This is a genomic window from Falsiroseomonas sp. E2-1-a20, from assembly GCF_051433195.1.
In the GTDB taxonomy this organism is placed as follows: domain Bacteria; phylum Pseudomonadota; class Alphaproteobacteria; order Acetobacterales; family Acetobacteraceae; genus Falsiroseomonas.
Map to the genome: position 1 here is coordinate 1 of NZ_JBHMFT010000026.1, position 55085 is coordinate 55085.

At 69.7% G+C, this 55085-nt stretch carries 55 protein-coding genes and 3 pseudogenes (1 of these 58 running past the window's edge); 36 read left to right on the top strand and 22 right to left on the bottom strand.

Annotated features, from left to right (window positions below; all coding sequences use genetic code 11):
* Positions 1 to 189 precede the first annotated feature (189 nt).
* From ACFHPP_RS23410 to ACFHPP_RS23430, 5 genes are all read left to right on the top strand, one after another.
* Complete coding sequence (locus ACFHPP_RS23410; protein ID WP_437165655.1) at positions 190 to 609, top strand: hypothetical protein; 420 nt, start codon at positions 190 to 192, stop codon at positions 607 to 609.
* 560 nt (positions 610 to 1169) lie between these two features.
* Positions 1170 to 1427: a hypothetical protein gene (locus tag ACFHPP_RS23415; RefSeq protein ID WP_437165656.1), complete on the top strand. Its 258-nt coding sequence runs from the start codon at positions 1170 to 1172 to the stop codon at positions 1425 to 1427.
* A gap of 109 nt (positions 1428 to 1536) precedes the next feature.
* Positions 1537 to 3285 carry an AAA family ATPase gene (locus tag ACFHPP_RS23420; protein WP_437165657.1) on the top strand — a complete coding sequence of 583 codons (1749 nt, stop codon included), beginning with the start codon at positions 1537 to 1539 and terminating at the stop codon, positions 3283 to 3285.
* Between the two features lie 73 nt (positions 3286 to 3358).
* Positions 3359 to 3949, top strand: coding sequence for a hypothetical protein (locus tag ACFHPP_RS23425; protein WP_437165658.1), 591 nt, complete (start codon positions 3359 to 3361; stop codon positions 3947 to 3949).
* Positions 3946 to 4908, top strand: a complete 963-nt coding sequence (locus tag ACFHPP_RS23430; protein WP_437165659.1) for a DNA-primase RepB domain-containing protein — start codon at positions 3946 to 3948, stop codon at positions 4906 to 4908. Before ACFHPP_RS23425 ends, ACFHPP_RS23430 begins: the two co-directional genes overlap by 4 nt.
* A gap of 461 nt (positions 4909 to 5369) precedes the next feature.
* Here ACFHPP_RS23430 and ACFHPP_RS23435 read toward each other — a convergent pair whose 3' ends face one another.
* On the bottom strand, positions 5370 to 6965 hold the full coding sequence (locus ACFHPP_RS23435; RefSeq protein ID WP_437165660.1) for an amidohydrolase family protein: 1596 nt from the start codon (positions 6963 to 6965) through the stop codon (positions 5370 to 5372).
* A gap of 111 nt (positions 6966 to 7076) precedes the next feature.
* On the opposite strand from ACFHPP_RS23435, the gene ACFHPP_RS23440 reads away from it, so the two are divergent.
* The 6 genes from ACFHPP_RS23440 to ACFHPP_RS23465 all read left to right on the top strand — a co-directional run bounded on the left by ACFHPP_RS23440 (position 7077) and on the right by ACFHPP_RS23465 (position 14905).
* Complete coding sequence (locus tag ACFHPP_RS23440) at positions 7077 to 8069, top strand: ABC transporter substrate-binding protein (protein ID WP_437165661.1); 993 nt, start codon at positions 7077 to 7079, stop codon at positions 8067 to 8069.
* Between the two features lie 98 nt (positions 8070 to 8167).
* Positions 8168 to 9115 (top strand): tripartite tricarboxylate transporter substrate-binding protein, encoded by a 948-nt coding sequence (locus tag ACFHPP_RS23445; RefSeq protein ID WP_437165662.1) that lies wholly within the window; start codon positions 8168 to 8170, stop codon positions 9113 to 9115.
* A gap of 4 nt (positions 9116 to 9119) precedes the next feature.
* Positions 9120 to 9599 carry a tripartite tricarboxylate transporter TctB family protein gene (locus ACFHPP_RS23450; RefSeq protein WP_437165663.1) on the top strand — a complete coding sequence of 160 codons (480 nt, stop codon included), beginning with the start codon at positions 9120 to 9122 and terminating at the stop codon, positions 9597 to 9599.
* 7 nt (positions 9600 to 9606) lie between these two features.
* Positions 9607 to 11085, top strand: coding sequence for a tripartite tricarboxylate transporter permease (locus ACFHPP_RS23455; protein ID WP_437165664.1), 1479 nt, complete (start codon positions 9607 to 9609; stop codon positions 11083 to 11085).
* Positions 11085 to 12635, top strand: coding sequence for an amidohydrolase family protein (locus ACFHPP_RS23460; protein WP_437165665.1), 1551 nt, complete (start codon positions 11085 to 11087; stop codon positions 12633 to 12635). The genes ACFHPP_RS23455 and ACFHPP_RS23460 overlap by 1 nt, the downstream gene beginning before the upstream one ends.
* A gap of 20 nt (positions 12636 to 12655) precedes the next feature.
* Positions 12656 to 14905, top strand: coding sequence for a xanthine dehydrogenase family protein molybdopterin-binding subunit (locus tag ACFHPP_RS23465; protein ID WP_437165666.1), 2250 nt, complete (start codon positions 12656 to 12658; stop codon positions 14903 to 14905).
* Here the strand turns inward: ACFHPP_RS23465 and ACFHPP_RS23470 are convergent.
* The 4 genes from ACFHPP_RS23470 to ACFHPP_RS23485 are packed head-to-tail and all read right to left on the bottom strand — an operon-like array spanning position 14889 to position 17697.
* Entirely contained in the window at positions 14889 to 15473 is a 585-nt protein-coding gene (locus ACFHPP_RS23470) for a thiamine pyrophosphate-dependent enzyme (protein ID WP_437165667.1), read from the bottom strand. The two genes, ACFHPP_RS23465 and ACFHPP_RS23470, sit on opposite strands and share 17 nt — an antisense overlap.
* Before the next feature lie 7 nt (positions 15474 to 15480).
* Positions 15481 to 15996, bottom strand: coding sequence for a hypothetical protein (locus ACFHPP_RS23475; protein WP_437165668.1), 516 nt, complete (start codon positions 15994 to 15996; stop codon positions 15481 to 15483).
* Entirely contained in the window at positions 15986 to 16948 is a 963-nt protein-coding gene (locus tag ACFHPP_RS23480) for an ornithine cyclodeaminase family protein (RefSeq protein ID WP_437165669.1), read from the bottom strand. The genes ACFHPP_RS23475 and ACFHPP_RS23480 overlap by 11 nt, the downstream gene beginning before the upstream one ends.
* The gene (locus tag ACFHPP_RS23485) at positions 16948 to 17697 is read right to left on the bottom strand and encodes a maleate cis-trans isomerase family protein (protein WP_437165670.1); all 750 of its coding nucleotides are present in this window, start codon (positions 17695 to 17697) and stop codon (positions 16948 to 16950) included. Before ACFHPP_RS23485 ends, ACFHPP_RS23480 begins: the two co-directional genes overlap by 1 nt.
* Positions 17698 to 17809: 112 nt before the next feature.
* Here ACFHPP_RS23485 and ACFHPP_RS23490 point away from each other — a divergent pair, with 112 nt between their 5' ends.
* Complete coding sequence (locus ACFHPP_RS23490; RefSeq protein ID WP_437165671.1) at positions 17810 to 18475, top strand: GntR family transcriptional regulator; 666 nt, start codon at positions 17810 to 17812, stop codon at positions 18473 to 18475.
* Positions 18460 to 19794 (top strand): dihydroorotase, encoded by a 1335-nt coding sequence (locus ACFHPP_RS23495; RefSeq protein WP_437165672.1) that lies wholly within the window; start codon positions 18460 to 18462, stop codon positions 19792 to 19794. The genes ACFHPP_RS23490 and ACFHPP_RS23495 overlap by 16 nt, the downstream gene beginning before the upstream one ends.
* Before the next feature lie 59 nt (positions 19795 to 19853).
* On the opposite strand, the gene ACFHPP_RS23500 is transcribed toward ACFHPP_RS23495, so the two are convergent.
* Positions 19854 to 20933: a ring-opening amidohydrolase gene (locus tag ACFHPP_RS23500; protein ID WP_437165673.1), complete on the bottom strand. Its 1080-nt coding sequence runs from the start codon at positions 20931 to 20933 to the stop codon at positions 19854 to 19856.
* A gap of 131 nt (positions 20934 to 21064) precedes the next feature.
* Here ACFHPP_RS23500 and ACFHPP_RS23505 point away from each other — a divergent pair, with 131 nt between their 5' ends.
* The 8 genes from ACFHPP_RS23505 to ACFHPP_RS23540 all read left to right on the top strand — a co-directional run bounded on the left by ACFHPP_RS23505 (position 21065) and on the right by ACFHPP_RS23540 (position 30057).
* On the top strand, positions 21065 to 22075 hold the full coding sequence (locus tag ACFHPP_RS23505; RefSeq protein ID WP_437165674.1) for a hypothetical protein: 1011 nt from the start codon (positions 21065 to 21067) through the stop codon (positions 22073 to 22075).
* A gap of 309 nt (positions 22076 to 22384) precedes the next feature.
* Entirely contained in the window at positions 22385 to 22606 is a 222-nt protein-coding gene (locus ACFHPP_RS23510; protein WP_437165675.1) for a hypothetical protein, read from the top strand.
* An 11-nt stretch (positions 22607 to 22617) separates the two neighbouring features.
* Positions 22618 to 23934, top strand: coding sequence for an ABC transporter substrate-binding protein (locus tag ACFHPP_RS23515; protein ID WP_437165676.1), 1317 nt, complete (start codon positions 22618 to 22620; stop codon positions 23932 to 23934).
* A gap of 1 nt (position 23935) precedes the next feature.
* Positions 23936 to 24829, top strand: coding sequence for a carbohydrate ABC transporter permease (locus ACFHPP_RS23520; RefSeq protein ID WP_437165677.1), 894 nt, complete (start codon positions 23936 to 23938; stop codon positions 24827 to 24829).
* 4 nt (positions 24830 to 24833) lie between these two features.
* Positions 24834 to 25754, top strand: a complete 921-nt coding sequence (locus tag ACFHPP_RS23525) for a carbohydrate ABC transporter permease (RefSeq protein WP_437165678.1) — start codon at positions 24834 to 24836, stop codon at positions 25752 to 25754.
* Between the two features lie 6 nt (positions 25755 to 25760).
* Positions 25761 to 26819 (top strand): ABC transporter ATP-binding protein, encoded by a 1059-nt coding sequence (locus ACFHPP_RS23530; protein ID WP_437165679.1) that lies wholly within the window; start codon positions 25761 to 25763, stop codon positions 26817 to 26819.
* Positions 26816 to 29191 carry a xanthine dehydrogenase family protein molybdopterin-binding subunit gene (locus ACFHPP_RS23535; RefSeq protein WP_437165680.1) on the top strand — a complete coding sequence of 792 codons (2376 nt, stop codon included), beginning with the start codon at positions 26816 to 26818 and terminating at the stop codon, positions 29189 to 29191. The genes ACFHPP_RS23530 and ACFHPP_RS23535 overlap by 4 nt, the downstream gene beginning before the upstream one ends.
* Complete coding sequence (locus ACFHPP_RS23540; RefSeq protein WP_437165681.1) at positions 29188 to 30057, top strand: NAD(P)-dependent oxidoreductase; 870 nt, start codon at positions 29188 to 29190, stop codon at positions 30055 to 30057. The genes ACFHPP_RS23535 and ACFHPP_RS23540 overlap by 4 nt, the downstream gene beginning before the upstream one ends.
* Positions 30058 to 30358: 301 nt before the next feature.
* Here the strand turns inward: ACFHPP_RS23540 and ACFHPP_RS23545 are convergent, their stop codons facing one another.
* The 9 genes from ACFHPP_RS23545 to ACFHPP_RS23585 all read right to left on the bottom strand — a co-directional run bounded on the left by ACFHPP_RS23545 (position 30359) and on the right by ACFHPP_RS23585 (position 38674).
* Positions 30359 to 31135 (bottom strand): MBL fold metallo-hydrolase, encoded by a 777-nt coding sequence (locus tag ACFHPP_RS23545; protein WP_437165682.1) that lies wholly within the window; start codon positions 31133 to 31135, stop codon positions 30359 to 30361.
* Positions 31136 to 31139: 4 nt separating this feature from the next.
* On the bottom strand, positions 31140 to 32114 hold the full coding sequence (locus ACFHPP_RS23550; RefSeq protein WP_437165683.1) for a Bug family tripartite tricarboxylate transporter substrate binding protein: 975 nt from the start codon (positions 32112 to 32114) through the stop codon (positions 31140 to 31142).
* Positions 32115 to 32145: 31 nt separating this feature from the next.
* On the bottom strand, positions 32146 to 33231 hold the full coding sequence (locus ACFHPP_RS23555) for an Ldh family oxidoreductase (RefSeq protein WP_437165684.1): 1086 nt from the start codon (positions 33229 to 33231) through the stop codon (positions 32146 to 32148).
* A 5-nt stretch (positions 33232 to 33236) separates the two neighbouring features.
* A complete protein-coding gene (locus ACFHPP_RS23560) occupies positions 33237 to 34226 on the bottom strand; it encodes a Bug family tripartite tricarboxylate transporter substrate binding protein (RefSeq protein ID WP_437165685.1) in 990 nt (329 codons plus the stop codon).
* Between the two features lie 45 nt (positions 34227 to 34271).
* Positions 34272 to 35075 carry a class II aldolase/adducin family protein gene (locus ACFHPP_RS23565; protein ID WP_437165686.1) on the bottom strand — a complete coding sequence of 268 codons (804 nt, stop codon included), beginning with the start codon at positions 35073 to 35075 and terminating at the stop codon, positions 34272 to 34274.
* A 102-nt stretch (positions 35076 to 35177) separates the two neighbouring features.
* Complete coding sequence (locus ACFHPP_RS23570; protein WP_437165687.1) at positions 35178 to 36050, bottom strand: amidohydrolase family protein; 873 nt, start codon at positions 36048 to 36050, stop codon at positions 35178 to 35180.
* Positions 36051 to 36063: 13 nt separating this feature from the next.
* Positions 36064 to 37029, bottom strand: a complete 966-nt coding sequence (locus ACFHPP_RS23575; protein ID WP_437165688.1) for a tripartite tricarboxylate transporter substrate-binding protein — start codon at positions 37027 to 37029, stop codon at positions 36064 to 36066.
* A 23-nt stretch (positions 37030 to 37052) separates the two neighbouring features.
* Positions 37053 to 37949, bottom strand: a complete 897-nt coding sequence (locus tag ACFHPP_RS23580; RefSeq protein WP_437165689.1) for a substrate-binding domain-containing protein — start codon at positions 37947 to 37949, stop codon at positions 37053 to 37055.
* Entirely contained in the window at positions 37946 to 38674 is a 729-nt protein-coding gene (locus ACFHPP_RS23585) for an HpcH/HpaI aldolase family protein (RefSeq protein ID WP_437165690.1), read from the bottom strand. The genes ACFHPP_RS23580 and ACFHPP_RS23585 overlap by 4 nt, the downstream gene beginning before the upstream one ends.
* Positions 38675 to 38801: 127 nt before the next feature.
* Between ACFHPP_RS23585 and ACFHPP_RS23590 the strand changes: the two genes are divergently transcribed.
* Positions 38802 to 39638, top strand: a complete 837-nt coding sequence (locus ACFHPP_RS23590) for an IclR family transcriptional regulator (protein WP_437165691.1) — start codon at positions 38802 to 38804, stop codon at positions 39636 to 39638.
* A gap of 8 nt (positions 39639 to 39646) precedes the next feature.
* On the opposite strand, the gene ACFHPP_RS23595 is transcribed toward ACFHPP_RS23590, so the two are convergent.
* Positions 39647 to 40609, bottom strand: a complete 963-nt coding sequence (locus ACFHPP_RS23595) for a Bug family tripartite tricarboxylate transporter substrate binding protein (protein ID WP_437165692.1) — start codon at positions 40607 to 40609, stop codon at positions 39647 to 39649.
* 107 nt (positions 40610 to 40716) lie between these two features.
* On the opposite strand from ACFHPP_RS23595, the gene ACFHPP_RS23600 reads away from it, so the two are divergent.
* From ACFHPP_RS23600 to ACFHPP_RS23610, 3 genes are read left to right on the top strand one after another with little or no spacing between them, the layout of a single operon-like run.
* Positions 40717 to 41781, top strand: coding sequence for a WD40/YVTN/BNR-like repeat-containing protein (locus ACFHPP_RS23600; protein WP_437165693.1), 1065 nt, complete (start codon positions 40717 to 40719; stop codon positions 41779 to 41781).
* Positions 41778 to 42335, top strand: a complete 558-nt coding sequence (locus ACFHPP_RS23605; protein ID WP_437165694.1) for a carboxymuconolactone decarboxylase family protein — start codon at positions 41778 to 41780, stop codon at positions 42333 to 42335. The genes ACFHPP_RS23600 and ACFHPP_RS23605 overlap by 4 nt, the downstream gene beginning before the upstream one ends.
* Before the next feature lie 11 nt (positions 42336 to 42346).
* Positions 42347 to 43021, top strand: coding sequence for a maleate cis-trans isomerase family protein (locus ACFHPP_RS23610; protein WP_437165695.1), 675 nt, complete (start codon positions 42347 to 42349; stop codon positions 43019 to 43021).
* Positions 43022 to 43024: 3 nt separating this feature from the next.
* On the opposite strand, the gene ACFHPP_RS23615 is transcribed toward ACFHPP_RS23610, so the two are convergent.
* The gene (locus tag ACFHPP_RS23615) at positions 43025 to 43633 is read right to left on the bottom strand and encodes an NIPSNAP family protein (protein WP_437165696.1); all 609 of its coding nucleotides are present in this window, start codon (positions 43631 to 43633) and stop codon (positions 43025 to 43027) included.
* 76 nt (positions 43634 to 43709) lie between these two features.
* Here ACFHPP_RS23615 and ACFHPP_RS23620 point away from each other — a divergent pair, with 76 nt between their 5' ends.
* On the top strand, positions 43710 to 44681 hold the full coding sequence (locus tag ACFHPP_RS23620; RefSeq protein ID WP_437165697.1) for a tripartite tricarboxylate transporter substrate binding protein: 972 nt from the start codon (positions 43710 to 43712) through the stop codon (positions 44679 to 44681).
* The gene (locus ACFHPP_RS23625; protein WP_437165698.1) at positions 44681 to 45043 is read left to right on the top strand and encodes a cupin domain-containing protein; all 363 of its coding nucleotides are present in this window, start codon (positions 44681 to 44683) and stop codon (positions 45041 to 45043) included. Before ACFHPP_RS23620 ends, ACFHPP_RS23625 begins: the two co-directional genes overlap by 1 nt.
* A gap of 81 nt (positions 45044 to 45124) precedes the next feature.
* Here ACFHPP_RS23625 and ACFHPP_RS23630 read toward each other — a convergent pair whose 3' ends face one another.
* Complete coding sequence (locus ACFHPP_RS23630) at positions 45125 to 45748, bottom strand: Bug family tripartite tricarboxylate transporter substrate binding protein (protein WP_437165699.1); 624 nt, start codon at positions 45746 to 45748, stop codon at positions 45125 to 45127.
* Positions 45749 to 45774: 26 nt separating this feature from the next.
* Between ACFHPP_RS23630 and ACFHPP_RS23635 the strand changes: the two are divergent.
* Positions 45775 to 45986, top strand: a pseudogene (locus tag ACFHPP_RS23635) (transposase); the annotation flags it as partial.
* 176 nt (positions 45987 to 46162) lie between these two features.
* A pseudogene (locus tag ACFHPP_RS23640) lies at positions 46163 to 46557 on the top strand (transposase); the annotation flags it as partial.
* Here the strand turns inward: ACFHPP_RS23640 and ACFHPP_RS23645 are convergent.
* Positions 46482 to 46640, bottom strand: a complete 159-nt coding sequence (locus ACFHPP_RS23645; protein ID WP_437165715.1) for a hypothetical protein — start codon at positions 46638 to 46640, stop codon at positions 46482 to 46484. The pseudogene ACFHPP_RS23640 and the gene ACFHPP_RS23645 sit on opposite strands and share 76 nt — an antisense overlap.
* An 11-nt stretch (positions 46641 to 46651) precedes the next feature.
* Here ACFHPP_RS23645 and ACFHPP_RS23650 point away from each other — a divergent pair, with 11 nt between their 5' ends.
* From ACFHPP_RS23650 to ACFHPP_RS23675, 6 genes and pseudogenes are all read left to right on the top strand, one after another.
* Entirely contained in the window at positions 46652 to 47485 is an 834-nt protein-coding gene (locus tag ACFHPP_RS23650) for a DUF1206 domain-containing protein (protein ID WP_437165714.1), read from the top strand.
* A 129-nt stretch (positions 47486 to 47614) separates the two neighbouring features.
* Positions 47615 to 47989 (top strand): annotated as a pseudogene (locus tag ACFHPP_RS23655) (MFS transporter); the annotation flags it as partial.
* A gap of 6 nt (positions 47990 to 47995) precedes the next feature.
* Entirely contained in the window at positions 47996 to 48400 is a 405-nt protein-coding gene (locus tag ACFHPP_RS23660; protein WP_437165700.1) for a hypothetical protein, read from the top strand.
* Positions 48401 to 48445: 45 nt separating this feature from the next.
* A complete protein-coding gene (locus ACFHPP_RS23665) occupies positions 48446 to 48694 on the top strand; it encodes a hypothetical protein (protein ID WP_437165701.1) in 249 nt (82 codons plus the stop codon).
* Positions 48666 to 49472 (top strand): alpha/beta hydrolase, encoded by an 807-nt coding sequence (locus tag ACFHPP_RS23670; protein WP_437165702.1) that lies wholly within the window; start codon positions 48666 to 48668, stop codon positions 49470 to 49472. Before ACFHPP_RS23665 ends, ACFHPP_RS23670 begins: the two co-directional genes overlap by 29 nt.
* 143 nt (positions 49473 to 49615) lie before the next feature.
* Positions 49616 to 50011, top strand: coding sequence for a (R)-mandelonitrile lyase (locus ACFHPP_RS23675; RefSeq protein WP_437165703.1), 396 nt, complete (start codon positions 49616 to 49618; stop codon positions 50009 to 50011).
* 366 nt (positions 50012 to 50377) lie between these two features.
* Here ACFHPP_RS23675 and ACFHPP_RS23680 read toward each other — a convergent pair whose 3' ends face one another.
* Complete coding sequence (locus tag ACFHPP_RS23680; protein ID WP_437165704.1) at positions 50378 to 52330, bottom strand: NAD(P)-binding protein; 1953 nt, start codon at positions 52328 to 52330, stop codon at positions 50378 to 50380.
* Positions 52331 to 53173: a Bug family tripartite tricarboxylate transporter substrate binding protein gene (locus ACFHPP_RS23685; protein WP_437165705.1), complete on the bottom strand. Its 843-nt coding sequence runs from the start codon at positions 53171 to 53173 to the stop codon at positions 52331 to 52333.
* A 314-nt stretch (positions 53174 to 53487) separates the two neighbouring features.
* On the opposite strand from ACFHPP_RS23685, the gene ACFHPP_RS23690 reads away from it, so the two are divergent.
* Positions 53488 to 54870, top strand: coding sequence for an L-serine ammonia-lyase (locus ACFHPP_RS23690; protein WP_437165706.1), 1383 nt, complete (start codon positions 53488 to 53490; stop codon positions 54868 to 54870).
* Positions 54871 to 54936: 66 nt separating this feature from the next.
* Here the strand turns inward: ACFHPP_RS23690 and ACFHPP_RS23695 are convergent, their stop codons facing one another.
* On the bottom strand, positions 54937 to 55085 hold the 3' portion of the coding sequence (locus ACFHPP_RS23695) for a class II aldolase/adducin family protein (RefSeq protein ID WP_437165707.1). It continues 616 nt past the right edge of the window; the window shows 149 of its 765 coding nt (coding positions 617-765); the start codon falls outside the window, past its right edge; it ends in the stop codon at positions 54937 to 54939.

Consider the following 55085-nt stretch of genomic DNA (forward strand, 5'->3'; position numbering starts at 1 on the left):
GGGGGGTCCCCCCCCCCCCCCCCCCCCCCCCCCCGTCCCGCCACCAGGCGAGGAGTGGGTGTTCCAGGAGGACCACCCGAATTGATTCAGCCGTTATCCGCCACGCCGCACCTCTACACGCCCGCTGTACTCGCCGCCGCAATCATAGCTGCGAGACGTGGTGCGGCGTCCGTGCTTGGCACCACCGACATGGACGTCGACGATGTCGCTGTGTCCGCTTTGCTCGAACTGCTGAGGCGCGATCACGTCATGCACCACAGCCAGTTCCTTCGGTTCGTGCAGCGTCTCGGGCGTCGCCGCGCGATCGACCTGCGTCGCGTTCGCTCTGGGCGGTCATGCGTGCAGGCGGATCGTCGTGTCGATCCGCTGCGCCGGACCGCGCTCCCATTCGACGCGATCGAAATCTCGCCGGTCTCCCTCGAGGATGAAGGTCGCGACCGCTGGAAACTTGTCGTGTCGCTGCTTCCGACTCTCTCCCCGGCGGAGAGGCGAGCGGTTTCGCGATATGTTGCTGGCAGCAGTCGGCCCACGCCTGCCGCCGAGCGCCAAGCGCGGCATCGGGCTACTCGACGCCTGCGTGCCGCCGTCGCCGCTATAGAGGTGGACTAAGCGTCTCGCCCACTCGCTGCAGCTGTGGACTCGCTGCCGTCGGGGCGACGCTGTCTCCCCCAGGCGCGCGCCCCTGCGACATTCCTCGATCCCGACCAAGTCGCGGAACATCCAAAGAAAAAAAGTAGGCTGCCACGCATCGGCGCGGCGGGTGGCGGTCCCAGGGTGACCGCCGCCCCGCCGCGCCCGATGCGCTGCAGCAAGGGGAGTTGGTCACCACCCCTGTTCAGGATCCCATGCATGCGCTCAACGCTCCTATCTTCAGCTTCCAACAACACGACCGCTGACATCTCCCGCTCTATAGTCGCGGCCGAGGCAGCCGCGGCGCTCGACGGCGCGCGGATGTGGTCCCCGCCAGAATCGTCAAGTCACCTTCGGTATCGGCGCCATGACCCGCAGTTGCCGCTCTCTCCTATCCGTCCCCTACGCACCCAGACGCGGTGGGGTCGACGGTGAGGCGCCGGCCGCATCGACGTGTTTGGTTGAGGCGCCGCCAATGGACGCGGCGGGAGCGTCTGATCCCCTCCCTGAGGTGCACTTATACCCCGCACGTGCTCGGGATGGCGGTCCGGCGGGTCGCGCTGCTGCGTGCCGTCGCGTCGGAGGTCGGCGTGGCTGTTCCGGGGCGGGATCACCTCGAGGATCTGCTTCGCCGCGGCCGGGCCGCCGGCCTGCTGGACCGGCGGCGCAAGGTGGCGGTCCGACTCACGGGTGATCCCGTCAGCATCAAACCCGCGATGTGGTTCACCGGTGCGCGCACCGTCCGCGAACTGGTCGTCGCAGCGCTGCTCAGCATTGTTCTGCCAAAGCAGCGCTGACGGTGGCGCAGGCCGCTGCCTGAAACCAGCCGATCATGGCTGCCGGATCCGATCCGGCGGCTTCGCCGCCGCTGGCGGCACGACCATTCCTCAGTTCTCTTGGAAAGACATGCACCAAAATTCCGACAACGACATCTTCAGGCTTCGACTTTCTGCCGTATCCGACACCGCCGAGCAGGACGACCAGGATGACCATGCCGCCCCGGTCACCGCCCTCCGCCGGGCGGTTGTTTTCCTCGCCAGCAGCAGCTGGCTTGCCGGCTTCGGGCCAAAGCCTCCACTGCAAGCCGTCTCTCCGGGGTTGTTTGCACGACGTCTCCAGCCCGGTGACGAATTCGCGCAGGCTCGCGAGCCTCGCGCAGCCGCTATCGGCATCGACACCACCACATTGCCGCGCTTGCCGCTCGTCGTCTTCGCCTCGGATCGCCTCTGCCTGGACATCCTGGCGGCGGCCCATCGGCGCGCGGAGACGCTGCCCGATGGTGGCGGTTCCAGCGCGGTCTGGCGCCTCGCCTTGGCGCTCAGTGTCGCTGGGGAGGGCGACGACGAAGGCGAGCTTGCTGTCCGCGCCGCCATTGCCGCCGCTGCCGCTGCCTTCATCGCCGGGCTGCCCGCCTCCAGCGCCGCCGCGCCCTTTACCCGCGCTGCTGCCAGTCTCGCGCTGGCCCGCGGGGGGACCGGGAATGAGCTTCCAGGCGACGGCGAATTGCGCGGCCTGGCCGAGATGATCGGCCTATGGCCGGTCCCAGCGCTCCGGCCCGATGGAACCCCGCTCGGCCTCTCCCTGGAGGGACAGGCCGCGCTGCGGGGTGCTGGTGCCGTCTTCAGGCCGCTCTTCGAAGCTGCGGCCATTGCCCTTGCCGACTCTCGTCCGCCGGGGCTGGTCGCGCCGGGGCCCGCGCGGCCGGTGCTCCTGGCGGAGCCTCCTTTCGCCGCGGAAGACGTCGAGCGTGCCGCGGTCGACCAGTATCGTGTTCTCCTCTCGCCGGTCGTAGCCCTACCACCACCCGAATCTGCCCAGGTCGCGGCGGCGGTTGGCCGCGCCTTCCCCTGGATGGACCAAGCCATCCAACCGCTGATGCGTGAGGTCGCCCTCGCACGCCTCGGCGGGGCCGCTGTTTGCCGCCTGCCGGCCCTCCTGCTGCTAGGGCCGCCTGGCGTCGGGAAATCCCGGTTCTGCCGGGCCGTTGCTGAAGGATGCGGCCTGCCGCTGCTGCGCCTTTCCGCGCCCGAACCCTCCTTCGTCACCGAATTGGCTGGCAACGGACGGGGCTGGCGCAGTGTCCGACCCTGCGCGCCGATGCGTGCCATTGCCACCACCGGCGTGCGGAATCCGGTCCTGATGCTGGACGATCTCGACCGCGCGCCAACTGACGATCGGTATGGCACCGCCGCCGGGGTGCTGCTCGCCATGCTAGAACCCGAGACGGCGCGTTCCTACCTCGACCCGTGCCTGTCGGTGCCCGTCGATATCTCAGCCGTCAATTGGATCGCCACAGCCAACAGCCTGGCCGGCATACCGGACGCGCTGCTGAGCCGGCTTCTCATTGTGCAAGTTGCGCCACCACCCGCCGAGGCCCTTGCCGCCTTGCTCGACGCGATGCGCGACGACATTGCGGCAGAAATTGACGCCACGCCGGAGACCCTGCCCGCCCTGCCCGACCAGGCCCGGACGTTGCTGCGGAAGGCCTTCAGCGACCGCGGCGCCACGCCTCGAAATCTCCGCCTTGCGCTTCGTGCCGCCCTCGGCGCGCTGGCGCTCGGCGAGGACCCACTGCCTGCCATGCGTCTCGTCCTCGAACCATCTTGCGCGGCGATCGAGGTCGGCTTCCCGCGCCGCACCCACGAGCCGCGCTGACCGGGCGCACGGCGCCCGCGACCCCGCACGACCCGCTCGTGCACCCGTCACAACCAGCACAACAGGAACAATCATGAACATCATCACCCCGCCCCCCAGGGCGGCGCTGCATCCACTTGCCCGGATTTTCGGCCTGACCCCTGCCGATGCCGCACCGTTCGAAGGCGACGTCCGGATCGACCACCACCGCGGGCGGATCTTCTCGCGCCATCGCTCCGGCGAGGGCCATGAGCTCGGATGGGAATGCCACCAGGTCAGGCCGGACGGGCGGTTCGATGTCAACTACGCTGGCGGCCACCAAAAGGGCCTGGTGGTTTCGGCCGCCCTCGGGAGCCGGCGCCTTCGGCTGACCGAGGGGGCCGTGGCGGCCATCGCCGCACGGGCCTTGCTCCATCCTGGCGAACCCATCACCTGGATTGTCGGCCTGGGTGGTGTCTGGACGGCGGATGCGGCGCGCCACATTGCGACGCTCGTCGAGCGGAAGAACATCACCATCATCGAGACGGCCAACGCCACGCACCACCCCGCCGGTCAGCAGATGCGCGCCGCTGCGCTCAAGGAGCTCGCGGCGCTCGCCGTGGAGGTTGTCAACCTCCCTGCCCCGAACGAAGGCTGGCTCGCGGCGCTCCGTAGTGCGCGCCTCGGGGCGGAGGTCGGCCGATGATCACCCCGCTGCGCCCCGCCGCCGAACTGACCCGTCGCGCCGTGGAAGGCTGGGCGTCGGCCGTCGAAGCCGAAAGGTACGACGTCCGGCTCGTTCACGCCGACGACAAGACCCGGGTCGAAACCCGCCGGCCGGGGCTTGAAGGCCTGCTCCGCCTGCTGCCGCTGCTCCGCGCCCGGAATGCCGAGGGGTGGCACGTCTATGCCCGTCCTGCCGACAGCTCCTATGTCCTTGTGGATGATCTGGACGAGGACGGGCTGCACAACCTGGATCTCGACGGGCATTGTCCCGCAGCGGTGGTCGTGACGAGCCCGTGGAACTATCAGGCCTGGATCCGGATCGCACCTGCCGGAGCCGGCCCATCGCACGAGGTCGCCGCCGAGGTGGCGTCGCAGCTCGCGTCGATGTTCGGTGGTGATCGAGGCGCGGCGAACTCCCGCCAGCTTGGAAGGTTGCCCGGCTTTCGGAATCGCAAGCCTCTGCACCAGCGCGGCGATGGTTCCTACCCGATCGTCACGCTCCGCTCCGCATGCTCGCAGGTTGATCCCCGCGCCGAGCGCCTGCTGGAGACGGCGGTCGGCGTCATGGCGCTCCGCCGTCGCTACCGGCCGCCGAGCCCGCGGGGCCCTGCCCGCATCGTGTCTGCGCTGGAGGCGCGGGATCCTGCCGAGGAGTACCGCGAGGGCATCGCACGCATTGTGGCGCATCTGCCGGTCGGCATGAAGCTGGACCGGTCGCGCGCCGACTTCGCCATCGCCCGTCGCCTCTTCGCGCGTGGTGCCTCGTCCACCTACGTGCATTCGGTGCTGCTGCAATGTGACAAAGCGGGCGAACTCGGCTGGCCCGATGGGCTTCACTACATCGAACGAACGGTCGCAGCAGCCAAGGATGCGCATGCTGCGCAAGAGGCTGATCACGGCGGGGGAGGACCTGGGGAGAGAAAGGGAGAAGAACTTTAGGAGTGCGGAGCGCCGACCTGAAAACATCGACCGGGGAGAAGGAAAGTGGGCGGAGTTTGGGCGACCAGGCTCAAAAGGCCTGGTCCGCACCTGCCAAGGTTGGGGTCGAGGGTTCGAATCCCTTCGTCCCCTGCGAACGGTGACAAGGTATACCTGCCTACGCCCGCGGCGACCTGTTTACGAGACGTCGCACACTCATGAACGATTGGGCGAAGTTCTGCGGCCGCATACCGGCTGCAGTGCATGACCCGACGACTGAAAACGGCCCTTGGCAGGCGATGACTGTGAAGCTGCCGGTTTGAAGATGAGGAGCTGCGGTCTGGCAAGTGAAGCAGTAAGATAGAGGTGTCCTTGGAGTTGGATGGGATCCACTACCCGCCGAAGATCGCGCCGATGATGTCAGTGTTGTCCCCGCCTCCCATTGGGCGACGCCCGTTTGCTCAGGCCTGCCGTGACCCCCGTCAGGCGTCCGGCAGCCGGCTTCGCAACTGGGTAGCAGGGTGGCCGAGGAAGCGGTCGATCGGCATCGGCACGGCCCAGGACCGCCGCACCGCTTCCAGCAGGTTGTCGCGGATCGGGTCCAACCGTGCCGCCACTACGGCCGCGTCGCGTCGCAGGTCCTTGGCCAGTTCGTGCACGTTGCGCGCCAGTGCCGCCATGTCGAGCGTCGTGGGCAGGCCGTGCCGCACGACGACGCGCCCATCGACGATCACATCCCGGACGCCGCGCCCGGATTCCGTGAACACCACCTGCCGGGCGGCGCTGTTCAGCGGCAGGAAGGACGGGTCGTCGAGGTCGATCAGCAGCAAATCCGCCAGCATCCCCGGCCGCAGATGGCCAAGCTCCGCTTCCAGCCCCGCCGGCCGTGCCGCGCCGGTGCAGGCCGCCCGCAGCGCATCGACAGCCAATGGCCGGCCCGGCATCGGGTCCTCGATGCCTGACAGGCTGCAGAACATCTTCATCGCCTGGAACATGTTCTGCGCGTCGGAGCAGGAGCAGTTGTCGCAGCCCAGCCCGATATTCACGCCCGATTCCAGCAAGGCGCGGAACCGCGCAATGCCGCTGCGGGTCTTCAGGTTGCCGACCGGGTTCAGCGCCACGCTGGTGCCGGTCTCCGCGATCAGCGCGATTTCCGCATCGGTCAGCCACACCGAATGCGCCAGGCTGGTGCGCGGGCCGAGCAGGCCGCAGGCCTCGAGGTAGCGCACCTGCGACCCGCCGTGCGCCGCCAGATGCTGCAGGCCGTGCACCGCCATGGCGCGGCTTTCATTGACATGGATGTACACCGGCAGCGCGTGGTCTCGGCTGGCTTGGCCGAGGCGCTCCAGCGTCCCACGCTCAAGCCGTTCGGGCGCGGAGGGGCCGAGGCCGAAGGTGATGCGCGGATGGCGGCCGCGATGCGGCGCGATGGCGGCGACCAGGCGCGCGACGATATCCTCCCCCGGCGGAAACAGCGGGCCGGCCGGGCCCGTGATCCGCCACTGCTGGTCGGGGGGAATGACCTCCTGCCAGAACGGCGTCGCGTCCAGCAGGCTGCGCTCGGTGAAGTGGGGCGCGAAGATGCAGCGGATGCCGACCTGGTCGTAGGCCTCCAGCACCGCGGCCATGTCGCCCTCGTCATAGGGATGGATGCGGTCCATGTCCTGCACCGTGGTGATGCCGGACAGCAGGCATTCCACCGCGCCGATCAGCGTGCGCGCCACCAGCTCCGCCCGCGAGCGACGGGGGTAGGAGGGCGGCAGCGCATACAGCCCCCACAGCTCCAGCGGCAGCGCCTCGAAGGCGCCCTTCAGCAGCGTGTCGTGCGAATGGTAGTGCGCGTTGAGGAATCCCGGCAGCGCCAGCCGCCGCGAGCCGTCGATCCGTTCCGCCGCCAGCACCGCCGCCCGCCACGGATGCGTCTCATCCGCCCGCGCCTGCCGCGCCAGGCCCGGTTCGACGGCGGCGATCCGGTTGCCGAGAATGAGGATATCGGCGGTGGCGGGCCGGTCGGTGTCGCCGTCGTGGTCATAGGCCGCGACATCCTCGATCAGCAGGCCATGGCGGGTCTCGGGCACTAGGCGAAGGCTCCTCGGCACGGGGCTTGCAAAGCCGGTTGCGGGATCACTGGATCCAGTTTGAAATAGCCTACCGTCCCGGTCCAGGGGCACCAGGGAGTTCCGCCGACCATGGCCAGGCTCAGCCTCACCCTTTCCTGTGGCGGCTATGACAGGACCCGCGCCCTGATGGACGGCCGCGTGGCGATCGAGGGAGTCGACCTGCAGGTCTTCCCGCTGGAGCCGGAGGAATGCTTCGCGCGCGCCTTTCGCAGCCAGGATTTCGACATCACGGAACGGTCCGGCAGCAGCCACCTGCTGACCACGGCCCGCGGCGATGCCCATTACGTCGGCATCCCTGCCTTCGTCTCACGCGTTTTCCGCCATTCCTCCATCTATATCCGAACCGATCGTGGCATTGCCTCACCCGCCGACCTGCGCGGCCGCCGCATCGGCCTGCCGGAATACCAGATGACCGTCTGCCTCTGGGCGCGCGGCATCCTGTCCGACGAATACGGTGTGCGGGCGGAGGATGTGCAGTGGCGCAATGGCGGGCAGGAACAGCCCGGCCGCACCGAACGCACCCCCATCTCACTGCCGCCCGGCATCGATCTGCAGCCCATCCCGCCGGACAGGACGCTGTCCAGCATGCTGGCGGCGGGCGACCTGGACGCGCTGGTCACGGCTCGCGCGCCAAACTGCTTCCTGGACGGCACGCCCCACATCGCGCGCCTGTTCCCGGATTTCCGCGCCGCGGAGGAAGCCTGGTATCGCAAGACCAGACTGTTCCCGATCATGCACCTGATCGGGATCCGCCGCTCCCTGGTCGAGCGGCATCCCTGGCTCGCCGCCAGCGTGCTCAAGGCCTTCGAGCAATCGCGCGCCATCGCGATGCATGAGTTGCGGCAGGTCGGCACGCTGTTCACCAGCCTGCCCTGGCAGCCGGACGACCTGGCGCGGGCCGAGGCGGTGATGGGGACCGACTACTGGCGCTACGGCTTCGCCCCCAACCTGCCGGAGTTGCAGGCCATGGTGCGCTGGGCGCGCGAGCAGGGCTTGGTCGCGCGGGACATGGACCCGGCCGAGATGTTCGCCGCGGCGACGCTCGATCCTTCGCGGATCTGACCAACGGTGGACGAAGCGCCGATCTGCCAACATGATGCCCGTGCCCGGCTTGCCCGCACGGTCCCGACGCCTTTCCAACAACCGAGGACGATACCGGTATGACCCACGCCATCACCCGCCGCAGCCTCACCGGCCTCGCCGCCGCCGCCCTTGCGACCCCGGCCCTAGGGCAGGGGCGCTTTCCGCAGCGTGACCTGACCTGGATCGTCTACCAGTCGCCCGGCGGCTCGATCGACGTCACCACGCGCACCATCCAGCCCTTCCTGGAAGCCCGTGGCTTCAAGTCGCAGCTCGAATACGCGACCGGCGCCGGAGGCCGCGTCGCGCGGGCCAAGCTTGCCTCCAACCGCGCCGACGGTCACACCATCATGACGGAGGTTGCGCCCGCCGTTTCGGTCGATACCGCGCTGTTCGAGGTGCCCTATACCTCGGAGACTTTCGCGCCGATCTATGGCTGGCAGTCAAGCGGTGGCCAGCTCAACGTCAAGAAGGACAGCCCGATCCGCAACATGGCGGATTTCGTGGCGGAATGCCGCAAGCGCCGCGTCGTCGTCGCCTCCATTGGGCGCGGCGGCGCGCATCACCTGCAGTTGCTGGCCATGCGGCGGGACCTCGGCGTGCCCTTCGACATCGCGCATTTCAACGGCAGTTCCGCGGCCTATGCGCAGGTGATCGGCGGCCATGTCGATGCCTCCATCGGTGGACCAGCCTCCGGGTCGCGCGCGCTCGACAACCTGCACATCATCGGCGTGTTCGAGCCGGAGCGCGCCCGCGCCCTGCCGGATCACCCGACGGTGGCGGAGCAGAACCTGAAGGTGCAGCTCGTCGCGCAGCTGTTCTTCTGCTCGGCTCGCGCGGCGGTGCCGGCGGACCGCCGCGCGGCGCTGACCACCGCCTTCAGGGAGGCGTTCAGCGACCCGCAACTGGTGGAGCGCATGAACCGGCAGGGCGAGTTCCCGGTGCTGCTGGAGCCGGGGCGGATCACCGAGATCCTGGCTGCCGAGTCCGCGCTGGTGCAGGCCTTCAAGGACGAGTTGCGGGTCTGAACCGATGATGGACCGCGCGCGCTGGCCAGCGATCGGCTTCGCGACCACGCTGCTGCTGGTCATGGCCTATGTCGCCGCCACCGGCCTCGGCGCGCGCGGCCTGTCCGGCCTGTTCCCGGCCGTGGTCGGCAGCGTCGGCGCCCTGGTCGCGCTGGTGAACCTGGTGCAGGTGCTGCGCGGCAGCCGTGCGGGGGAGGATCCGCTGGAGGCCACGGGGATCGATGCGCGCTGGGCCGCCGGGCTGTCGCTCGGCGTGCCGACGATCTACGCGCTGCTGCTGTGGCTGCTTGGCTTCTTCGTCGCCTCGGGCGTCGTGTTGGCCGGGCTGCCCTGGCTGCTGGGCTACCGCCGCAAGGTGGTGATCCTCGGCATGGTCGTGCTGACATTGCTGGCGGCCGATCTCGTCTTCGTCGAGATCTTCGACATGCGACTGCCCCAGGGCCTGGTGATGGAACGCATCGGCGACGCACTGCTGGCGGAATGATGGATCAATGATCGACAACCTTCTCCTCGGCCTGTCGGTCGCGCTGCAATGGGAACAGTTGCTGTTCATGCTGATCGGCACCGCCGGCGGCATGTGGGTCGGCGTTATTCCGGGCCTCGGCCCGATCACGGCCATGGCGCTGCTGATCCCCTTCACCTTCAACATGGATCCGCTTTCGGCCCTGCTGATGCTGGCCTCGATCTCGGCGGCGGCGAATTGCAGCGGGTCCTTCACCTCCATCCTGCTGAACGTGCCGGGGGAAAGCACCTCCGCCGCCACCTGCTTCGATGGCTACCCGATGTCGCGCCAGGGTCGTGCCCGCGTCGCCATCGGCCTGTCGATCGGCGCCAGCCTGTTCGGCGCCATCGCCGGAATGCTGGTGGTGATGGCGCTGACGCAACCCCTGCTGGAAGTCGCCAAGGCGTTCAGCCCGGCGGAGTTCTTCGCCCTCGCCATGCTCGGCCTCGCCGTGGTCGCGGTGCTGAGCCGCGACGCGCCGTTGAAGGGCATCATCATGGCGGCCCTCGGACTGTGCGTGTCCTTCATCGGCGTCGACAGCGTGATGGGTGAAGCGCGCTTCAGCTTCGGCGTGCTCGAACTGCAATCCGGCATCGGCCTGGTGCCGGTCACCGTCGGGCTGTTCGCCGTGTCCGAGATCATCGGCTGGATCGTGACGCGGGAACGGGTTTCCCAGATCGGCGCGCTGACCGGCAGCGTGCTGGCCGGCGTGGTCGATACCTTCCGCTACCCGGTGGCGCTGCTGCGGTCCACCGGGCTCGGCATCGTCATCGGCATCACGCCCGGCGTCGGCGCGGTGGCGGCCAGCTTCCTTGCCTACGCGGTGGAGAAGCGATCCTCCCGTACTCCGGAACGCTTCGGTCAGGGCGCGCCGGAAGGCGTCATCGCGCCGGAGGCCGCCAACAATAGCGCGGTCTGCGCCAGCCTGGTGCCGGCGCTGACCCTCGGCATCCCGGGTGGTGCGACCTCCGCCCTGCTGCTGGTGGCGCTGACCATCCACGGGCTGCGGCCCGGCACCATGCTGTTCACCAGCCAGCCGGACCTGATCTGGGGTTTCTTCGTCGGGCTGATGATCGGCGCGCTGATGTTCGCCGCGATGGGCCTGCTGATGACCAACCTGTTCGCCAAGGTCACGCTGGTCCGGGCGGAGATCCTGGCGCCGGTCTTCCTGGTGATCAGCTTCGCCGGCGTCTATGCCCAGGACCAGCGGCTGTTCGATGTCTATCTCGCCGTGGCCTTCGGCATCTTCGGCTATTTCGCGCGGCGCCACGGCTACCCGGTGGTGCCGCTGGTCATCGGGCTGGTGCTGGGCACGCTGGCGGAAACCTCCTTCCACCAGGGGCTGACGATTGCCGGTGGCGACCTGTTCGCCATGCTGACGCGCCCGGTCACCGCGCTGCTGCTGGGGGCTGCGGTGCTGCTGCTGGGCTGGACGCTGCTGGGCGACCTGTTGCGGAAGAAGGCCTGATGCCGATGCTGCTGATCCAGGGCGCCTTGCTGGCGGATGCCACGCGTGCCGACATCCTGGTGCAGGACGATCTGATCCTGGCGATCGGCCCGGGCCTGGACGACCCTGGGCATCCGGCGCGCGCGGGATGGCCGCCGCCCGACCGCATCATCGATGGCCGCCGCCGCCTGGCGATCCCCGGCCTGGTCAACGCGCACTACCATTCGCATGACGTGCTGCTGAAAGGCATGTTCGAGCCGCTGCCGCTGGAGCAGTGGAACCTGCTGGCGCTGCCACCCAGCTACCCGCGCCGGCCGCGTGCGGAACTGCGGCTGCGCACGCTGCTGGGGGCCGCCGAGTGCCTGCTGGGCGGCATCACCACCGTGCAGGACATGAACCGCCTGCATCCCTTCGACGAGGACGACCTCGACCTGGTGCTGGATTGCTACCGCCAGGTCGGGCTGCGCGTGGTCTATGCGCCGCATTTCTCGGAAGTCCCGCCGACCGAGAGCATCCCGCATTTGGCGGATTGCGTGCCGGAGGCGGAGCGCTGGCGGCTGTCCGGGGGCGTGTCCCTGTTCCCGCGCGGCGCCGACCCGCTGGGGCGCATCGAGGCGGCCATCGTGGCGCGGCGTGACGATGCGGGCCTTGTCACCTTCGCGCTCGGGCCCTCCGCGCCGGAGCGGGTGCGGCCTGCGACCCTGGCGCGCCTCGCGGAGGTTTCGGCGCGGCTCGACATCCCGGTCTTCACGCATCTGTACGAAAGCCGCGCCACCGTGGTCGGCGCGCGCCATGCCGCGCCCGGCGGGTCGCTGGTCACGCAACTGGCGGAGGCCGGGCTGCTCGGACCAAGCCTCGGGCTGGCGCATTGCGTCTGGCTGGATGCGGAGGAAATCGCGCGCATCGCGGAGGCCGGTACGCATATCGTGCTGAACCCGGTTGGCAATCTGAAGACCCGCAGCGGCATCGCGCCGATCAAGGCGCTGCGCCGCGCCGGGGCGAGGCTGGCGCTCGGCGCCGACAATTGCTCCTGCTCCGACTCCCAGAACCTGTTCCAGGTGATGAAGGCGTTCTGCGCCCTGCCGGCGGTCTCCGACGATCCGGATGAGGACCCGCCCGAGGCCGCCGATGCGCTGGCCGCCGCGACGGAGGGCGGCGCCGCGGCGCTCGGCCTGGGCGGCAAGGTGGGCGCGCTGCGGCCGGGGATGAAGGCGGATATCGTGCTGCTGGACCTCACCGACCCATGCTTCGTGCCGATGAACAACCCGTTGCGGCAACTGGTGTTCGCCGAATCCGGGCGGGCCGTGCGAACCGTGCTGGTGGATGGCCGCATCGTGGTCGATGAGGGCCGCCTGACCGCCTTCGACATGACGGCGCTGGCCGATGAGGCGGCGGCGCTGCTGCCGGCCCTGCACGCCGATGCCAGGGCGGTGCGCGAACGCCTGGCGCCGATCTTCCCCCTGGTGCAGGAGGCCAATCGTCGCGCCTGGGCGGAACCCGTGCCGCTGTGGCGCTACGCCGGGCGCTGCCCGACCTGCGCCCCCACGCAGCTGCGCGCGGACCCGGCATGAGCGGCGCACGGCTTGAAGACTTGCCTCTGCTGACCGGCGCCGGCCGCTTCTTCGCCGATGCGGCGGTGCCGGCCGGAACGCTGCACCTGGTCTTCCACCGCTCGCCGCACGCCCATGCCCGAATCCTTGGCATCGACACGGCGGCGGCGCTGGCCGTCCCGGGCGTCATCGCGGTGCTGACCGGCGCCGATCTGCTGGCCGATGGCGTCAAGGGCATCCCGTGGGAGGTGCGCCCGCCGGGCAGCCCCACGGACTGGCCCCTCGGCGACCCCCGCGCCGCCATGCCGCAGCCCGCCATGCCGGCGGATGTGGTGCGCTTCGTGGGCGAGGCCGTGGCCGCCGTGCTTGCCGACACCCGGCAGGCAGCCCGCGATGGTGCGGAGGCGGTAGAGGTGGCCTGGGCGGATCTGCCGGCGGCCGCCACCACCGCCGCAGCTGCCGCCCCGGATGCCCCGCTGGTCTGGCCCGACCGCCCCGGCAATCGCGCCTTCACCATCGAACTCGGCGACGTCGACGCCACCGCATCCGGGTTCGCCGCCGCGGCCCATGTCGTGGAGCTGGACCTGCACAACCCGCGCATGGCCGGCGTGCCGCTGGAACCGCGCGGCGCGCTCGCCCTGCCGATGCCGGAGGGCCGCTTCACGCTGTGGACGCCGGCCGGCAAGCCGCATCCGCTGCGCGATACGCTGTGCGATGCCGTGCTGGGCTGGCCGCGCTCCAGGCTGCGCGTGCAGGTCGGGCAGATCGGCGGCGGCTTCGGCGTGAAGAACGTGCTCTACCCCGAACAGGTCGTCACGCTGTGGGCCGCGTCCCGGCTCGGCCGGCCGGTGCGTTGGGTTGCGGATCGGGGCGAGGCCTTCCTGGCCGACATCCAGGGCCGCGACCAGGTGAACCGGGCCGCGCTGGCGCTGGATGCGGCGGGCGCGATCCTGGCGCTGCGGCTGCACACGCTGGCCGGGCTCGGCGCCTATCTCGCGCCCCGAGGCGTGGTGCCGCCGCTGCATGGGCTGAAGATCCTGGCCGGCTGCTACCGCGTGCCGGCGGCGCATGCGGTGGTGCAGGGCATCCACAGCCATGCCGTGCCCACCTGCAGCTACCGGGGCGCCGGCCAGCCGGAGGTGCTGTATGTGGTGGAGCGCCTGATGGATGCCGCCGCAGCGCAGCTCAGCATCGCGCCCGCGGAGCTTCGCCGCCGCAACCTGCTGCATGCTGCGGAGATGCCGGCGCGCACCGTGGCCCACGCCACCTATGAAGGCCTGGACCTGCCGGCGATGCACCAGGCGATGGAGGAGGATGCGGGCTTCGCCGCACGCCGCGCCGAAGCCGCCACGCGCGGCCGCCTGCTCGGCCGGGGGCTGGCCGCCTGCATCGAGGCCTGCGGCTTCGGCTTCGCGGAGGAAGCCCGGCTGGAGGTGCCGCCCGATGGCCGGCCACGCGTGCTGATCGGCACGCAATCCTCCGGCCAGGGCCACGCCACCACCTATGCGCGGCTGGTGGCTGAGGTGCTGCATGTGCCGCCCGGCATGGTCGATGTGGTGCAGGGCGATACCGATGCCATCGCCAGCGGCAACGGCACCGGGGCCTGCCGGTCGCTGACCGTCGGCGGTGCGGCGCTGCACCTGGCGGCGGTGGAGGTGGCGCGGCGGGCCGAGGTGATGGCGGCCGAGCGCCTGGAAGCCGCGCCGGCCGATATCCAGCGCGACGGCGCCGATTTCGTTGTCGCCGGCACCGACCGCCGCATCAGCTTCCTGCAGCTTGCCGCGACCGCCGAGGGCGCGCTGGACGCCGCCGCGCGCTTCGCGCCGCGCGACTACACCTATCCCGCCGGGATGCATGTGGCGGAGGTGGAGGTGGATGCGGAAACCGGCGTGCTGGCCTTGACGCGCTACGAGGCCCTGCACGATGTCGGCCGCGCCGTCAGCCCTGGCATCGTGCGCGGGCAGCTGCAGGGTGGCGTGGCGCTCGGCATTGGCCAGGCCCTGGGGGAGGCGACGCATCACGACACCGAAGGCCAGCTTCTGACGGCCTCGCTGATGGACTACCGCGTGCTGCGCGCGGACGACCTGCCGGATTTGGCCATCGGCCTGGTAGGTGCGCCGACCGGGCTGAACCCGATCGGCACAAAAAGCGTGGGCGAGGCCGGCCCGGTCGCCGCGCCGCCCGCCGTGATGGCCGCCGCGCTGGATGCGCTGCGGCCACTGGGTGTGAACCACCTCGACATGCCGCTGACGCAGGAAAGCGTCTGGCGCGCGATCAGCCGAAGATCGTGACGCCGGTCTCGGCTTCCAGCCAGCGGCCGAAGCGGAACTTCATCTCCGGCCCGTCGATCGGCGGCGCCGGAATCTTGCGGCCCAGCGCCTCGACCTCGAGCACGAACAGCCCGTGGCCGAGCGCCCGCACCTGCTCCATTCCGGCCACCAGGTCCTGCACCGTCTCGAACTGCGCCGCGCGCGCCACGCCGAGCGCGCGGGCCATGGCCGGGTAGTCGTTGCGCGCCGCATTCGGCAGGGCGGCATCGAAGGTGGAGCCATAGGCGCGGTTGGAGACGACGAAATGCTTGAGGTTGGGCAGGTCCATCTGCCGCTCCACCATCAGCGTGCCCGGGTTCATCACCAGCGCGCCGTCGCCGTTCAGCACCCAGACATCGCGTTGCGGAACGCCCAGCGCGATGCCGGCACCGAACATCGGCGCCAGGGACATGCTGGCCTCCAGGTAGAACACGCTGTCGCGGTCCTGCGTCAGCCCCCACCACATCTCACTCGCATTGCCCGCTGACAGCACCACGATCTCATCACGCCGCGCCGCGATCAGCGCCTGGAAGGCCGCTTCCATGCTCATGGTCATCTCAATCGGCCCCCTTCAACACGCTGCGCGGCAGTCCGATCACGACCGGCCGCGCGATGGTGCGCGAATGCCGGATGGCGCGGCCGATCTCCGGCAGGTCGGCACGGCCATGGACTTCCACGAAGGGCATCGCCATCGCCGCCAGGATCGGCCGCAGATAGAGCCCGTTGGAGACATGGTACTTCGCCTTGTCGCCGATATCGCCGCGCAGGGTGATCAGGATCGGCAGCGGGATCTGGTAGGTGTAGTTGATCTTGGTGATGGCGTAGATGCAGGTGAGGAAGCCGCTCGCCCCCATCACCGCCAGCGCCGAGGTGCCGGAGAAGAAGGCCCCAGAACACAGTCCGATGGCGCTTTCCTCGCGGTTCACCGGCACATGGCGGAAGCGCGCATCGCCGTCGAAGCGCCCGATCATGTCGGCGATCCAGCCATCCGGCAGGCTGGCCACCAGCTTGACGCCCGCGGCAGCCACCTGCTCCACGATCTCGGCGGACAGATCCGCGCTGTCACTCGACACTGGCATTTCCCTTCGGATCGAAATACGGCGCGGCAAGCCCCGGCACCGCCAGCGCATCCGACGCCAGGCAGATGTCCTGCGCGGCATTGCCGAGCGACTTGAAGACGGTGATCTCCTCCGCGTCGTGCCGCCCGCGCAGGGTGCCGGCCAGCGCCGCGCCGATCTCGCCCACGACACGCGCGCGATCCAGCGCCCCGGAGGCCAGCGGCAGCACCAGGTCCCCGGCGCGCGCGAGGCAGGCGGATTCGCTGTCGCACCAGAACAGGCCGCGCGCGGCCAGCACATCATCGGCCTCCCGCGTGTCGGGCCGGAAGGCGCCGCCGAGATTCACATGCGTGCCTGGCCGCAGCGCCGCGCCGGGAAATACCGGGGCTTCGGCATTGGTGACGGTGGTGACGATGTCGGCTTCCGCCACCACGGCGCGGTCCGTCGTGACTTCGGCGGGCAGGCCCTCCGCCCGCAGGCGGGCGACCAGCGCCTCGGCGCGCCGCGCGTCGCGCCCCAGGATCACGGTGCGGCCGATGCGCCGCACCGCGGCCACCGCATGCGCGCAGGGCCCGGCCAGCCGGCCGGCGCCGATCACCACATGCGTCGTGGCCTCGGGCCGCGCCAGCAGCCGCGTCGCCGCGGCGATGCCGCCGCCGGTCCGCCAATCGGTCAGCGCATCGGCCGAAAGCAGGCCGAGCGGCGCCAGGCTGTTCGCGTCGAACAACATCACCATCGCCGTGCTGTCAGCGCCGCGGGTCGCGATCAGCTTCAGGCCGAAGACCTCGCCCGACAGGAAGCCCGGCATGGCGAAGACGATGCCCTCCCCGTCCGGCCGCTGGATCTCGGACCGCACCGGCACCACCATCGTGCCGGAGGACAAGGCGATGAAGGCGCGCGCGCTGCTTTCCACCGCCAGCGCCGGCGTCAGCACTGTTCGCAGCGCCGCCTCCGACAGCAGCCGCATCAATGCGCGTCCAGCAGGCGGCCGAGGCCAGCAATGGGCGCCGCGTTGCCCGCCAGCCGCAAGGCGCGCCACAGGAGCGCGGTGTTGGAGGTGACGACGGGCACGCCCAGCGTGGACTCCAGCGTTGCGATGCTGGCGAAGCTCGGCAGGTCCGTGGCCAGCAGCACCACCGCATCCGCCCGCGGCAGGCCGTGGACGAAGCTGGCCAGGCGGTCCGGCCGCACTTCCGGCACGTCGCGCATTGCCAGGATGTCCAGCGTGGCATGGCCCGCCAGCTCCAGGCCCTCGGCCGCGAAGAAAGCCGGCGCCAGCGCATGGATCGCCGCCGGATAGGGCGTGCCGAGTGCAATCCGGCGCACGCCGAGCGCCGCCAGCGCATCGGCCATCGCGCTCCAGGCGGAGGCGCAGGGCGTGCCGGTGGCTGCCGTGACCGCCGCGGTGCGGTGCCGGTTCCAGCCGGGCTCCATGATGAAGCTGGTGACCATGTCGGCCAGCAGGATGACGTCGGTGCCGGTCGCGGCCAATTCCGCCACCGCCCGGTCCATCTCCGCCTCCATCCGCCGCACCGCATCGGGGGTCAGGTCGCCGCGCGCCAGGATGCGGGTGGCGAACAGGGCCACGCCAGGCGGCAGGACGGACCAGAATTCCGGCTCGATGACCGAGTTGTTCGCCGGCACGACCAGGCCGATGCGTCCCGCCGGCCCGAATTGCGGTGCAGCCTGCGACCCGGATCGTCGATGGTCTTGCATCGGGGTGGCCGGCCTCGCTATCTGGATCCAGGAATCCACTACAAGCGTCCAGGCCGGTTGCGTCAAGCGGGCCCGCCGCCGCCCCGCATTCATTCAGGATCCTTGCCGAGACATGCCGATCGAATCCGCGCAGACGCTCTGCCTCGCCCATCTGCGGGACGAGATCCTGTCCGGCCGCCTCGCACCCGGTGAGCGCATCCGGCCGGAGGCGGTGGCGGCACGGCTCGGTCTCAGCCGCATGCCGGTGCGGGAGGCCCTGCATCAACTCGACGCGGAGGGACTGGTCACGCTGCGCGCAAACCGGGGGGCCATCGTCACCCGGCACGACCCGGCCGCCCTGGCCGAGATCTTCGAAATGCGCGCGCTGCTCGAAGGCCTTTGCGCCCGCCACGCGGCGCGCGGCGCAACGGCGGCCGATATCGAGGACCTGGATGCGGATTGCCAGGCGATGCGCCGCGCCATCGCCGATCCGACCCGCTGGGTGGACCGGCACGAGGATTTCCACGACCGGCTCTGCGCCCTGGCCGGCCGCCCCCGCGCGGCGGCGGAAGCACGCCGGCTGCGCCTGCTGGTGCGCCCGCTGCTGCATGGCTTCGTGGCGGCGGAGCGTGATCCGGAAGCGCTTGGGCATGAGCATGAGGTGATCGTGGACGCGCTGCGCGACCGCGACGGGCGGCGCGCGGAACGCCTGGTGGTCGCCCATGTCAACGCCAATGCGGCCTCGCTGCTCGGCGTCGCCACCTCGCCCCGGCTGCGCGGCCGATGCTTGACACGCTGATCTCGGGCGGCCGGATCGCGACCGCCACAGGGCTGGTCGAGGCCGATCTGGGACTGCGCGACGGCCGGGTTGCCGCCCTGCTGCGACCCGGGGAGGCCTCGTCGGCACGCCAGGTCGTTGCCGCCGATGGGCTGGTGGTGCTGCCGGGGCTGGTCGACGCGCATGTCCATTTCCGCGACCCCGGCCTGACCCACAAGGAGGATTTCACCAGCGGCACCGCGGCGGCGGCCGCCGGCGGCGTGACCACGGCGCTGGTGATGCCGACGGACCTGCCGCCGACGCGCAGCGCCGAGGATGTCGCGGCCAAGCGCGCGCTCGCCTCCGGCCGGCTGCATGTCGATGTCGGCCTGCAGGCGCTGGCGGTGGAAGCCGGGCCGGTCGCGGCGCTGGCCGTTGCCGGCGCCGTGTCCATCGAGGTGTTCCTGGGCGACATGCCGGCGGCACTGATGCCGCGCGACGATGCGGCACTGGCCGCCATCGCGCAGGCGGCCCGCGCCGCCGGCATCGTGCTCGGCATCAACCCGGCCGATGACGCGGTGATCGCGGCGGCGGAGGCGCGGCTGCTGGCGCTGCGGCCGCGTCCGGGCAGCGACCCGCTCGATTTCTTCCACTCCCGCCCGCCGGAGAGCGAGGCCCGTGGCATCGCCCGCGCCCTGGCGGTGGCCGCCGGCGCGGCGCTGCATCTCCGCCAGATCAGTTGCCGGGACAGCCTGGCGCTGCTGCGCCAGGCTCGCGAGCGCGGCCAGGACATCACCGCCGAGACCATGCCGCACTACCTGCTGCTGGATGAGGCCGAGATCAGCCGCCAGGGACCCTTCGCCAAGATCCTGCCGCCCTTGCGCCAGGCGGCGGACCGGGCCGCGCTGTGGGAGGCGTTGCGCGACGGCACGCTGGACATGGTGGCTACCGACCACGCGCCGCATGCCCTGGCCGAGAAACTGCCGGGCCTGGAGGATATCTGGGCCGCGCCCGGCGGCTTCCCCGGCGTGCAGACACTGCTGCCGCTGATGCTGGGCGCCGTCGCCGAAGGCCGCATCGGCTGGGGCGACCTGGTGCGGCTGTGCTGCGAGGCGCCGGCCCGGCGCTTCGGGCTGTTCCCGCGCAAGGGGCACCTGGCGCCCGGCGCCGATGCCGATCTCGTCCTGGTGGACCCAGGCCGCAGCGCGGTGATCCGCAACGCGGACCAACGCAGCCGCGCCGGCCGGACGCCCTTCAATGGCTGGGAGACCACCGGCTGGCCGGTCGCCACCTGGCTCGGCGGCGTCTGCATCCTGCGCGAGGGTGCCCTGGCGGAGGCCCGCCGCGGCGCCGTGCTTTAAGAGCATTTTCAAGTCAGGCGGATACGCCTGACGGCTTGGAAAATGCGCCAAATCAACGGCTAGCTAGGCACCCGCACCACCATCGCCGCCAGCCCGCCCCCGGCCGGGGCCTGCTGTTCCGCGCCGCCGGTGATGAAGCTGCGCGTGGTGCCGAACAGCGCGCCCACCACGCCGGAGGCCGCGGGTCGCAGATGTTTGTCGGCGTCGAACTCGCTTTCGAACACCGTGGTGCGCCGGCCGCGCACCATGCCGCCCGGCCGCACCCCCACCTTCACGAACAGCGCCTCCGGCGTGCTGCCGGTGAACAGGCCGTCCGCATCCGGCACCAGCCCGGCGCGCCGCGCCAGCTGCAGCAGCGCCGCGGCGTCCAGGATATCGGCCATCGGCGCGCTCTCCAGCCGCAGATCGCCGCCAGCGCCCGGGACATTGGCCAGCAGAATGACCTCGTTGTTCGCAAGCTCCGTGCCCGAGACCGCCATGACCCGCCGGCTGTGCAGCGCGACGTCGCGGCCGATCGCGGAATCCACCACACGATCTTCCGCGACCTCCCCCAGCGCAATCCCGGCCCCGAGTGCCGCAACCGCGCGCGCGATGGCGGTGGAACCGGCGCGGGCGCCGATCTCGGGCGGCAGGTCCGCCAGGTGCCGGCGCGGCAGCACGGGGCTTTTCACGAAGACCAGGGCGACCTGGTCCGCCGTCGCCCCGGCATCCGCCATCGCCGCGCGGACCGCGGTGGCCACCGCCAGGGCGTGGGCGCGCCCCCCCCGGTCCGCCAGCGGCACCGGCGGGCTGGACGCGGCCCCCAGCGCCAGGCGTGGCGGCCCCGCGGGGTCGCGCGGCGCGTCCCCCGAAAGCTCCGCCAGCAGGTAGCCGAAGGGGGTGATGACGCCCTCGCAGCCGGTCGAGAACACCAGCGTCGCACGTTCCATCGCTGCTGCACCGAGCTGCTCCGTGATGGCCGCGCGTGCCGCGCCGATCGCGACCTCGCGGGAAAAATCATTCAGCGTCGCGGTGCCCTCGGTCTTGCCCAGCACGGCAAGGCGGCGCAGGCGGTCGCGCGGCAGCGCCGCCAGCAGGCGCGCCAGGTCGCGCGCATCGCCCGGACCCTCGCAATCATAGGCCGTGAGCATCAGCGTCATCGCGGGCGGTCCGTTCCAGCAGGCGGCCAGCTTCGCTCCTGGACGCCAGGTGGGCAAGGCACGCGGCTTGCAGGCTTGCGGCCTGCCGTCACGCACCGCACCATCGCCGCGCACCACAGGGCCGCCGATCGATGCCGCATGACGACAGCTTCCTGATCCTGCGCGAAGGCGAAGCGGAAGACCTGGTCACGGCGGCCGAGGCGTTGGACGCCGTCGAATCCGCCTGGCGGGAATACGGAACGGCACGCCGCGTGCTCTCGGATCCTGCCGCCATGAAGCTGCGCAGCGGCGCCACGACCTTCAAGATCAAGGGCGCCGTTCTTGGGCAGGCGCGGATCGCCGGCTTCCGCCTGGTCGCGGATCGCCAGGAGGCTGGCGGAGAGACGACCCGCGACTGGTTCTGGCTGGCCGATCCGGATGGCGGCCGCCCGCTGGCGCTGGTGGAGGCGTTCTGGCTGCACTGCCTGCGCACCGCGGCCACCGGCGCCCTGGCGGCCCGTCTGCTGGCGCCGGCCGGCATCACCACCGCGGCGCTGATCGGCAGCGGACGGATCGCTGCGCATGTGCTGCCGGCCCTTGCCGCGGCGCTGCCCGGGCTGCGGCAGGTGGCGGTCGCCTCCCGCCGCTTCTCCGCCGTGGAGCGCTTCTGTGCCGAGGCCCAGCCGGGGCTGCCCTTCGCGCTGCGCCCCGCCCCGAGCGTGCGGGAGGCCTGCGCCGGTGCGTCGCTGGTGCTGACCATCACCAGTGCCATGGCGCCGGTGCTGCATGCGGCGGATCTGGCGCCGGGCGCCACGGTGGTCGGGCTCGGCGATACCGAGATCGCCGCCGATGTCCTGGCCTGGGCAGATCGCTTCGTCGTCGACGACCTGGCCTTCGCGACCACGACCGGCAGTGTCGCCGGCTGGATCGCCGGCGGCGCGGTGACGGCGGCAGACCTTGAGCAAAGGCTGGACGCGGATGTCGGGGAGATTGCCGCGGCGCTCAAGCCTGGTCGGCTAGGGCCCGAGGACAACGTCCTCGCCGTGGTACAGGGCATGGCTGTGGGTGACCTCGCCTTGGCGGGTATGGCGTGGCGGAGAGCGGACGCAACCCGGGTGGGAGCAAGAATTAATTTGGCAGGACGGGGGCCGGTCTCGATCTAGCCGGACACTTCATCAAGGCTGGCGGGCAGGGCACAAGGCGTTGATCCGCCAAGGGATTCGGCTGCGAACCCAGAACCCTGCCGGTTTCGGCCAGCACGCCCGCCGACGCACCCGCTAAGCTGCCCCTGCCGGGGCTGTAGCCGGTCGCCTGCAAGCCGATCATCGCCCGCTACGACGGCAGATCTCGCTCGTCCGACGGTGGCCTGCTGGCGCTGCTTGCGATTGAGGCGCGTCCCGGCGTGGCCGAACGTCTCGCTGCTTGCGTCAATGGTTCGCGCGCTCGAGCACGTCCGCCACGGTCTTGCTGAGATGCTGCGCCTCCACCTCCTGATGATTGGCGCCGACCACGACGACGGCAACGATGCCACGGCCGATCTGAAAGACTCAGCCTGCCCGCGGATGGACCTTCAGCCCTGGATCCGCAGCAAGGAATCCAGAAGCGAATCCGCAGCTTGCCTCGCGCAACCAAGCCTGGACAGGCCTCCCATGCCGCCGCAGACTGTCGGCGGCTTCCGGAGGCTGGTGCAATGACGTTGCCGACCATGTCCCTTTCCCGACGCGCCCTCGGCGCCGGCATCCTGACCTCGGCTGGGCTGGCGCTGACGCCCGAAGCCCGAGCACAGGCTCCAGGCGCCGTGAACTTCATCGGCTGGTCGGCTGCGGTCGATCAGGTCAAGGCGCAGATTTCTGCGTTCGAGGCCGCCACGAGTCTGCGCGTGAACTATGAGAACTTTCCCTGGGCCCAGTTCCGCACCGCCCTGGTCACCCGCCTGGTCGCCAACGCGCCCATCGACGTCTCCTGGGTCTCCGACGCCTGGCTGCCGGAATTCGCGGAGGCCGGCTGGCTGGCCGATATTTCCGACGTGCCGCAGCTGATGCGCTACAACACGGAGGCCGCCGAGTACTGCACCCAGTCGATGACCTATCGCGGCAAGCAGTACGGGCTTTCCTACTACGGCGACCACATGTCCTTCATGGTGAACACGGACATGCTGGCCCGCGCCGGCATCTCAACGCCGCCGACGACGTGGGATGAAGTTGTCGAGCAGTCGCTGCGCATGAAGCAGCAGGGCATTGCCGACTTTCCGCTGCTGCTGTCGCTCGCCGCCGACACCTGGCTGATCGAGTTCGTCACCGCCCTGACCTACAGCTTCGGCGGCCGCTTCGTGGACGACCAGGGCGCGGCGGTGATGGCGGATGCTGGCCGCGGCGCGGTGCGTGCGGCAGCCTTCCTGCGCGATGCCATCCATCGCCACAAGATCCTCTCGCCCGGTGCCGTCGAGACCGGGGAGATCAACGGGCTGCGCGCCTTCGGCAGCGGCGCCCATGCCTTCGCCATCGTGCCGACCTACCGCATCCGCGCGCTGAACGACCCGGCGCAGTCGTCGGCCGCGGGCAAGATCCGGCTGGCGCTGATGCCCAAGGGCGGGCCCTCCGGCACCAACGAGACCTGCGGCTGGATCCGGTTCTACGGCATGACGCCCGGTGCCAAGGCCGATCCCGCACGCCGCGCCCGCGCCGTGCGCTTCATGGAGTTCTTCGGCGGCCGTGACACCGCCGGCAACTACTCCATGCAGAAGCTTCTGCTCACCGATGTGGGCCTGCCATCCTGCGCGCTGCCGCTGTCCGAGGATGCGGATGTGAAGACCTTCTGGGAACGATGGGCGGGTGGCGGTGCCATCGTCGCGCAGCAATCCGCGCTGGCCCGCAAGAAGGACGTCATCTCCCCCTGGTTCGGCGAATGGGTGGAAACCAGCAACCAGGCTTGGCAGACCGTCTGCTTGGGCCGCGCCGAGCCGGAGGCGGCGATGCGCACGGCGGCGGCGAAGTGGACGGAGTTGCGCCGGGCGTTCCGGTGACGTGCTCGGCGCCCTGAACCGCCGCTTCGGCTACGACGACCGCAGCGCGGCCCTGCTGGTGTTCCCGGTGGTGGCGGTGCTGCTGGTCGTGGCGGCCTTCCCCATTCTGTATTCCTTCTGGGTCAGCCTGCACGACATCGTGCTGACCCGGCCGTTGCGGCGCCCCTTCGTCGGCTTCGACAACTACCTGCGCATCTTCGACGATCCTCGCTTCTGGGTCGCCGTGACCCGCACCACCGTCTACACCGTGGTGACGGTGGCCGTGACCACACTGCTCGCGGTGCTCGTGGCGCTGCTGCTGAACGAAGCTTTCCCTGGCTCGCGCCTGTTGTCCGCGCTGCTGCTGGTGCCCTGGGCCACGCCCTCTGTCGTCAACGGGCTGATGTGGAAATGGATCTATGACCCGACCTACGGTCTACTGAACGGGCTGCTGCTCCAGCTCGATCTGATCGAGCGCTACCGCGTCTGGCTCGGTGATCCGGACCTGACGCTGATGCTGATCGCCAACGCGGCAATCTGGAAGCAGATGCCCCTGGCCGCGCTGCTGATGATCGTCACCATGAAGGCGATCCCGGAAGATCTGTATCGCGCCGCGAAGGTGGATGGTGCCGGTGTCTTCCAGCGGTTCATCCACGTCACCTTGCCGGCGCTGCGGCCAGGCCTGATGCTGGTGCTGGTGTACGAGACGATGATCAGCATCCGGCATTTCGACTTGTTCCTGATCATGACACAGGGCGGCCCTGGCGATGCCTCATACTCGCTGTCCTGGCTGATCTACGTGGAAACCTTTCGATCCCTGCGCTTCGGCACCGGCGCGGCGATGTCCTACGTTCTGGCGATGGTCACCTTCGTGCTGAGCTGGGCGGTGATCCGGTTCCTGGGCAAGCGGATCTGATGGCATGAGCAAGCGCCCGATCGGCCCCGGCCTGGCCCGCGGCTTCCTGCTGGCCGCCTTCTCGGCGCTGTTCGTCCTGTATGTGGCGGGGCCGGTGGCGTGGCTGGTCTCCTCCTCGCTGCAGACGGAGGCGCAGATCACGGCGGTGCCGCCGAACTGGCTGCCGCCTTCCCCCAGCCTGGCCAATTTCGAGGCCATCTTCAGCGCCGGGGACCGCCAGGTAACCTACGAGACGCGGCGGCAGGGCGATGCGGCGACCGGGGGGTTCCTGCCATCCGGTGCGGCGAACCTGCTGCCCTCGCTGTGGAACAGCCTCACCGTCGGGGTCTGGGTCGCGGTGCTGAACCTGCTGCTCAGCGTCACCGCCGCCTATGCCATCGCGGTGATTGATTTCCGCGGTCGCCGCGCGACGCTCTACACTGTGCTGGCGACACGGGTGGTGCCGGACATCGCGCTGGTGGTGCCGCTGTTCCTGGTGATCCGCAACCTGGGGCTGATCAACAGCCTCGGTGCGCTGGTCGTCACCTACCTCGCCATCACCGTGCCCTTCACCATCTTCATCCTGATCTCCTACTTCGAAGGCATCCCCCGCGACCTGTACCGCGCCGCGCGGATCGATGGCTGCGGCCATTGGCGAGCGCTCGGGCATGTCTACCTGCCGCTGTCCCTGCCGGCGCTGGTCGCCGCGCTGACCTTCGCCTTCCTGACCTCCTGGAACGAATTCGTCTTCGCGCTGGTCCTGACGCAGAACGTGCAGGCGCAGACGCTGCCGATCGTCATCTCCGGCTTCATCATGGACTTCACCACCAGCTTCTCCTTCGTCAACGCCGCGGGGGTGATCGCCATCGTGCCGCCGGTCCTGATGGCGGTGTTGTTCCAGCGCTACATCGTCTCCGGCCTGACCGCCGGCGCCGTGAAGGGATAGCGGCCGATGGCGACCATCACCTGCGCGGCGCTGACGAAGCGCTATGGCAGCGTCACCGCCGTCGATGCGCTGGATCTGACGATCCGTCACGGCGAGTTCATGGTGCTGCTCGGTCCCTCCGGATGCGGAAAGACCACGACGCTGAACATGATCGCGGGGTTGGAGGAGATTTCCGACGGCGAACTCCGCTTCGATGAGGTCGACGTCACCTGGACGCCGCCGCACAAGCGGGAGGTGGCGATGGTGTTCCAGTCCTACGCGCTGTACCCGAACAAGACGGTGCGCGAGAATATCGCCTTCCCGCTGCGCCTGCGCGGCACCCCGCGGGCGGAGATCGAGCGCGCGGTCGCCGAGGTTGCAGCGCAGCTCGAGATCACGCCGCTGCTGGAACGCCGGCCGCAGGAGCTTTCGGGCGGCCAGCGGCAGCGCGTGGCGCTGGGCCGCGCCATCGTGCGCAAGCCCGCCGTGTTCCTGATGGACGAGCCGCTGTCGAACCTCGACGCAACCCTGCGGCTGTCCATGCGCGGCCTGATCAAGCGCCTGCATCACGGCCTGCGCGCCACCTTCGTCTATGTGACGCATGACCAGGCGGAGGCGATGACGCTGGCAGACCGCATCGCCGTGATGCGTGGCGGCCTGATCCAGCAGCTCGACACGCCCGAGGGTATCTACACGCGGCCCGCCAACGTCTTCGTCGCGGGCTTCCTGGGCAGTCCGCCGATCAACCTGGTGCATGGCCTGGTGCAGCCCGGTCCCGTCTTCGCGCGCGGCGCGTTCGAGTTGCCGCTCGGCCAGGATGTGTCGCCGGGTCGGGAGGTCACGCTCGGCCTGCGGCCGGAGGATGTCTCGGCGCCGGAGCCGGGCCTCGCCATATTGGAAGCGCGGGTGGAGCTGGTCTCGCCGCTTGGCTCGGAGACGCACCTGGACGTGCTGGCGCCCGACGACGTGCCGCTGACCCTGCGCGTGCCGAAGGAATGGCGCGCGCGGGAGGGTGAGGTGATCCGCTTCGGGATCGACCCCGCCCGCCTGCACCTGTTCGACCGCGCCGACGAGCGACGCCTGTGATTCCGCCACCGCCCGTCCCGGGCGGGCCTCTCGGCAGGTCGTTCCGCCGGCGCGAGGATGCCCGGCTGCTGACCGGCGACGGCGCCTTCCTGGACGACATCGCAGGACCGCCCGGCTGCCTGCATGCCGTCTTCGTCCGCAGCCCACACGCCCATGCCCGGATCGGCGGCATCGACTCCGCGGCCGCGCTGGCAGTGCCCGGCGTGGTGTCGGTGCTGACGGGGGCGGCGCTGGGACGGCTGGTCGCGCCGCTGCGCATGGCGCCGCCGATTGAAGGGCTGCACCCGATGGAGATGCCGGTGCTGCCGGTGGAGGCCGCGCGCTTCGTCGGCGACCCGGTGGCCATGGTGCTGGCGGAGACCCGCCGCGCGGCCGAGGATGCGGCGGAGCTTGTCGACGTGGACTGGGACCCGCTGCCCGCCATTGCCGGCATCGCCATGGCGGCCGCGCCGGGCGCCCCGCTGGTGGACCCGGTGCTGCCCGGCAACCGCGTCTCCCACCAGGCTTTCGCGACGTCCGGGCTGGATGCCGCCTTCGCCCGGGCGGACCGCATCGTGCAGGCGCGGTTCGGGCAGCACCGGCAGACCCATGCGCCGCTGGAGCCGCGCGGCGTGATGGCGATCTGGGATCGGGGGCGGCGGCACCTGACCCTCCGCTGCGGCACCCAGGCGCCCCACCCCTATCGCAGCGCGGTGGCCGTGCGGCTCGCCCTGCCGGAATCGCAGATCACTGTCGACAGCCCGGAGATGGGCGGCGGCTTCGGCCAGAAGATCATCCCGTTGCGCGAGGATCTCTGCGTGGCGGCCGCCGCCGTAGCCCTCAGCCGGCCGGTGCGGTGGCGGGAGACGCGCGGGGAGAACCTGATGGCGTCGTTGCAGGCGCGGGAGGAGACGGTCGCCACCGAGGCCGCCGTCGCCGCCGATGGCCGCATCCTCGGCCTGCGCTGCAGGATGGAGGCGGATTTCGGCGCCTGGTCCTTCTTCCCCGCCAACTACATGGCGCGGGTCGTGGCGCTGATCCTGCCCGGCCCCTACCGGATCCGCGAGTATGGCTATGCGGTGGATGTCTGGCTGACCAACAAATGCCCGGCCGGACCCATGCGCGCGCCGATGGCGATCACCTCCTGGGTCATGGAAGGCACCATGGACGCGATTGCGCGCGACCTCGGCCTCGACCCCCTGGTGGTGCGCCGGCGCAACTCGCTGACGCCGGAGGACCTGCCCTATGTGACCGCAACCGGCGAGCGCTACGCTTCGCTCTCGCCCCTGGCGACGCTGGAGGCGGCGACCGCGGCGCTCGGCTACGAGGAACTGCGCGCGCGCCAGCCGGCGGAGGGGCGGCTGCTCGGCCTCGGCATCTGCACCGTGGTCGAGAGCACGACCTATGGCAGCGCCTTCTACCGCGCGGCCGGAATCGCCGGCTCGGGGCATGAGGTGGCGAGCCTTCGGGTGGAACCCTCCGGCGCCATCATCGCCTCCTGCGGCCTGATGGGCTCCGGCCAGGGCTACGAGACCACGCTGGCGCAGGCCGCGGCGGCCGGGATCGGCGCCGCCTTCGGCGACGTGCTGGTGCGGATCGGGCATACGGACATCGCGCCCTACGGCATGGGCAGCCGCGGCAGCCGGGGGGCCGCGGCGGGTGGCGGTGCCCTCTACATGGCCGGGCTGAAGCTGCGGGCGAAGCTGCTGGCGATCGCCGCGGCGATGCTGGGGCTGAACACGGCGGAGGGCCTGGAGATGCGAGAGGGCAAGGTGCTGCGCCAGCTCGGCGACCGCCTTTCCAGCACCGGGCTGGACCTGGCACAGCTGGCACGCGTTGCGCATCTCGACCCGCTGCGGCTGCCGCCGGGCATGGAGCCGGGGCTGCACCAGGTCCTGGCCTTCGACCCGCCGGCGATGACCTACTCGAACAGCACCCATGCCTGCGCGGTGGAGATCGACCGGGCGACCGGCGCGATCACCATCCTGCGCCACGTCATTGCCGAGGATTCCGGCACGCTGATCAACCCGATGGTCGTCGAGGGCCAGACGCATGGCGCAACCGCCATGGGACTGTCCGGGTCCATGCTGGAACATGCCGCCTACGGCGCGGATGGCCAGGCTCTCGCCGGCAGCTTCATGGACTACGCCATCGCGCGCGCCAGCGACCTGCCGGCCTTTGAGGTCTCGCACCACGGCACGCCGGCAGAAGGTACGCCGGCCGGCATCAAGGGCATGGCGGAGGGTGGCACGATGGGTGGCATCGGCGCGCTGATGAACGCGGTGAACGACGCACTGGCACCGCTCGGCGCGCGGCTGGACAGCCAGCCCGCGACGCCTGCCCGCATCTGGGCGGTGCTGCAGGCGGCGACGGACAGGGAGGGCGCGGCATGACGGCACGTATCGGCTTCATCGGGCTAGGCATCATGGGCGCGCCGATGGCGGGGCATCTGCGCGCCGCGGGCCATCAGGTGACGGTCGCCAACCGCAGCCGAGGCCCGCGCGTCGCCGAGCTTCTGGCGGCCGGTGCGTCCTGGGCGGACAGCCCGGCCGCCGTAGCGGCTGCGAGCGACATCGTCATCACCATCCTCGGCTTCCCGCGCGACGTCGAGGAGGTCTGGCTCGGCCCTCAGGGCCTGGTCGCGCAGGCTCGGCCCGGCAGCTTACTGGTCGACATGACGACCTCCGCCCCCAGCCTGGCGCGACGACTGTCGGAGGCCGCTTCGGCGCGTGGGGTGCTGGCGCTGGACGCCCCCGTATCCGGCGGCGAGTCCGGGGCACGGAACGCCGCCCTGTCGATCATGGTCGGGGGGACCGGCGAAGCCTTCGCGATGGCCCTGCCGGTGCTGGAGCGTCTGGGCAAGACCATCCGCCACCTCGGCGGACCCGGCGCCGGGCAGCACGCGAAAATGGCCAACCAGATCATCATCGCCTCCACCCTCATGGGCGTGGCGGAGGGCCTGTCCTACGCCCGCGCCGCCGGGCTCGACGGCGAAGCCGTGCTGGACGCGCTCGCGCCCGGTGCGGCGGGATCCTTCCAGCTCAACATGCTCGGCCCGAAGATGCTGGCCCGAGATTTTGCACCCGGCTTCATGCTGAAGCATTTCCTCAAGGACCTCAGCATCGCCGTGGCGGAAGCCGAGGTCCTGGGTCTCGAACTGCCCGGACTCGCCCAGGCGCGGCGGCTTTATGAAAAGGCTGCATCGGTTCAGGGCAAGGATGCCGGCACACAGGCGATTATTGCAGCCCTGACCTGCTGAGGATTGTCGGCCGGCGCCGGAGGAAGGCGAGGAGCCAAATAGTGGCTGCCCCTGCACGGTTGCCTCCCGCGTCACCTCGCGCAGGAAGTTGCCGGCGTTCAGCGGCATCGCCAATTTGGACCCGTCCGTCAACGCTGTCGGTAGGCAGGGCGAAGCGAGTGGTTTCGTGAATTCGGAGCGGTTTCGCCTCGTTCGCATACCTCCGTGATCTTCGATGAGCACCAATCGCGCACCGGCCCGCTCGCTCCAGGGGCCCGGGCCCATCGCTCGCGGATCAGGACTCCGGAGAACAGGCCGGCCTCTACTCCGGTGGTGCAAGCTCGAAGCGCGTCATCTCCTCCAGGCTGTTGCCGAACCAGGCCTTGATGCCGGCGGTCTGCTGGCCGATGGGGCGCGGCAGGCCATTCTCAACTACCATCGGCAGGTCGTGGCCTGGGATCAGGAGGCAGCCGGGACGGGTGCGGCAGATCTCCCACACCATCTCCACGGTGGCGCGGCTGACAGCGGCGTCATAGGTCATGTCGGTCTGCCGGGTGGTGAGCTCCACGCGGTTCTTCACCGCGTCCTGCAGCAGCACGCAATCCTGTCCGTCGCCTTCAATGAGGAAGATGAGATGCCCCGGCGTATGGCCGGGCGCGAGATATGCGGTGATGCCAGGCAGCACGGTGTCGCCTTCGTCGACCAGATGCAGCGTCGGCCAGGTGGACAGCGCCATGATGGCGTGTTCGGGCACCGGCGTGGTACCCCATTCGACGCCGAGCGCCCAGGCCATCTCCTTCCGCCCGATGGCGATGCGCGCATGCCGGAACAGCGGCCAGTTCACCGCATGGTCGTGATGCGAATGGCTGAGCAGAAGGTCGGTCACGTCGCTCGGCGCGACGCCGTGTTTCGCCAGCGCGTCGACCAGCGTGCGTCGCTGGCCGAAGCCGCCCCCATCCAGCACCACGATGCGGCCATGGCCACGCAGCAGGACGATGGTGCTCCAACCCAACCCACCATGCTGCGTTGCCTTGCCGGGAAAGCCCGGCACGAGGATGTCCAGAACCCAGCCGCCGCCCTGCCACTGCATCGCCTGCATTCCTTCAATCCAGCCGCACGCCGGACGCCTCGACCACTGGCAGCCAAAGCGCCAGTTGCTGCTCCCAGAAACGCTGGAACTCCACCGTGGTGCTGCCGGCCGGCTCGGCCCCGGCTTCTCGCAGCCTGCGCGCCAGGTCGGGCTTGGCGACGGCCGTGCGGATCGCGCTCTCCAGACGCGCAATGGCCTGGGCCGGCGTGCCGGACGCGGCAAAGACGCCCATGATGTTCATGATCTCGAAGTCGTCGAAGCCCTGCTCGATGGCCGTCGGGACATCCGGCAGCGCCGGATTGCGTTCCCGCGCCAGCACGGCGAGGGCGCGGACATTGCCGGAGCGCACATGCGGCGCCTGAGAGGCAATGCCTTCCACCAACCAGTCGACGTTCCCGGCGATGAGGTCGGCATAGACCAGCCCCGCGCCACGATAGGGCACATGCACCGCCTGCGTGTCGCTCCGCAGGTTGAACAGATGGGCGCCGAGGTGGTTGATGCTGCCGGCGCCGGCCGATCCGTAGGTCAGGCGGCCTGGTGTCTCCTTCATCACTGCGACGAGTTCCCGCAGCGAATTCGCCCGCACATGCTTGCCGACGGTCAGCACCATGGGCAGCGTCGCCACCAGCGAGACGGGCGTGAAGGCGGTGCGCGGATCCAACCGGGGGTCACGGATCAAGCCGGCGTTCAGCACCGCATTGGTGATGGTGAACAGTGCAACCGTATGGCCATCCCTCGGCGCGCCCAGCAGCGCCTCTGCGCCGATGATTCCGGCAGCACCGCCGCGGTTCTCGATCAGCACGGTGCGGCCGCCAAACATCTCCTGAATGCCGGGGGCGAGGATGCGCCCGACGACATCGGTCGCGCCTCCCGGAGCAAAGGGAACGATGATGCGGACGGTCTGGCTTGGGTATTCCGCCTGCGCGAAGGCGGGCGCGGTCAGCGCCGCTGCCGCGAGGCCGCCCAGTGTACGTCGCTTGATGTTCATTGCTGTTGCCTCCCCAATTTTTCGCTGATCTCTACGGCATCAGGCACGGCACGCCGGCGCGCTCGCACACGCCACGCAGCTGCAGGGCCAGGCTTTCCGGAATCGGAATGCCCTCCGCCAACCTGCGGGCGCGGCTGGCGACCTCGGGGTCGCCGGCGACAAGCACGGGCTTCGCCGGATCGGACGCTGGCGTCGCGTGCAGCACGTCGATCGCCTCGTCCAGGTCGGCCTCGAATTCGCCTTCTCCGCGGAAGCAATCGGGGTCGATTGCCATGAAGAAGTGGCCGAGATTGTCCGGATCCTCCGGCTGCTGCGTGCGGTTGCGGATCGGCGAGAAGGACGCGCCCGACAGCACGCCGCCCAGGATATGAACCATCATGGCGAGGCCGTAGCCCTTGTGACTCGCCATCTCCTCCGTACCGCCGAGCGGTGTCAGCCCGCCCTGATGCGTCACCCGCAGCCGGTGCCAGGCCTCCGCGGGATCCGTTACGGGATGGCCTCCTTCATCCAGCACCCATCCAGCCGGGAGCGGCCTGCCCTGCAGATCATGGACCTTGACCTTGTTGCTGGCGCAACTGCTTGTCGCCATGTCGAGCCGGAACGGCGCGTTGCGAACCGCCGGCGCCGCGAAGGCGATGGGGTTGGTGCCGAGCAGCGGGATCGAACCCCTCGTCGGCACAACGGAGATGCTGCGCGTCGCGCTCGTCACCATGCCGACCAGGCCCTCGGCCGGCGCCAAGGCGGCGTAGTAGCCGGCTGCGCCGAAATGGTGGGAGTTGCGCACCGTCACCACGCCGACGCCCGACAGTTTCGCCTTGGACATCGCCAGCTTCATGCCGAAGACGGCCGCCGGATGACCGAGACCGGCCTCGGCATCGACGAGTGCGGTCACAGGATTCTGCCGCACGATCCGCGGTACGGCCTTCAGGTTGAGACGGCCCTTCCTGCGACTTTCGTCATAGTCCATCAGCATCGAGATGCCATGGCTGTCGACGCCGGCGAGGTCTGTCTCCAGCATCACTTCCGCAGTGACCCGCACCGCCTCCGCCTCCATGCCCCAGGCGGTGAGGATGGAGGTGATCTGCGCGCGGCAGGTCTCGGCCGCGACAAGCGGCATGTCGCTCATCCGGGCTTGAGACCGGCAATCGCGATGGCACGTCGGGCCTTCGCCAACTCACCCTGCAGGAAGCGGGCAAGGTGGTCGGTCGTCAGTTCCTCCGGCGTTGGCGGGTTGACGCTGAAGGAGAGCAGCCGCGCGCGAACTTCGGGATCGTTTGCCGCATCGCTAATCAAGGTCTGGACACGGGCGAGGATCGGCGTCGGCGTGCCGGCTGGGGCAAAGAGACCGACGAAGGAGGCGGCAAGGAAGTCGCGATACCCCGCCTCGATGAAAGTCGGTACATCGGGCGCCTGCGGCGAACGCTGTGGCGCGGCGACGCCGAGGATGCGGCCGCGGCCGTCGCGGTGCAGGTCCAGCACGCTGGACAGCTCGATCAGGATGCCATCGACGTTGCCGGCCACGAAGTCAGGCAGCGTGGCACCACCGCCGCGGTAGGGCACGTGAACCAGATTGGCGCCGGTCTCCGCCTTGAACAGTTCGAGCGGCAGGTGGTTGGCGCCGCCGATTCCGGAGGTGCCGATGGAGACGCCATTCGGCCGCGCCTTCGAGAACGTCACCAGTTCGGGCAAGGTGCGCACCGGCATGGATGGCTGTACGATGAGCACCATCGGAACCTGGCCGAACATGGCGACGAAGGTGAGGTCGGTGATCGGGTCGAAACGCTTGTCCGCCATTAGGAGCGGGCTGTTGACGATGGATCCCGGGCTGCCGATCAGGAAGTTGTAGCCATCGGGCCGAGACCGAATGACCGCCTCGGTCCCGATGGCACCGGAGGCGCCGCTACGGTTCTCCACCACGATGGGCTGGCCGAGCTTCGGCGAGATATGCGCGCCGTAGAGCCGTGCCAGAACATCGGTATTGCCCCCAGCCGCAAAGGGTACGACGAAGCGGATCGGTCGGTCCGGCCAGTTGGCCTGTGCAGTAGCCTCGCGCGCCGTTAATGCCGCGGCGATGACGCCTAGCAGCGGGCGCCGTGCGACGATCGGGTTCATGCCATTTCTCCCTTCGATCCCGCTCTGCGGCGGATTGTGCAAAGCTCAGACCCAGTAGGGCGGGAAGCCGGAATTCTTCTGGTCGGCTTCCAGCTGGCGCAGCATGGCGTGCCATTCCAGCACGCCATAGGGCCGCCGCGCGCCCGGCTGGTACAGATGCGCGGTCTTGGAGAGGATCTCCTCACCCGGAATCGTCAGCTCGGCGCGCGCCGCCATCGCATCCACCTGCGCGCGGCAGGACATCTCCAGCTGGTACATGGTGTTGAAGGCCTGCGGCAGCGTCGCGCCGCAGGTCAGCAGCCCATGATTGCGGAACACCAGCGCATCATGCGCGCCGAGGTCGGCGACGATGCGCTCGCGCTCGGACAGGTCCACCGCCGGGCCTTCGTAGTCGTGGTAGCCGAGGTGGCCGACGAAGCGGATGGAGGTCTGGCTCATCGGCAGCAGGCCGCACTGCATCGAAGCCACCGCCATGCCCGCGCGGGTGTGGGTGTGGATCACCGCCGCCACGTCCGGCCGCGCCTTATGGATCGCGCCGTGGATGACGTAGCCGGATTTGTTGATGCCGTAGTCGGTGTCGGGCTTCCACAGGATGTTGCCCTCGACGTCGATCTTCACCAGCGAGGTCGCGGTGATCTCCCGGTACAGCAGGCCGTACAGGTTGATCAGCAGGTGGTCGGTGCCAGGGATGCGCAGCGTGATGTGGTTGTAGATCAGATCCGTCATTGCGTAGGCGTCCATCAACCGGTAGCAGGCCGCCAGGTCGAGGCGCGCCTGCCATTCCGCGGCGCCCACCTCATCGCGGATCGAGGGCCAGTCCGTGTGGTAGCGCGGAGCCGCGAGGTCCATCTTGGTGTTTCCCTATCCCCAGTTCGAAGGCGTGGATGGTTCCCAGCGCGTCCTCCCCCTCCAATCGGAAGCTTAACGAACACGTTCAGGCACCAGTCCCGGTTAGAAGCCGAACAACCGCGCTGGATTCTCCACCAGGATCTTCCGCCGCGCCGGCGCGTCCGCCCAGTCATTTAGCAAGTTGAAAAGCTGCACCGATCCCACCGCATGCGCGAAGGACAAATGCGGATAGTCGCTGCCCCAGATGATGCGATCCGGCACCGCCTCCACCAGCGCCCGCGCCATCGGCGCGGCATCGACGAAATCAGGCGGTGTCGCCATGCGGTAGGTGCCCGTGAACTTGGCGTAGCCCCGGACGTCGTCGCGCTTCAGGACCTCGATCAGGGCCTTAAATCCGGGCTGATCCGGACCGTCCTTGGACAGGAACATGCCCATATGCGCCAGGCTGAAGGACACCTTGAGGCTGGCCAGCACCGGAAGCAGTTCCGCCGTCAGCCAGCCCGGGCCGAGAAAGTCGAGGTGCCACCCCAGTTCGTGGCAGCGCGCCTCCAGCCGCCGGATGCGCGGCAGCATCTGCGCGGAGAAGCCATCGATCCGCGGCTTGACCGGCGAGTAGTTGATGCGCACGCCACGCACGCCGAGCGCGTCCATCTCCGCCAGCACATTGTCCGGAACATCCTCGTGCACGTCGACGATGCCGCGGCAGCGGGCGATGCCCACCTCCCGCATCGCGTCCAGCATGCAGGCATTGTCCTCGCCATAGGCGCTGGGCTGCACGAAGACGAATCGCTCCAGCCCGAGATGCGCGGCGAGGTCGAGGTAGTCCGGCAGCGGCGCTACCGGCGGCGCGTAGCGCAGCGGCTCCGGCGAGGCGTAGGGATAGCGCGCCGGATCGCCAAAGACGTGGAAATGCGCGTCGCAGGACAGCGGCGGCGCACGGAAGGCGGGCGGCCCTTCGGCCTTGTGGTCGAGCATCCTCGGTTGGTTCCTATTCCAGCTTCACCCCGGCGCGCCGCACCACCTCCCGCCACAGCGCGACCTCCCGCGCCACATGCGCGGACATCTCGGCGGGGGTGGAATGCGCCGGTACCGCCCCCGCGGCGGCGAAGGCCTCCACCAGCTTCGGGCTGCGCAGCGCGGTGGCGATCTCCGCGTTCAGCCGCGTGATCACCGCCTCCGGCGTGCCCTTCGGCGCGGCGACGCCCCACCAGTACATCATGTCGTAGCGCGGCTGCCCCGCCTCGATGAAGGTGGGCACGACCGGCAATGCTGCTGCGCGCCGGGCGCCGGTGACGTCCAGCCCAAGCAGCGTTCCGGCGCGAACATGCGCGACGCCAGAAGCCAGGCTGGCGATCGCCATGTCGACGCGGCCGGAGATCACCTCGCTGATCGCCGCGGCGACGCCGCGGAAGGGTACGTGCAGCATGCGTGTGCCGGTGACGTTCAGCAGCAGTTCCATCGCCAGATGGGCCGAGGAACCCTGCCCACCTGAACCGAAGCTCAACTCGCCCGGCCGGGCCTTGGCCATTTCCAGCACCGCGTTCAGGTCACGCGCGCCGAGGCTCGGCCGGACCAGGAGGATGGAGGGGCTGTTGGCGATGCGACTGACCTGCACCAGATCCGCCAGCGCGTCGTAGGGCATGCTTGGATAGAGCGCTGGGGAGATGGCGAAGGAGTTGTCCGTCAACAGCAGCGTCAGCCCGTCCGGCGCGGCTCGTGCGGCGGCGGTCGCGCCCAGCGTGCCGCCTGCCCCACCGCGATTCTCCACCACAACGGATTGTCCAAGCTGCGCCGTCAGTTCCTGCGACAGCAGGCGGGCCGAGATGTCGGTGAAGGAGCCGGGCGCGAAGGGGACGATGATGCGCACCGTGCCGCCCGGCCAGCCCTGCGTCATGCCGAGGCGCGGCAGCAGGAAGGGGGCGGCCAGCAATGGCAGGATGTGGCGGCGTTTCATTGTTGGGTTCCTCCCGGTCTTGTTCACGGCGCCAATGCGGCGCGCCATCTTGCGACCAGCGCCGTGCGCCGACCGGGGTCGAGCAGGCGGTGGAAGCCGGCATCCAGCGCGATCGGCGCGATCGGCCGCGGCGGGGCCGCGAGCACCGGCCAGAAGCCGCCTTCCGCCAACGCAGCCTGGCCCTCCGGCGCCACCATGTAGGCGACGAAGGCGGCGGCGGCCTCAGGGTTCGCGGCACGGCGAGGGATGAAGGCGAGGCGTGCGACGGCCGGCGCCGGCGCTGCCGAATCCGCGACATGGAGGCCGGGATCGGCGGCGGCGGCGCGCAGCGCATAGGCGCCGAGCACATGCACCGCCAGCACGCCCGTCTGCATCGCCTGCACCAGGGCGTGGGCGGAACCGCAGAGCTGCGGCCGTCGTGCGGCGAGGGCGGCGAAGCCTGCCTCGAAATCCGGGTCGTCGAGGCTCGCCCGCAGCAACGCCAGGAAGCCGAGGCCATTCGCCACGATGTCCGGCACCGCCACCGGCCCGGGATTGGCGTGGAGGTGACGCGCGATCTCGCCGAAGGTGCCGGCCGGGCAGGCCGCGCGGGCCAGGGAGAATACCGGCTCCCACGTCGTCGCCAGCGCCAGCCCCTGCCAGTCCGCCATCGCCGGCAGGCCATGCGCCACGCCGTGCTGCTGCGCATGGCCATCCAGCACCAGGCCCATCACCTGATCCATCGCGCTGGACCAGACGAGGTCTGCCGTCGCGCCGCCGGCCGCGTGGTCCGCCAGGTAGCGATCATGCAGGGCGGTGCTGATGCCGAAGATGAAGTCCACCTCGACGTCCGGATGGCGCTGCGCGAAGCCCCGCAGCAGTGCCTCGCAATAGGGCCGCTCGGCCGCCGAGAAGATCGTCAGGCGGCCGCGCGGCGTCATGGCAGCAGCTTGTGCAGCGCCGCCGCATCGGCGCGGGCGGCGGCCATCAGGTAGCCGACGTCGTTGCCCGCGATCAGGAAGCGGGCACCGAGCCCGATCAGGTCGTTCTGCAGCTCCGCATCGCCGCGGATGCCGCCGACGCCGAGCACCTTGTCGTGGGCGCGGCAGGCGGCGGCGACGGTCACATACGCCTCCCGCAGCTTCGGATTCCGCAGTTCCCCGGGAATGCCCATTTCGGTGCAGAGGTCGTTGGAGCCGATCAGCAGCAGGTCCACGCCGGGCACGGCGGCGATCGCATCGGCATTGGCGACGCCCTCCGGCGTCTCGATCATGCAGACCACCAGCGTGCCGGCATTCAGCGTGGCATTGATCTCGCGCAGCGGCATGGCGCGATAGCCGGTGCCGGGTCCCGGACCCATGACGGAGCGGTGCCCGACCGGTGGGAATCGCGCCGCCTGCACGATGGCGCGCGCCTGCGCCGCCGTGTCCACATGCGGCACGATGATGCCCTGCGCCCCGCCATCCAGGATGCGGCCGATCCATTCCGCGCCGTGGCCCGGCGGGCGCACCAGCGGCGTGACGCCGAAGGCGGCGGCGGCGGTGCAGATGGCGGAGGTGGCCTCCAGCCCGATCGGGCTGTGCTCCATGTCCACATACAGGGATTCGAAGCCGCAGGCCGCGACCATCTGGCCGATGTCGACGCTGCGCGCCTGGCGCAGACCCATGCACAGGACCAGTCCGCCCGCCTCGAGCCTGCGCCGTGCCGCGTTCGTGGCTATATCCGTGCCGGAAATGGTCGTTCTCCCCCTCACTTGCCCGCGACGCTACCGGCGGGTTTTCGGATTGTCCAGCATGACGGGATTTTCTTCAAACGCGCCGGAGGCCACACGGCTTGAGGCCAAGCGGGGTGCCAGCAGCCTCGAGAAGATGCTCGGCCTGCTCGACCTGTTCACCACGGCCGCCCCGGCCTGGGCGACGGAGGACCTGATCCGCGTCTCCGGCACCTCGCGGTCCACCTGCTACCGCTACATCAAGTCGCTCCAGGGGGCCGGGCTGCTGACGCCGGTGTCGGGCGGCGCATGGATGCTCGGACCCCGCATCATTGAGTTGGACCGCACCATGCGGCTGTGCGATCCGGTCACCGTCGGCGGCGTGCCGGCGATGCGGCGGCTGGCCGCGGAGGTGGGGCAGACCGGCCTGCTCTGCCTGCTGTTCTCCGGCACCGTGATGTGCGTGGCGGATGCCCCGGCGCCGGGCGCCCCGGCCGGGCTGTTCAGCCGTGGCCAGCGGCGGCCGCTGTTTACCGGCGCAGCCTCGAAGGTCATCCTGGCCCACCTGCCGCCGCACCAGCTGCGCGCCATCTTCGCCCGCCACGGCAGCACCATCCAGGCCGCCGGGCTGGGTGGTGACTGGGACGTCTTCCGCCAGTCCCTGCGCGAGATCCGGGAGGCCGGGCACTGCATCACGCAGTCCGAGTTCATGCCGGGAATCGTCGGCATCGCCGCGCCGCTGTTCAACGCGGAGGGCGGCGTGCTGGGCAGCATCGGCATCGCCGCCCCGCTCGAGAGAGTGCCCGGCCCGGCGCGTCAGGCCCTGGCCGGGAAGGTCATGGAGGCGGCGCGGCAGGCCTGTGCCAGCATCGCGGACCAGGAACAGCTCGCCGCGCTGCCGGCCCGCGCGGTGGGCTGACCGCTGCCTCAGCTCGCCGTGATGTTGGCGCGGCGTACCACAATGCCCCAGCGGTCGATCTCGGCCCGCTGGAAGGTAGCGAAGGCATCGGGGCTGCTGCCGACCAGGTCCAGGCCAAGATCGGCGGCACGGCGGGCCACCTCCGGCACGGCCAGGGCCGCGGCGACGTCCCGGTGCAGCCGGTTGATGATCGCGGCCGGCGTGCCGGCGCGCAGGCTCATGCCGTACCAGTTCGTCACCTCGAAGCCCGGCACGGTGTCCTTTGCTACGGGCAGGTCCGGCAGTGCCGCCAGCTTGCCGGGGCCGGTGGTGGCCAGAGCGCGCACGCGTCCGGATTCGATATGCGGCTGGGCGATCGCCAGCGCATCGAACATGAACTGGCACTGCCCGGCGATGACGTCCGTGAAGGCGGGCGCACTGCCACGGTAGGGCACATGCACCGTCTGGATGCCGGCCGCCGCGTTCAGCAACTCGCCCGACAGATGCGGCAGCCCGCCATTGCCAGAGGACGCGAAGTTCAACTTCCCGGGCTGCGACTTCGCCAATGCGATGAACTCGGCCAGCGTCCGGGCCGGCACCTGCGGGTTGACCACCATGACGAAGGCCAGGGAGGCCACATGCGACAGCGGCGCGAAGTCGCGCAGCACGTCCACCGGCATGGTTGGATAGAGCACCGGGTTCACCGCCAGATTGCCGGTGGTGCCGAAGAAGATGGCGTGGCCATCGGCATCGCCCTGCGCGACGGCCTGGGTGGCCACCAGGCCATTGGCGCCGGGCCGGTTCTCCACCACGACGGGCTGGCCAAGGCTGGCGCCCATATGCGGCGCCATCAGCCGCGCCAGGATGTCGATGCCGCCACCCGGCGGAAAGCCGATGACGATGCGGATGGGCCGGCTCGGAAAGCTTTGGGCCAGGGCGGGGGATGCGAGCGGCAGTGCCATCGCGGCGCCCATCAGCCCGCGGCGGGTCATTCCTGTGTTCATACTGCCCTCCCTTTTGGCGCCTTGCTGCGGCACCTTGACATTTCTTCTCGTATGGTGGGATTGATTGACAGGTTGGTCAAGCCTGGAGGAAATGAGTGTCCGACATCCAGCTTTATGCCGGCACGGCAGGACATTCCGTCTGGTTCAGCGACGACCTAGGTGCGAGTTGGGTTCATCCGAACAGCCATTCGGGCATGTACCTCGAAGCCCGCGTCTGGGGCTTCGCCAGCCACCCGGCAACGCCGGGGCGCCTGTTCGCCGCCACCGACATGGGCGTCTATCGCTGGGACGAAGCCACCGCGCGCTTCGTCCACCTCCCCTCCCCCATGGAAGATGTCTGGGCGATCGCGATCGATCCCGCGGACCCGGACGTGCTGATCGCCGGCACGAGGCCCGCGGCATTCTTCCGGTCCGCCGATGCGGGAGGCAGCTGGTCCGCCGTGCCGGCCCCGGGCATCGCCGGCTTCTCCGAACAGAACAAGGGCCCGACCCGGGTCACGCAGATTCTCTTCGACCCGGTGGATGATGGCACGGTCTGGGCCTCCGTCGAGATCGGCAGCATCTTCGTCAGCCGCGACCGTGGGCTGACCTGGGCGGAACGCGGCAACGGTCTGGTCTCCGGGGACGTGCACGGACTGGCGGTGGTCCCGCTGCCGGGCGGCGGCAAGGCGCTGCTCGCCACAACCAACCGCGGCCTTCATCGCAGCGAGGATGACGGAGCCAACTGGGTGCTGCAGGACCTGCCGGCGCCCTGGCCCTACACCCGCGGCGTGCAGCCGCGTGCCGACAATTCCGGCGTGGTGTTCCTGGCCAATGGCAACGGCCCGCCGGGCAATGACGGGTTTCTGCTTCGCTCCCGCGACCACGGCGTGACCTGGGAGGATGCGGGCCTGCCGGGCGCCCTGAACAGCACCGTCTGGTGCATCGCAACCGATGCCTGCGACCCCATGCTGGTGCTGGTCTGCACCAATCTCGGACAGGTCTTCCGAAGCCAGGACGGCGGCGAAAGCTGGACCCGGCTGCCGCACGAATTCGGCGAGTTGCGTGGCCTGCACTGGCGGGCCGTGCCGCCGGGCACCCGGCAGGCGGCACACTCCATCACGCGGCCCATCCTGACCGCCGCGCAGATGAACCACCCCATGGCGCGGAGGACCGCATGACCGAACGCTTCCCCGCGATCCCGCCGGACCAGATGAACGCGGCGCAGCGGGACGTGGCGGCCGCCATCGCCGGCGGGCCGCGCGGCTCCGTCCGCGGCCCCTTCCTGGCGCTGCTGCACAATCCGCCGCTGGCGATGCGGATCCAGGGGTTGGGCGAGCATCTGCGCTTCGGCACCGGCATGCCGCAGGCGCTGGTGGAACTGCTGATCCTGGTGACGGCGCGGCGCTGGAACTGCCAGTACGAATTCTTCGCCCATGCCCGCATCGCCCGCAACGAAGGCCTGCCGGAGCCGATCATCGCTGCCATCGCCGCAGGCCGCCGGCCGGACCCGATGGATGCCGATCAGGCCATGGCTCACGACTTCGCGGTCGCCACCCATCGCGACGGCAAGCCGACCGATGCGCTCTACGCAGCGGCGGAGGCGCGCTTCGGCAAGGCCGGCGTGCTCGATCTTCTGGCGCTGGCGGGCTACTACACGATGCTGGCGATGGTGCTGAACACCGCCGATCCGGCCTTGCCGGATGGCGCCACGCCGCCGTTGAAGCCGCTGTGAGGATGAAGCCGATGGCGCGTGCGATCCGGGTCGGACTGATGGTGCCGGCCACCAACACCACGATGGAAGGCGAGATGCTGGGCTGGCTGCCGGCAGGCTCCACGGTGACCCGCATCGGCATTCCCCGGACCACCGGCCTGCTGACGCGGGAGACGATGCCCGCCTATCGCGACGCGGCGCTCAGGCTCGCCGCGCAGCATTTCTCGCCCGCCACGCATGACCTGCTGGCCTATGGCTGCACCGCCGCCGGCTTCATTGCCGGGCCGGCGGGCGATGCGGAACTGGCACGCGAACTCGGCCGCGTCACCGGCCTGCCGGTGGTGACCACGGCGCGCGCCATGGTGCTCGGCCTGCAGCAGATCGGTGCGCGGGAGATCGCGGTGGTTACGCCCTATTCAGACGAGGTGAACGCCCAGCTCACCGAGTTTCTTGCCGATGGCGGCATCCGCGTGAAGCGGCTGGACACGCTGCGCGCCAAGGACCTGGAAGCGCTCTGCGCCATCCGCGCGCCGGAGGTCGAGGCGCTGGCGCGCAGGACCATGGGTGACGATTGCGACGCGCTGTTCATCGGCTGCTCGCAATTGCCGACGCAGAGCTTCCTGGACGCCCTGTCCCGCGACATCGGCAGGCCGGTGCTGTCCTCGATCAGCGCGACGGCCGAGCAGGCCGTGCTGCTTCCGGCCTGAGGCTCAGCCCAGCGGCGAATGCGGGGCCGGCAGCATCAGGCTGGTCTCCAACTCCTGGATCAGCTCCGCATGGCGCGCCAGCGGCCCGTCCTGGCCGTGCAGACTGCGCGCCAGCCGCGCCGCCGGGTCGGCATGCGCCAGAAGCTGCACCACCTCGTTGATGGGCCCGGCGAAGGTCGTCCAGACGGCGATCTGGCCAGGCTCCGCCTGGCGCGCCAGCGCCTCCGCCAGCCGCCCCCCCTCCCCAGGCCGGACCTGGAAAAGGCGCTGCTCATAGACGTGCGGACCGGGCGTGGCGGGGACGGAGAGCGGCTGCACCGGATCAAGAAACCGCACGACCTGCCGAAGCATCAGTGGCCGCACCCCGGCCAAATACTTTTCGCGCCAGGCCGGCAGCGCCTCCAGCGTGCCGCGCACAGCCTGGCGACTTTCCAGCGATTTGTGGCGCCACAGATTCACCACAGCGTTGGCCGCGCCCACCTCATTGGCCCAGAAGCCGAGAAGCTGGCCGTGGCGGTCGCCGCGCACAGGCACCGCCACCGTCTCCGCCAGGTCGAGATAGCGGGCCATGCCACCGGGGCGCAGGGTGTAGATCCGCAGTTCGTCGATCATCGGACGCCTCTTGATTTTCTCCCGCATCGTGGGACACATTACGCCATCCGGCAACTCGACCGGTATGGAGGAAGCAATGCTCCCGAGGGTCATGGGCGCGCTCTGCGCGTTGTTCATGGCGGCCGTGCCGCATGCGACGCTGGCGGCTTTCCCCGATCGGCCGATCCGTCTGGTCGTGCCCTATGGCCCTGGCGGCATCACCGACATCGCCGCCCGCATCCTGGCGCCTCGCCTGGGCGAGGAACTCGGCCAGCAGGTAATCGTGGACAACCGCCCGGGTGGCGCGGCCATGCTGGGCTTCGGCATGGCGGCACGGGCGGAGCCGGATGGCCATACGCTGGTGCTGGCGACCACGGCGCTGGCCGCCAATCCGGTGTTGTTCCGCAACATCCCGTACGACGCGCGCCGCGACTTTGCGCCGATCAGCCTGGTCGGCGTGGTGCCGATGGTGCTGGTCGTGCCGCCCAACGCGCCGTCGCGCAACGTGCAGGAATTCATCGCGCTGCTGCGGTCGAAGCCTGGCGAGATGAATTACGGCTCCGCCGGTAATGGCAGCGGCAATCATCTGACGACGGAGATGTTCAACCACGCCGCCGGCGGTCTGCGTGCCGTGCATGTCCCGTATCGTGGCGGTGGCCAGGTGATGACGGATTTGATGGCCGCGCGGGTCGGCTACGTCTTCGCCGTGCTGCCCACGGCGCGGCCCTTCATCGTCGCGGGCCAGCTTCGCGCGCTCGCCACCACCGGCGCGACCCGCAGCACTGCGCTGCCAGATACGCCCACGGTGGCGGAAGCGGCGCTGCCGGGCTTCGAGCTGTATGAATGGCTCGGCCTGCTCGGCCCCTCAGGCTTGGCTGCGCCGATGGTCTCAAGGATCGCCGATGGCGTCACAGCCGCCCTGCGTCATGCCGAGACGGCGCAGCGCTTCCGTGACATCGGCGTGGAGGCACGGGGCACCGGTGCCGACTCGCTGCGCGCGCATCTGGATCGCGAATTGAACCGCTGGACGGACCTCGCAACGCATGTCCGCTTCGAGGTGGCGGACTGATGCCAGCACAGGACGCCGTGCTACGCGAACTGGCGGAGGTGCTGTGGGAGGAAAGCCCCGGCCACCATGGCGGGGCCTTATCGAAGATCCTCGTCGCCGCCGGCGAGAGCGGGTCGCGCGTGATCGACTATCGCATCTCGTCCTACGAGCCGCGCGCGCACGTGGCGCTGCATGCGCATGAGGCGAAGGAACAGATCTACCACTTCGTTGAGGGCGAGGGGTTGCTGACCCTGGGCGAGCGCAAGGTCGTGGTGCGCAGGAACAGCTACGTGTTCATCCCGCCCGGCGTCCCGCATGCACTCGACAATACTGGCCTGGCGAACCTGGTGTTCCTGGTGATCACGGCGCCGGTCGTGGTGTAGGGCCGAAGCGGTACCGGGCGAGCGACCTGCCTGGCCGTGGGTGCCCGGCCCCGCCCATTCCGGGTGACATCCGCGCCTCTATTACGTCGGCCTGAGCCCGGCGAGATCCGCAGCGCGCCGGGCATTCTCCAGCTCCGTGCGAAGGAAGGTCGCGAAGCAGTCCGGGGTTCGCTGTTCCTCGCTGCCCATGACGGCGCCCAGCTCGACGATTCGCATCTGCACCTCAGGTTCCGCGAGCGTCGCCCGCATGGCCGCAGAGAGCTCCGCGACCACGCCGGCCGGCGTCGCAGCCGGTGCGACCAAGCCGCCAAAGCTGCCGGCTGTGAAGCCGGCCAGGCCGGATTCGATGAAGGTCGGCACATCGGGAACCAGCGGCGCGCGCTGCGGCGTCGAGATGGCAATGATGCGCGCGTTGCCATCGCGATGCAGCGGCAGGGCAGAGGGCCGTTCGACAAATCCCGCAACCACCGTGCCGCTGATCAGGTCCGGGACCATGGCGCTGTCGCCGCGGTATGGCACGTGCAGCACCCGGACATTCGCCGCGGCCATCATCAATTCCAGCGCCAAATGCGCGACGCTGCCATTGCCTGGCGTGGCGAACATGACTTCACCAGGCCGCGCCCGCAGGAGCGTGAGGAATTCAGCCAGCGTCCGCTGGTCCTGACCTTCGGAATTGGTCCGGGTGGAGCGCAAGTTTTCGGGCATCTTGAATCCCAAGGAGGGGTCGTGCCATGAAACGGAAGCGATGCACGGACGAACAGCTCGCCTTCGCCTTGCGGCACGCGGGGAGAGGCACGGCGGTGGCCGAGAACTGCCGCGAGCTCGGCGTGTTTAAGCCGACATTCTACCGATGGAAGAAGCAGTTGCCGGGATGCGGACGGTGGAGATTCGGCGGCTGAAGCAGCTCGAGGAGGAAAACGCCAAGCTCAAGCGGGTCGTGTCCCGGGTGGTGGTGTAGGAGGCCCGGAGCTGGGGCGCGTAGCGAAGCCCCTGGCTGAGCGGAGCGGAGCGCCCCAGGCGGCCACTGCGGTGATCTTCGGGAGGGTTGGGTTGTCGAGACCTGCAACCCCTGATCTTGGACCGACCACGATGACCGACGACAAGATCGCCCTTCGGCAGATGCTGGGTTGAACGCCAAAGGCGTTCGACGGGCTCCGATGCGACCTTCCTGCGCGAGATGATCGGCTTCGCCGCGCAGCGCCTGATGGAACTGGAGGTGGGGGAGGTGACCGGCGCCGCCCATGGCGAGCGCAGCCCGGACCGGCTGGTGCAGCGCAACGGCTACCGTGACCGGGACTGGCAGACGCGAGCCGGCACGCTCGAGTTGGTTGGACGCAATGCGTCCAACCCCGAAGCTCCGGCGCGGCTCGTATTTCCCCGCCTTCCAGGAGCCCCGCAACACCGCCGAGAAGGCGCTCACGGCGGTGATCCAGGAAGACTAGGTCCAGGGCATCTCGACCCGCTCGGTGGACGATCCGGTGCGCGCCATGGGGATGGAGGGCATCAGCCGCAGCCCGTCACGCGCCCCGGCACCTGGCCTTGCGCCGGAGCCCCAGCTTCGCCGCGTCGTTCCGTACAGTCCGACGACGGAACGCAAGGAACAGCGGCATGCCAGCCTCCCGCAACCGCCTCGAGCAATTCGCCAGGCTCGGCTATGCTGCGCGCGGTGCCGTGAGCCTGATCGTTGGTGGGCTTGCCCTGCTCGCGGCATTCGGGCGGGGCGGCGAAGCCACCGGGTCGAAGGGGGCTCTCGAAGTCCTGATGGCGCAGCCGCTCGGCGAGATACTGCTGGCCGTCGTGGCACTCGGCCTTTTCGGCTTCGCGCTGTGGCGCGCCCTCCAGGCCGTGCTCGACGCGGATGGGGAAGGCCGTTCTGCGAAGGCGCTTGCCGTTCGTTTGGGGCGGGCGCTCAGCAGGGTCACCTATGTCAGCCTCTGCATCTTTGCCCTTGGCTTGATCTTCGCTACGGGGCGGGGTGGCGATGAAGAGCAGTCCGCGCAGGACAGGACCGCCTGGTTGCTGGCGCAGCCCTTCGGCCGTTGGTTGGTTGCCGCGGCTGGCCTGGCGATCATCGGCGCGGCGATGGGTATGGCGTTGAGGGCCTGCACCGCCTCGTTCCAACGCCACCTCGCCTGCGGTCCGGCCGCATCCTGGGTCATCCCGCTCGGCCGCGCCGGTTTCGCGGCGCGCGCCGTGGTGTTCCTGGTGGTAGGCGGCTTTCTGCTCGTCGCAGCCTGGCAGACGGATCCGAGCGAGGCACGCGGCCTGGGCGGCGCGCTTGAGGCGCTGCAGCAGCAGCCCTACGGGCGGGCGATGTTCGCGCTGGTCGCGCTTGGACTCGCGGCGTTCGGCGCCTTCAACTTCGCCCAGGCCCGATTCCGGCCGATCGCCACGCCCGAGGCCGGCGAGATTGCCATGGCGGCCAGGGCACGCGCGGCCTGACCCTGTGGTCGGCCGTAGCGGCGAGCAGGGTTGCACGGCCCGGCAACGGACTAGGATGCGCTCGCGGCGACGGTGGCTGCGCCGCTCGGCAGCTTCCTCGGCGCCATCATCGGATGACGGGGCGCCTTCTTCTGCGACGTGCCGCTCGCGATGATCGCCTTCGTCTGGTTGCGCGGCACGCTGCCGCCCCTACCGGCCGAACGCCGCGCCGGCGCCGGGGCTGCCTTCAGGCTGCTAGGCCGGCCGCCGATCGCGCTCGGCATGCTGGCCATCCTGCTCCTTTTCATGGGGCAGTTCGCGCTGTTCACCTATCTCCGCCCTTTCCTCGAAGAGGTTACGCAAGTGGACGTCGCGATGCTGTCGCTCGTCCTCCTGGTTCTCGGCGTGACCGGCATTATCGGCACCTATGCGGTGGGATGGTTCCTGCAGCGCGGCACGCAGGCCGTCCTGGTCGCCATCCCGCTCGGCATGGCTGCCATCGCAGTCGCGCTGCTCGGCCTGTGACATGCCTTGCTGCCCACGGTGGCCCTGCTCGCCGCCTGGGGGTTGATCGGAACGCCCGCGCCGGTTGGCTGGGGAGCCTGGCTAAGCCGGACCTTGCCGGAGGACGCCGAGGCGGGCGGCAGCCTAGTGGTCGCCACCATCCAACTCGGCATCACGCTGGGCGCATCAGTTGGCGGCCTGCTGTTCGCCCTCATCGGCTATCGCAGCACCTTCGGCGCCAGCGCCGCGATGCTTTCGGCCTCGGCCGTGCTGGCCCTGCTGAGCTGGCGCCTCGGCAGCAAGGCGATCGTCAACCGTCCCCGCGTGTCATTCGCCGCCGGTCTCGGCACTGCCGCCACGCTGAAAATCCCATCCGCACACACACGACAAGGAGACACGCAGATGACTGAGATGCATGACGTTTCGAAGTGATCCTGCCTGCCCGGTGCCGCCCTTGGGCGCCGCGGACTGCTGCAGGTGACCAGCACGGGCGCCGCCCTGTCGATCCTCAACCTTCCATCCGCAGAGGCCCGGGACATGTCCAACGGTGCCAACAACTTCTACACCAGCGACCGGGTAACGGCGCAGAAGGTTGCCTTCAAGAACCAGTACCAGATGACCGTCGTGGGCAACGTCTTCACGCCCAGCGGCCTTGACCAGAACACCACCACACCGGCCATCATCGTGGGGGCATCCGATGGGCGCGGTGAAGGAGCAGAGCGTTGACCTCTACGCCACCAAGATGGCAGAGCAGGGCTTCGTGACGATGTCCATCGACCTGCCCTTCTGGGGCGAGAGCGAAGGCCAGCCCCGCAACCTGGTCGCGCCAGATGCCTATGCGGAGGCTTTCAGCGCCGCGGTTGACTTCCTCGGCACCCGGCCTTTCGTCGACCGGAACCGGATCGGCGCGATCGGCGTCTGCGGCAGCGGCTGTTTCGTGGTCAGCGCCGCCAAGATCGACCCGCGCATGCGCGCCATCGCGACCGTCAGCATGTACGACGTGGGCGCGGCCACCCGTGACGCGCTCAACAAGTCGCAGACGGTAGAGCAGCGGAGGCCGATCGTCGCGCAGGCGGGGGAGCAGCGCTATACGGAGTTCGCGGGCGGCGAGACGCAATACACCGGAAGGACGTTGCACGCGCTGACAGCCGATACCCACCCGATCCAGCACGAGTTCCACGATTTCTACCGCACGCGTCGCGGCGAGTTCACGCCGGCTGGCGGCTCGCCCCTGCGCACGACGCCTCCGAACCTGACCAGCAAACTCAGGTTCGTGAACTTCTACCCCTTCAATGATATCGAGACGATCTCCCCTCGTCCGATGCTCTTCATCACCGGGGATCAGGCGCACTCCCGGGAGTTCAGCGAGGACGCCTACCGGCGTGCGGCCGAGCCGAAGGAGCTTCACTACGTCGACAGCGCCTGGCACGTTGACCTGTATGGTCGGGTGGACCTGATCCCGTTCGAGAAGCTGGCATCTTTCTTCCGGCAGCATATGGTCTGAAGCCGGACAGCATCGCGGCTCTGTCCGGGCATTGCAGGTCGGCAGCGCCCGGTCGCGGGGGCTATCAACAGCATTCCAGATCAGGCGGACGATATCCCGGCGATACACTTGCCATCTGCGCGACATCATGGAGGACTTAGGTCATGGACATCATGCGCGCAGGATCGCGCCCTTCGGGCAAGGGACCGGCCGAGTGGTTCACAGGTGTAGTCCGCGTCGATCCCCTTTTCGAGGCGCCCGACCCGGCGCGGGTCGCTGGCGCCCACGTCACCTTCGAGCCAGGCGCAAGGACGGCCTGGCACACGCATCCGTTGGGGCAGACGCTGATCGTCACCGCTGGCCTCGGCTGGGTCGCGCGCGAAGGCGGGCCGGTCGAGGAGATCCGGCCAGGCGACGTGGTCTGGTTCCCGCCGGGGGAGAAGCACTGGCATGGTGCGGCGCCAACCACGGCCATGTCGCACATCGCCATCCAGGAAAAGCTCGATGGCGCCTCCGTGACATGGATGGAGCAGGTTACCGACGAGCAGTACCGGCGCTGACACCTCGGAATATCGCCCTCACGCTGCGGAACGGCCAAGCGTCCGCCGCAGCGCATCTGCACGTCCCGCCCAGGGGGAACGACGAATCGACCGAGCTGAAAACATTGCGGGCAAGGTAATCGTCGTCACCGGCGCCCCCAGCGGCATCCGCCGCCTATTCCGCGACCAAGTTCGCCGGACGCGCTCTTAAAGGAGGGCTGCGGCCAGAGTGCCGTGAAGCTGTGCGGCCTGATGGGGCGACCGCGACGCCAGCCGGCACGGCGCCTACGCCCAACCGCCGGCGAGCCGGATTTGGGAACTGCGGCGGTATCATCGAGCGGTCTATCCTGGCGTGCGGGCGGTCCGCGCATCAATCATGGCTGACGATCAGACCTCCTCGCCGGCCCGTTGCCCATCGCGCACCGCGGACATCATCAGGCGGGGTGCCACGGCATCCCCCGCGCGCGTCACCTTCACGCCACGTGCCACCAAATCGGCCTCCAGTCCGTCGCGCGGGCGGCGTGGCGTCGAATGGGTGAGCAGCGTCACGTCTCGCACCCGCGCCTCGGTGCCGGTCAGCAGGTGGCGGACGCGCAGCGTGCCTCCTTCCAGTGCCACCGGTTCCCGATGAATCAGGATCTCCACCCTGTCACCGAAGGCCGCGAGCCGGCGGTGCACGCCCTGCGCATAGATGGCCGGAACATCGCGCGCGATGGCGTCCCGCGGCGTCAACAGCAGAAGGCGGTCGAAATGCGCCAGCAGCAGTTCCGCCGCGGCGTAGGTCGCAGCCGTATGGTCGTGGTCAAACAGCACGGCGAAACCGCTGCGGGGCCTGCCCGCATCGAGCAGAGCCGCAACGGTGCTGCGCAGGTCCTGCGACCCGGCAGGCGCTTCCCGCGGCGGCACCATGGTGGAACCTGTGGCCAGGATGACCGCATCGGGCGCCACGGCAAGAATATCGGCCAGGGTTTCGCCGACCTGGCGCGCAACCGCAGCCGCCGAGACGCGACGATCAAGGTAGCCGAGAAAGCGCCCGACATCGCCGCAGCCTGGCAGCATCGCGTGCAGGCGAGCAGCACCACCGGGCTGGGCGTTACGACTGAACAAGGTGACGCGATGCCCCCGTTCCGCCGCGACGGCCGCCGCCTGCATCCCGGCCACTCCACTGCCCACCACCACGACATGACGCGGTGCCGCCGCTCGCGGCGGAGGGGGACCGGCATCGGCCGCAGTGCCGGCACGCGGGTTGACGCTGCAGCCGATGATGCCGGCTTTATCGATCTCGTTCCAGCAGCCGTTGCAGTAGATGCAGGGGCGGATCCCGTCGACCCGCCCAGCCCGTGCCTTGGCTGGCCAGGCCGGATCTGCCAGCAGGGGACGCGCCAGCATCACCAGCTCGGCTTCGCCGGCTTCCAGCAGGGCCTCCGCCATCGCGGGTGTGGCGATCCGGCCGATTGCCGCGATGGGCACCCCGCCCGCCGCTGCGCGGAGCGGCAACCACGCGCTGCGGAACGGCATGGGAGGCTCGTGCATGTCCGGCGCGTGCATCCACAGGCTCGGGCCGTGGCTGCCCTGGCTGAAGCAAAGGATATCTGGTCGCGTCCCGGCGACGATGGCGGCAACCAGGCGCGCCGCCTCGCCCGGGTCGATCGAGTTCGGCACCCCGTCATCCGCCGGCAGCTTCAGGCCGATGATGAAACCAAGGCCGCAACGGGCACGCACAGCATCCAGTATGGCGCGCACGAAGGCGCTGCGCCCCATGGCGTCACCGCCCCAACGATCCTGCCGCAGGTTCGTCACCGGCGAGAGGAACTGCAGCGGCAGAAAGCCATGCGCAGCGGAAATCTCGACACCCGAGAACCCGGCGCGCTGCAGTCGCGCAGCACTCTCCGCATATTCCTCGACCAGTCCCTCCACCTCGCCGGAGCTCAGCGCGCGCGGCACCGTCCAGGATGCGGCGTCGACCACGGCGGAGGGGCCCACCGCATTCAACGCCCGCGCATCGCGATGCGCGTTGCCTGCGTGCCAGAGCTGCCCAACCAGCGCCGCTCCCTGACGCTCCACAGCCTCAGCCAGACGCGATAGCCCGGACATCTGCGTCTCGTCGCAAGCCGCCACGCGGGCCGGTACGGCGGCGGAGCGGCAGGCGGCCAGCGCCTCCGTCACGATCAGGCCCGCGCCGCCCGCCGCACGGGCCGACAGATGCGCGACCATCGTCTCCGTCACCGCGCCGTTGCGTGGCATGCGCGTGGTCATGGCGCCGTAGCCGATGCGGTTGCGCAGGCGCCGACCTGCCAACTCGCATGGGCTGAACAGCCGAGGAAAAGGCGGAGATGCCACTCAGCCGGCCACGGCGCCCGAGGCTTCCACCGCGCGACGCCACTTTTCCAGCTCCTGCCGATGTATGGTCGCGGCCTGCTCCGCCGTTGTGCCGGTAACGGTGGCGCCGAGTTCTGCCAGGCGCTCGCGGATTGCCGGCTTTGCGAGCGATGTCCGCACCTCCGACGACAGCTTCTCGATGATCGGCGCCGGCGTGCCCGCAGGCGCGAACAGCATCACCCAGGCACCGGCGTCGAAGCCCGGCACCGTCTCGGCCACCGTCGGAACATCGGGCATGAGCGCCGATCGTTCGGCGCCGGTCACTGCGATGGCGCGCAAGCGGTTGTCGGCAAGGAATGGCGGCAGCGTCAGAATTCCCTCGATGCACATCTGCACGTCGTTCGACAGGATGGCCTGCAGCGTCACCAGACCTCCGCGATAGGGTACGTGCGTCGCGGCCAGCCCGGTGGCGGCGCGCAGCATCTCCATCGCCAGGTGGTTGGTCGCACCGACTCCAGAGGAAGCGTAGTTCAGGCGTCCTGGATTGGACTTGGAGTAGGCGACGAGTTCTGCAAGATTCCGGACCGGCAGGCTCGGGGAGACCACCAGCACCTGCGGGAAGGTCACCAGATGGGACACGGGCACGAAGTCGCGCCCCACATCGTAGGACAGGTTCCGCATCATCGCGGGACCGATGGCCATGTTGCCGGGCGAGCCGACCAGGAAAGTCTCGCCATCCGGGCGCGCGCGCGCCGCGACCTCCGTGCCAATGCTGCCGCCCGCGCCGGTACGGTTCTCCACGATGAATGGCTGGCCCAGCCGATCAGTGAGATCCTGCGCGACCAGCCGTGCCACCACGTCCACGGCCGAACCTGGCGTGAATGGAAAGATGAAGCGGACGCCCGCCCTCGGCCAAGCAGCCTGCGCCATCGCCTGCGATGCAGGCAGCGTCGCTGTGAACAAAATCAAGGCGCGTCGTCCAAGCGCAATCGACGTCATGGGTGCGTTCCTCCGCGCGGCCGCTTCAGGCGACCTGTTCTCGCTGGTCCCATCTTGCGGTCTGCACCAACGCTCAGCAAGGCTCCCGGTGACCTGCTCTACGAAGACCTGCGACGGTCGGCTAATGCATTATCGTCAAGGCACTGACGTAGCCGGCCAAGGGAAGTAGAAAGGCATCAATGACCGAACCCTTTAGCCCTGCTCCCTGGATCGGCCCGTTCGACCTCTTTCGGGTCGGTATCGGTCCCTCAAGCTCCCACACGGTCGGTCCCATGATCGCCGCCTCGGCCTTCGCGGCGGAGCTGCCCCTCGACACCAAAGGCGTGTCCGTCGAACTGTTCGGCTCCCTCGCGCTGACCGGCCGCGGCCACTCGACCGACGTTGCCGTCATGCTCGGCCTCACCGGCGCCTGCCCCGACACGCTGGACCCCGACGAGGCCGCGGCCATCGCAGCCGACATCAGGACGCGGCACCGTCTCACGCTCCCCGGCGGACAATGCATTGCCTTCGACCCCGGAACCGACATCATCTTCCGCTCGCGCGAGACGCTGCCGCTACATCCAAACGGTCTCCGCTTCGCCGCAATGGGCAAGACCGGTGCGGTGACCCGTACCTACTACTCAGTGGGCGGCGGCTTCGTTGTGGACGAAGCGGGTCGGCCCCTTTCTGCCGAAGGCGGCGGACCCGCACCGGTCCCCTACCCGTTTACCGACGCGGCCGAGCTGCTGGACGTCGCGCAACGATCAGGCCTGACCATCGCGGCAGTGGCCCGCGCCAACGAGGCGGCCGCGTATCCCGCCCGCGACATCACCGCCGGTATCGCCCGCCTCTGGGCCGCCATGCGCGCCTGCGCCGCGCGCGGCCTGGTCGCCGAAGGCGAACTTCCGGGTGGCCTGCGCGTCCGTCGCCGCGCCCCGGCTTTGCTCCGCCGACTGCATGCGCGCGCCGGGATCAACGATCCGGACCCTTTAGGTGCGATGGACTGGGTCAATCTCTGGGCGCTTGCGGTGAACGAGGAGAACGCTGCCGGTGGCCGTGTCGTCACCGCGCCGACGAACGGTGCCGCCGGCATAGTACCGGCGGTGCTGCACTACTACGACCGCTTTGTTCCCGGCGCATCTGGCGAAGGGATCGAGACCTTCTTCCTCACCGCCTCGGCCATCGGCGCACTTATCAAGCGCAACGCCTCCCTTTCCGGCGCTGAGATGGGTTGCCAGGGCGAGGTCGGGTCTGCCTGCGCCATGGCGGCCGCCGGTCTCGCCGCCGCCCTCGGCGGAACCAATGCTCAGGTCGAGAATGCGGCAGAGATCGGGCTGGAGCACAACCTTGGCCTGACTTGCGATCCCGTCGCCGGGCTTGTCCAGGTGCCCTGCATCGAGCGCAATGCCATCGCATCGGTGAAGGCAATCAATGCCGCACGACTGGCCCTGCACGGCGACGGAACTCACCGCGTCAGCCTCGATCAGGCTATCGCGACCATGCGTCAGACCGGCCTCGACATGTCCCACAAGTACAAGGAAACGTCGCTTGGCGGTCTGGCCGTGAATGTCGTGGAGTGCTGACCAGAGGGGGGCGCGTGGCGGCTGATTGCGTATCTACGGAATGTCCGCTTCGTGCCGCAAGGCCGCCTAGCTGGCGTAGTCAGGCTCCTCTCGATCCAAGACCCGCCGCCAGGCATCAAGGTGCAAGCGGGCATCGATCTTCTCGCCCCACGGCCCCAGATGTTTGCGGCGCAGCCGGTCCGGCAGGGTGTGCAGCGGCTGCCCCGTGCTCATCG

Bases quoted from the DNA above. Each gene is read 5' to 3' on its own strand.
- ACFHPP_RS23410 (WP_437165655.1), top strand. From the start codon at position 190: ATGGACGTCGACGATGTCGCTGTGTCCGCTTTGCTCGAACTGCTGAGG.
- ACFHPP_RS23415 (WP_437165656.1), top strand. From the start codon at position 1,170: ATGGCGGTCCGGCGGGTCGCGCTGCTGCGTGCCGTCGCGTCGGAGGTC.
- ACFHPP_RS23420 (WP_437165657.1), top strand. From the start codon at position 1,537: ATGCACCAAAATTCCGACAACGACATCTTCAGGCTTCGACTTTCTGCC.
- ACFHPP_RS23425 (WP_437165658.1), top strand. From the start codon at position 3,359: ATGAACATCATCACCCCGCCCCCCAGGGCGGCGCTGCATCCACTTGCC.
- ACFHPP_RS23430 (WP_437165659.1), top strand. From the start codon at position 3,946: ATGATCACCCCGCTGCGCCCCGCCGCCGAACTGACCCGTCGCGCCGTG.
- ACFHPP_RS23440 (WP_437165661.1), top strand. From the start codon at position 7,077: ATGGCCAGGCTCAGCCTCACCCTTTCCTGTGGCGGCTATGACAGGACC.
- ACFHPP_RS23445 (WP_437165662.1), top strand. From the start codon at position 8,168: ATGACCCACGCCATCACCCGCCGCAGCCTCACCGGCCTCGCCGCCGCC.
- ACFHPP_RS23450 (WP_437165663.1), top strand. From the start codon at position 9,120: ATGATGGACCGCGCGCGCTGGCCAGCGATCGGCTTCGCGACCACGCTG.
- ACFHPP_RS23455 (WP_437165664.1), top strand. From the start codon at position 9,607: ATGATCGACAACCTTCTCCTCGGCCTGTCGGTCGCGCTGCAATGGGAA.
- ACFHPP_RS23460 (WP_437165665.1), top strand. From the start codon at position 11,085: ATGCCGATGCTGCTGATCCAGGGCGCCTTGCTGGCGGATGCCACGCGT.
- ACFHPP_RS23470 (WP_437165667.1), bottom strand. From the start codon at position 15,473: ATGAGCATGGAAGCGGCCTTCCAGGCGCTGATCGCGGCGCGGCGTGAT.
- ACFHPP_RS23480 (WP_437165669.1), bottom strand. From the start codon at position 16,948: ATGCGGCTGCTGTCGGAGGCGGCGCTGCGAACAGTGCTGACGCCGGCG.
- ACFHPP_RS23485 (WP_437165670.1), bottom strand. From the start codon at position 17,697: ATGCAAGACCATCGACGATCCGGGTCGCAGGCTGCACCGCAATTCGGG.
- ACFHPP_RS23490 (WP_437165671.1), top strand. From the start codon at position 17,810: ATGCCGATCGAATCCGCGCAGACGCTCTGCCTCGCCCATCTGCGGGAC.
- ACFHPP_RS23495 (WP_437165672.1), top strand. From the start codon at position 18,460: ATGCTTGACACGCTGATCTCGGGCGGCCGGATCGCGACCGCCACAGGG.
- ACFHPP_RS23500 (WP_437165673.1), bottom strand. From the start codon at position 20,933: ATGACGCTGATGCTCACGGCCTATGATTGCGAGGGTCCGGGCGATGCG.
- ACFHPP_RS23505 (WP_437165674.1), top strand. From the start codon at position 21,065: ATGCCGCATGACGACAGCTTCCTGATCCTGCGCGAAGGCGAAGCGGAA.
- ACFHPP_RS23510 (WP_437165675.1), top strand. From the start codon at position 22,385: ATGCTGCGCCTCCACCTCCTGATGATTGGCGCCGACCACGACGACGGC.
- ACFHPP_RS23515 (WP_437165676.1), top strand. From the start codon at position 22,618: ATGTCCCTTTCCCGACGCGCCCTCGGCGCCGGCATCCTGACCTCGGCT.
- ACFHPP_RS23525 (WP_437165678.1), top strand. From the start codon at position 24,834: ATGAGCAAGCGCCCGATCGGCCCCGGCCTGGCCCGCGGCTTCCTGCTG.
- ACFHPP_RS23530 (WP_437165679.1), top strand. From the start codon at position 25,761: ATGGCGACCATCACCTGCGCGGCGCTGACGAAGCGCTATGGCAGCGTC.
- ACFHPP_RS23540 (WP_437165681.1), top strand. From the start codon at position 29,188: ATGACGGCACGTATCGGCTTCATCGGGCTAGGCATCATGGGCGCGCCG.
- ACFHPP_RS23545 (WP_437165682.1), bottom strand. From the start codon at position 31,135: ATGCAGGCGATGCAGTGGCAGGGCGGCGGCTGGGTTCTGGACATCCTC.
- ACFHPP_RS23550 (WP_437165683.1), bottom strand. From the start codon at position 32,114: ATGAACATCAAGCGACGTACACTGGGCGGCCTCGCGGCAGCGGCGCTG.
- ACFHPP_RS23555 (WP_437165684.1), bottom strand. From the start codon at position 33,231: ATGCCGCTTGTCGCGGCCGAGACCTGCCGCGCGCAGATCACCTCCATC.
- ACFHPP_RS23560 (WP_437165685.1), bottom strand. From the start codon at position 34,226: ATGAACCCGATCGTCGCACGGCGCCCGCTGCTAGGCGTCATCGCCGCG.
- ACFHPP_RS23565 (WP_437165686.1), bottom strand. From the start codon at position 35,075: ATGGACCTCGCGGCTCCGCGCTACCACACGGACTGGCCCTCGATCCGC.
- ACFHPP_RS23570 (WP_437165687.1), bottom strand. From the start codon at position 36,050: ATGCTCGACCACAAGGCCGAAGGGCCGCCCGCCTTCCGTGCGCCGCCG.
- ACFHPP_RS23575 (WP_437165688.1), bottom strand. From the start codon at position 37,029: ATGAAACGCCGCCACATCCTGCCATTGCTGGCCGCCCCCTTCCTGCTG.
- ACFHPP_RS23580 (WP_437165689.1), bottom strand. From the start codon at position 37,949: ATGACGCCGCGCGGCCGCCTGACGATCTTCTCGGCGGCCGAGCGGCCC.
- ACFHPP_RS23585 (WP_437165690.1), bottom strand. From the start codon at position 38,674: ATGGGTCTGCGCCAGGCGCGCAGCGTCGACATCGGCCAGATGGTCGCG.
- ACFHPP_RS23590 (WP_437165691.1), top strand. From the start codon at position 38,802: ATGACGGGATTTTCTTCAAACGCGCCGGAGGCCACACGGCTTGAGGCC.
- ACFHPP_RS23595 (WP_437165692.1), bottom strand. From the start codon at position 40,609: ATGACCCGCCGCGGGCTGATGGGCGCCGCGATGGCACTGCCGCTCGCA.
- ACFHPP_RS23605 (WP_437165694.1), top strand. From the start codon at position 41,778: ATGACCGAACGCTTCCCCGCGATCCCGCCGGACCAGATGAACGCGGCG.
- ACFHPP_RS23610 (WP_437165695.1), top strand. From the start codon at position 42,347: ATGGCGCGTGCGATCCGGGTCGGACTGATGGTGCCGGCCACCAACACC.
- ACFHPP_RS23615 (WP_437165696.1), bottom strand. From the start codon at position 43,633: ATGATCGACGAACTGCGGATCTACACCCTGCGCCCCGGTGGCATGGCC.
- ACFHPP_RS23620 (WP_437165697.1), top strand. From the start codon at position 43,710: ATGCTCCCGAGGGTCATGGGCGCGCTCTGCGCGTTGTTCATGGCGGCC.
- ACFHPP_RS23625 (WP_437165698.1), top strand. From the start codon at position 44,681: ATGCCAGCACAGGACGCCGTGCTACGCGAACTGGCGGAGGTGCTGTGG.
- ACFHPP_RS23630 (WP_437165699.1), bottom strand. From the start codon at position 45,748: ATGCCCGAAAACTTGCGCTCCACCCGGACCAATTCCGAAGGTCAGGAC.
- ACFHPP_RS23650 (WP_437165714.1), top strand. From the start codon at position 46,652: ATGCCAGCCTCCCGCAACCGCCTCGAGCAATTCGCCAGGCTCGGCTAT.
- ACFHPP_RS23670 (WP_437165702.1), top strand. From the start codon at position 48,666: ATGGGCGCGGTGAAGGAGCAGAGCGTTGACCTCTACGCCACCAAGATG.
- ACFHPP_RS23675 (WP_437165703.1), top strand. From the start codon at position 49,616: ATGGACATCATGCGCGCAGGATCGCGCCCTTCGGGCAAGGGACCGGCC.
- ACFHPP_RS23690 (WP_437165706.1), top strand. From the start codon at position 53,488: ATGACCGAACCCTTTAGCCCTGCTCCCTGGATCGGCCCGTTCGACCTC.